Origin of the sequence: Hydrocarboniphaga effusa AP103 (genome assembly GCF_000271305.1) — a bacterium.
GTDB classification, from domain to species: Bacteria; Pseudomonadota; Gammaproteobacteria; order Nevskiales; family Nevskiaceae; genus Hydrocarboniphaga; species Hydrocarboniphaga effusa.
This window is the reverse complement of record NZ_AKGD01000001.1, coordinates 2503530-2559159: the sequence shown is the minus strand read 5'-3', so window position 1 is coordinate 2559159 and position 55630 is coordinate 2503530. Positions and strand designations below refer to the sequence as shown.

At 65.3% G+C, this 55630-nt stretch carries 56 protein-coding genes and 2 tRNA genes (2 of these 58 only partly in view); 23 read left to right on the top strand and 35 right to left on the bottom strand.

All coding sequences use genetic code 11. From position 1 onward, the window contains the following. From WQQ_RS11235 to WQQ_RS11225, 3 genes are all read right to left on the bottom strand, one after another. A protein-coding gene (locus tag WQQ_RS11235) for a hypothetical protein (RefSeq protein ID WP_007185291.1) crosses the window boundary here: on the bottom strand, positions 1-598 show its 5' portion. The gene continues 551 nt to the left of window position 1, outside the view; the window shows 598 of its 1149 coding nt (coding positions 1-598); its start codon is at positions 596-598; its stop codon lies beyond the left edge, outside the window. A 12-nt stretch (positions 599-610) separates the two neighbouring features. Beyond that, a complete protein-coding gene (gene glf / locus WQQ_RS23020) occupies positions 611-3040 on the bottom strand; it encodes a UDP-galactopyranose mutase (protein ID WP_007185290.1) in 2430 nt (809 codons plus the stop codon). A gap of 265 nt (positions 3041-3305) precedes the next feature. Continuing rightward, the gene (locus WQQ_RS11225) at positions 3306-4283 is read right to left on the bottom strand and encodes a DMT family transporter (RefSeq protein ID WP_007185288.1); all 978 of its coding nucleotides are present in this window, start codon (positions 4281-4283) and stop codon (positions 3306-3308) included. A 185-nt stretch (positions 4284-4468) separates the two neighbouring features. On the opposite strand from WQQ_RS11225, the gene WQQ_RS11220 reads away from it, so the two are divergent. Then, positions 4469-4786 (top strand): DUF1840 domain-containing protein, encoded by a 318-nt coding sequence (locus WQQ_RS11220; protein WP_007185287.1) that lies wholly within the window; start codon positions 4469-4471, stop codon positions 4784-4786. Positions 4787-4811: 25 nt separating this feature from the next. Here the strand turns inward: WQQ_RS11220 and WQQ_RS11215 are convergent, their stop codons facing one another. Continuing rightward, on the bottom strand, positions 4812-5759 hold the full coding sequence (locus WQQ_RS11215) for a lysylphosphatidylglycerol synthase domain-containing protein (RefSeq protein WP_040453409.1): 948 nt from the start codon (positions 5757-5759) through the stop codon (positions 4812-4814). Between the two features lie 19 nt (positions 5760-5778). Further along, a complete protein-coding gene (locus tag WQQ_RS11210; RefSeq protein WP_007185285.1) occupies positions 5779-6303 on the bottom strand; it encodes a pyridoxamine 5'-phosphate oxidase family protein in 525 nt (174 codons plus the stop codon). 217 nt (positions 6304-6520) lie between these two features. On the opposite strand from WQQ_RS11210, the gene WQQ_RS11205 reads away from it, so the two are divergent. After that, on the top strand, positions 6521-7021 hold the full coding sequence (locus tag WQQ_RS11205) for a hypothetical protein (RefSeq protein WP_040453408.1): 501 nt from the start codon (positions 6521-6523) through the stop codon (positions 7019-7021). A 70-nt stretch (positions 7022-7091) separates the two neighbouring features. Here the strand turns inward: WQQ_RS11205 and msrA are convergent, their stop codons facing one another. Next, positions 7092-7712: a peptide-methionine (S)-S-oxide reductase MsrA gene (gene msrA / locus WQQ_RS11200; protein WP_007185283.1), complete on the bottom strand. Its 621-nt coding sequence runs from the start codon at positions 7710-7712 to the stop codon at positions 7092-7094. A gap of 35 nt (positions 7713-7747) precedes the next feature. Then, positions 7748-7969 (bottom strand): SlyX family protein, encoded by a 222-nt coding sequence (locus WQQ_RS11195; protein WP_040453407.1) that lies wholly within the window; start codon positions 7967-7969, stop codon positions 7748-7750. Between the two features lie 20 nt (positions 7970-7989). Here WQQ_RS11195 and WQQ_RS11190 point away from each other — a divergent pair, with 20 nt between their 5' ends. Further along, positions 7990-8847, top strand: coding sequence for an NAD-dependent protein deacetylase (locus WQQ_RS11190; RefSeq protein ID WP_007185281.1), 858 nt, complete (start codon positions 7990-7992; stop codon positions 8845-8847). Here the strand turns inward: WQQ_RS11190 and WQQ_RS11185 are convergent, their stop codons facing one another. Then, a complete protein-coding gene (locus WQQ_RS11185) occupies positions 8848-9705 on the bottom strand; it encodes an OmpW/AlkL family protein (RefSeq protein WP_007185280.1) in 858 nt (285 codons plus the stop codon). 88 nt (positions 9706-9793) lie between these two features. On the opposite strand from WQQ_RS11185, the gene WQQ_RS11180 reads away from it, so the two are divergent. Then, positions 9794-10300 (top strand): DUF1993 domain-containing protein, encoded by a 507-nt coding sequence (locus WQQ_RS11180; RefSeq protein WP_007185279.1) that lies wholly within the window; start codon positions 9794-9796, stop codon positions 10298-10300. A gap of 71 nt (positions 10301-10371) precedes the next feature. Here the strand turns inward: WQQ_RS11180 and WQQ_RS11175 are convergent, their stop codons facing one another. Then, positions 10372-10953 carry a TIGR04211 family SH3 domain-containing protein gene (locus tag WQQ_RS11175; RefSeq protein WP_007185278.1) on the bottom strand — a complete coding sequence of 194 codons (582 nt, stop codon included), beginning with the start codon at positions 10951-10953 and terminating at the stop codon, positions 10372-10374. Positions 10954-11066: 113 nt separating this feature from the next. Here WQQ_RS11175 and WQQ_RS11170 point away from each other — a divergent pair, with 113 nt between their 5' ends. Continuing rightward, entirely contained in the window at positions 11067-12059 is a 993-nt protein-coding gene (locus tag WQQ_RS11170) for a class 1 fructose-bisphosphatase (RefSeq protein ID WP_007185277.1), read from the top strand. Between the two features lie 103 nt (positions 12060-12162). On the opposite strand, the gene WQQ_RS11165 is transcribed toward WQQ_RS11170, so the two are convergent. Further along, a tRNA-Ser gene (locus tag WQQ_RS11165) sits at positions 12163-12255 on the bottom strand. 264 nt (positions 12256-12519) lie between these two features. Here WQQ_RS11165 and mltF point away from each other — a divergent pair. Then, a complete protein-coding gene (gene mltF / locus WQQ_RS11160) occupies positions 12520-13992 on the top strand; it encodes a membrane-bound lytic murein transglycosylase MltF (protein WP_007185276.1) in 1473 nt (490 codons plus the stop codon). 55 nt (positions 13993-14047) lie between these two features. On the opposite strand, the gene def is transcribed toward mltF, so the two are convergent. The 5 genes from def to leuS all read right to left on the bottom strand — a co-directional run bounded on the left by def (position 14048) and on the right by leuS (position 19036). Next, the gene (gene def, locus WQQ_RS11155) at positions 14048-14578 is read right to left on the bottom strand and encodes a peptide deformylase (RefSeq protein ID WP_007185275.1); all 531 of its coding nucleotides are present in this window, start codon (positions 14576-14578) and stop codon (positions 14048-14050) included. A 7-nt stretch (positions 14579-14585) separates the two neighbouring features. Next, on the bottom strand, positions 14586-14915 hold the full coding sequence (locus WQQ_RS11150) for a (2Fe-2S) ferredoxin domain-containing protein (protein WP_007185274.1): 330 nt from the start codon (positions 14913-14915) through the stop codon (positions 14586-14588). Positions 14916-14942: 27 nt separating this feature from the next. Next, the gene (locus WQQ_RS11145) at positions 14943-15662 is read right to left on the bottom strand and encodes a DUF481 domain-containing protein (protein WP_007185273.1); all 720 of its coding nucleotides are present in this window, start codon (positions 15660-15662) and stop codon (positions 14943-14945) included. A gap of 80 nt (positions 15663-15742) precedes the next feature. After that, complete coding sequence (locus tag WQQ_RS11140; protein WP_007185272.1) at positions 15743-16360, bottom strand: LPS-assembly lipoprotein LptE; 618 nt, start codon at positions 16358-16360, stop codon at positions 15743-15745. Continuing rightward, positions 16361-19036 carry a leucine--tRNA ligase gene (gene leuS, locus WQQ_RS11135; protein WP_007185271.1) on the bottom strand — a complete coding sequence of 892 codons (2676 nt, stop codon included), beginning with the start codon at positions 19034-19036 and terminating at the stop codon, positions 16361-16363. Positions 19037-19932: 896 nt separating this feature from the next. Here leuS and WQQ_RS11130 point away from each other — a divergent pair. Further along, entirely contained in the window at positions 19933-20352 is a 420-nt protein-coding gene (locus tag WQQ_RS11130; RefSeq protein WP_007185270.1) for a pilin, read from the top strand. Positions 20353-20649: 297 nt separating this feature from the next. Next, positions 20650-20826: a hypothetical protein gene (locus WQQ_RS11125; protein ID WP_007185268.1), complete on the top strand. Its 177-nt coding sequence runs from the start codon at positions 20650-20652 to the stop codon at positions 20824-20826. 12 nt (positions 20827-20838) lie between these two features. On the opposite strand, the gene WQQ_RS11120 is transcribed toward WQQ_RS11125, so the two are convergent. Both WQQ_RS11120 and WQQ_RS11115 read right to left on the bottom strand, forming a co-directional pair. Next, positions 20839-21750 carry a spermine/spermidine synthase domain-containing protein gene (locus WQQ_RS11120; protein WP_007185267.1) on the bottom strand — a complete coding sequence of 304 codons (912 nt, stop codon included), beginning with the start codon at positions 21748-21750 and terminating at the stop codon, positions 20839-20841. Then, positions 21747-23375: a SulP family inorganic anion transporter gene (locus WQQ_RS11115; protein ID WP_007185266.1), complete on the bottom strand. Its 1629-nt coding sequence runs from the start codon at positions 23373-23375 to the stop codon at positions 21747-21749. The genes WQQ_RS11120 and WQQ_RS11115 overlap by 4 nt, the downstream gene beginning before the upstream one ends. A 200-nt stretch (positions 23376-23575) precedes the next feature. On the opposite strand from WQQ_RS11115, the gene pilB reads away from it, so the two are divergent. From pilB to WQQ_RS11085, 6 genes are all read left to right on the top strand, one after another. Then, complete coding sequence (gene pilB, locus WQQ_RS11110) at positions 23576-25303, top strand: type IV-A pilus assembly ATPase PilB (RefSeq protein WP_007185264.1); 1728 nt, start codon at positions 23576-23578, stop codon at positions 25301-25303. Positions 25304-25509: 206 nt separating this feature from the next. After that, positions 25510-26727, top strand: coding sequence for a type II secretion system F family protein (locus tag WQQ_RS11105; protein ID WP_007185263.1), 1218 nt, complete (start codon positions 25510-25512; stop codon positions 26725-26727). A gap of 66 nt (positions 26728-26793) precedes the next feature. Next, positions 26794-27612: a prepilin peptidase gene (locus WQQ_RS11100; protein WP_050997665.1), complete on the top strand. Its 819-nt coding sequence runs from the start codon at positions 26794-26796 to the stop codon at positions 27610-27612. 5 nt (positions 27613-27617) lie between these two features. Then, positions 27618-28235: a dephospho-CoA kinase gene (coaE, locus tag WQQ_RS11095; RefSeq protein WP_007185261.1), complete on the top strand. Its 618-nt coding sequence runs from the start codon at positions 27618-27620 to the stop codon at positions 28233-28235. 124 nt (positions 28236-28359) lie between these two features. After that, complete coding sequence (zapD, locus tag WQQ_RS11090) at positions 28360-29148, top strand: cell division protein ZapD (protein ID WP_237715044.1); 789 nt, start codon at positions 28360-28362, stop codon at positions 29146-29148. A gap of 4 nt (positions 29149-29152) precedes the next feature. Next, positions 29153-29368: a DNA gyrase inhibitor YacG gene (locus tag WQQ_RS11085; RefSeq protein WP_007185259.1), complete on the top strand. Its 216-nt coding sequence runs from the start codon at positions 29153-29155 to the stop codon at positions 29366-29368. A 98-nt stretch (positions 29369-29466) separates the two neighbouring features. Here the strand turns inward: WQQ_RS11085 and WQQ_RS11080 are convergent, their stop codons facing one another. From WQQ_RS11080 to WQQ_RS11065, 4 genes are all read right to left on the bottom strand, one after another. Beyond that, positions 29467-30405, bottom strand: coding sequence for a Nudix family hydrolase (locus tag WQQ_RS11080; protein WP_007185258.1), 939 nt, complete (start codon positions 30403-30405; stop codon positions 29467-29469). A 50-nt stretch (positions 30406-30455) separates the two neighbouring features. Then, positions 30456-30542, bottom strand: a tRNA-Ser gene (locus WQQ_RS11075). A 59-nt stretch (positions 30543-30601) separates the two neighbouring features. Continuing rightward, positions 30602-31819 carry a bifunctional glutamate N-acetyltransferase/amino-acid acetyltransferase ArgJ gene (gene argJ, locus WQQ_RS11070; protein ID WP_007185257.1) on the bottom strand — a complete coding sequence of 406 codons (1218 nt, stop codon included), beginning with the start codon at positions 31817-31819 and terminating at the stop codon, positions 30602-30604. A 234-nt stretch (positions 31820-32053) separates the two neighbouring features. After that, entirely contained in the window at positions 32054-33349 is a 1296-nt protein-coding gene (locus WQQ_RS11065; RefSeq protein ID WP_007185256.1) for an acetyl-CoA C-acetyltransferase, read from the bottom strand. Positions 33350-33672: 323 nt separating this feature from the next. Here WQQ_RS11065 and WQQ_RS11060 point away from each other — a divergent pair, with 323 nt between their 5' ends. After that, positions 33673-34203, top strand: a complete 531-nt coding sequence (locus tag WQQ_RS11060; protein WP_040453958.1) for a thioesterase family protein — start codon at positions 33673-33675, stop codon at positions 34201-34203. 223 nt (positions 34204-34426) lie between these two features. Then, positions 34427-36487, top strand: coding sequence for an NADPH-dependent 2,4-dienoyl-CoA reductase (locus WQQ_RS11055; protein WP_007185253.1), 2061 nt, complete (start codon positions 34427-34429; stop codon positions 36485-36487). 7 nt (positions 36488-36494) lie between these two features. Here the strand turns inward: WQQ_RS11055 and WQQ_RS11050 are convergent, their stop codons facing one another. After that, positions 36495-37028 carry an NUDIX hydrolase gene (locus tag WQQ_RS11050; RefSeq protein WP_007185252.1) on the bottom strand — a complete coding sequence of 178 codons (534 nt, stop codon included), beginning with the start codon at positions 37026-37028 and terminating at the stop codon, positions 36495-36497. Between the two features lie 43 nt (positions 37029-37071). Next, positions 37072-37551, bottom strand: a complete 480-nt coding sequence (locus WQQ_RS11045; protein ID WP_050997664.1) for a YiiD C-terminal domain-containing protein — start codon at positions 37549-37551, stop codon at positions 37072-37074. 102 nt (positions 37552-37653) lie between these two features. Between WQQ_RS11045 and WQQ_RS11040 the strand changes: the two genes are divergently transcribed. After that, positions 37654-39441: a patatin-like phospholipase family protein gene (locus tag WQQ_RS11040; protein ID WP_007185250.1), complete on the top strand. Its 1788-nt coding sequence runs from the start codon at positions 37654-37656 to the stop codon at positions 39439-39441. A gap of 3 nt (positions 39442-39444) precedes the next feature. Here the strand turns inward: WQQ_RS11040 and WQQ_RS11035 are convergent, their stop codons facing one another. Next, positions 39445-41397: an alpha/beta hydrolase family protein gene (locus tag WQQ_RS11035; protein ID WP_007185249.1), complete on the bottom strand. Its 1953-nt coding sequence runs from the start codon at positions 41395-41397 to the stop codon at positions 39445-39447. A 254-nt stretch (positions 41398-41651) separates the two neighbouring features. On the opposite strand from WQQ_RS11035, the gene WQQ_RS11030 reads away from it, so the two are divergent. Together WQQ_RS11030 and WQQ_RS11025 are read left to right on the top strand one after the other, a co-directional pair. Next, entirely contained in the window at positions 41652-43766 is a 2115-nt protein-coding gene (locus WQQ_RS11030; protein WP_237715043.1) for a prolyl oligopeptidase family serine peptidase, read from the top strand. Then, complete coding sequence (locus WQQ_RS11025; RefSeq protein ID WP_007185247.1) at positions 43763-44167, top strand: CAP domain-containing protein; 405 nt, start codon at positions 43763-43765, stop codon at positions 44165-44167. The genes WQQ_RS11030 and WQQ_RS11025 overlap by 4 nt, the downstream gene beginning before the upstream one ends. 27 nt (positions 44168-44194) lie before the next feature. Here the strand turns inward: WQQ_RS11025 and erpA are convergent, their stop codons facing one another. Genes erpA through argC form a run of 4 tightly spaced genes read right to left on the bottom strand, consistent with a single transcriptional unit; the run spans position 44195 to position 46868 of the window. After that, the gene (erpA, locus tag WQQ_RS11020) at positions 44195-44578 is read right to left on the bottom strand and encodes an iron-sulfur cluster insertion protein ErpA (RefSeq protein ID WP_040453406.1); all 384 of its coding nucleotides are present in this window, start codon (positions 44576-44578) and stop codon (positions 44195-44197) included. 12 nt (positions 44579-44590) lie between these two features. After that, positions 44591-45070 (bottom strand): bactofilin family protein, encoded by a 480-nt coding sequence (locus WQQ_RS11015; RefSeq protein ID WP_007185245.1) that lies wholly within the window; start codon positions 45068-45070, stop codon positions 44591-44593. Then, complete coding sequence (locus tag WQQ_RS11010; RefSeq protein ID WP_007185244.1) at positions 45051-45818, bottom strand: DUF6776 family protein; 768 nt, start codon at positions 45816-45818, stop codon at positions 45051-45053. Before WQQ_RS11010 ends, WQQ_RS11015 begins: the two co-directional genes overlap by 20 nt. 18 nt (positions 45819-45836) lie before the next feature. Next, on the bottom strand, positions 45837-46868 hold the full coding sequence (gene argC, locus WQQ_RS11005) for an N-acetyl-gamma-glutamyl-phosphate reductase (protein WP_007185243.1): 1032 nt from the start codon (positions 46866-46868) through the stop codon (positions 45837-45839). 88 nt (positions 46869-46956) lie between these two features. Between argC and WQQ_RS11000 the strand changes: the two genes are divergently transcribed. Next, positions 46957-47391, top strand: coding sequence for a CopD family protein (locus WQQ_RS11000; RefSeq protein ID WP_007185242.1), 435 nt, complete (start codon positions 46957-46959; stop codon positions 47389-47391). Between the two features lie 74 nt (positions 47392-47465). Here the strand turns inward: WQQ_RS11000 and bfr are convergent, their stop codons facing one another. From bfr to WQQ_RS10985, 3 genes are all read right to left on the bottom strand, one after another. Continuing rightward, positions 47466-47945, bottom strand: coding sequence for a bacterioferritin (gene bfr / locus WQQ_RS10995; RefSeq protein ID WP_007185241.1), 480 nt, complete (start codon positions 47943-47945; stop codon positions 47466-47468). Between the two features lie 129 nt (positions 47946-48074). Beyond that, positions 48075-48299: a bacterioferritin-associated ferredoxin gene (locus WQQ_RS10990; protein ID WP_007185240.1), complete on the bottom strand. Its 225-nt coding sequence runs from the start codon at positions 48297-48299 to the stop codon at positions 48075-48077. A 113-nt stretch (positions 48300-48412) separates the two neighbouring features. Beyond that, complete coding sequence (locus WQQ_RS10985; protein WP_040453405.1) at positions 48413-48910, bottom strand: RNA pyrophosphohydrolase; 498 nt, start codon at positions 48908-48910, stop codon at positions 48413-48415. Between the two features lie 100 nt (positions 48911-49010). On the opposite strand from WQQ_RS10985, the gene WQQ_RS10980 reads away from it, so the two are divergent. Next, complete coding sequence (locus WQQ_RS10980) at positions 49011-49682, top strand: histidinol-phosphatase (RefSeq protein WP_007185238.1); 672 nt, start codon at positions 49011-49013, stop codon at positions 49680-49682. A gap of 21 nt (positions 49683-49703) precedes the next feature. Here WQQ_RS10980 and WQQ_RS10975 read toward each other — a convergent pair whose 3' ends face one another. Next, positions 49704-50876, bottom strand: coding sequence for an SPOR domain-containing protein (locus WQQ_RS10975; protein WP_007185237.1), 1173 nt, complete (start codon positions 50874-50876; stop codon positions 49704-49706). Between the two features lie 315 nt (positions 50877-51191). Here WQQ_RS10975 and WQQ_RS10970 point away from each other — a divergent pair, with 315 nt between their 5' ends. Continuing rightward, complete coding sequence (locus WQQ_RS10970) at positions 51192-52652, top strand: RimK family alpha-L-glutamate ligase (protein WP_007185236.1); 1461 nt, start codon at positions 51192-51194, stop codon at positions 52650-52652. Then, on the top strand, positions 52649-53113 hold the full coding sequence (locus WQQ_RS10965; protein WP_007185235.1) for a GNAT family N-acetyltransferase: 465 nt from the start codon (positions 52649-52651) through the stop codon (positions 53111-53113). Before WQQ_RS10970 ends, WQQ_RS10965 begins: the two co-directional genes overlap by 4 nt. Positions 53114-53241: 128 nt before the next feature. On the opposite strand, the gene WQQ_RS10960 is transcribed toward WQQ_RS10965, so the two are convergent. The 3 genes from WQQ_RS10960 to lpxL form a co-directional block, all read right to left on the bottom strand. Beyond that, positions 53242-54399, bottom strand: a complete 1158-nt coding sequence (locus tag WQQ_RS10960) for a L,D-transpeptidase family protein (protein WP_157534587.1) — start codon at positions 54397-54399, stop codon at positions 53242-53244. 88 nt (positions 54400-54487) lie between these two features. Next, positions 54488-55501 (bottom strand): tetratricopeptide repeat protein, encoded by a 1014-nt coding sequence (locus WQQ_RS10955; RefSeq protein ID WP_192812958.1) that lies wholly within the window; start codon positions 55499-55501, stop codon positions 54488-54490. A 122-nt stretch (positions 55502-55623) separates the two neighbouring features. Beyond that, positions 55624-55630, bottom strand: the final stretch of a protein-coding gene (gene lpxL, locus WQQ_RS10950) for an LpxL/LpxP family Kdo(2)-lipid IV(A) lauroyl/palmitoleoyl acyltransferase (RefSeq protein WP_007185232.1). Its footprint extends 926 nt past the window's final position; 7 of the gene's 933 nt are visible here — the last part of the coding sequence; its start codon lies off the right edge, out of view; it ends in the stop codon at positions 55624-55626.

The window sequence follows — 55630 nt, the reverse complement described above, 5'->3', positions numbered from 1 at the left end:
CGACCACGTTGATCGCCGGATCGGCGAACACCGTGCGTACCTGGGGCACGACGCCGCGCAGCGCATCGACCGAAGCGATCGCGGCACGCGCGAGCTGGCGCTTGAGTTCATCGCCACGCTTCCTGCCGAGCGGCCAGAACTTCGACATTTCGCCGCCGGCCCAGGACCAGTACGAGATTTCGTTGACCGGACAGACCAGCGGAGCGGCGATGCCTTCGTCGCGCATCACCGCCGCCGCGGCCTTGGCGAACGCGGCGAAGCGATCGACGAAGGCCGGCGACCAGATGTCGAGATCGTCGGGCCAGCCGTAATGACACAGATCCCAGATCACCTGGATCCTGTTTTCCCGGGCCGCACGCAGCATCGGCAGAAAGCTGCTCCAGTCGTACTGCCAAGGGCTCTTTTCGATCAGGTGCCAGCGCAGTCCGTCGCGTACGGTCAACAGGCCGTGCTCGCGCATGCGCTTGTAGTCGGCAGCCGCGTTGCGATCGTGCGCGGTGCTCGCGAGCAGGTCGAGCCTGCGTCCATCCTCGCGCCGGTGCGAGGAGCATTCGAAACCACCGAGGAAGAAGCTGGACAGCTGCGTCGGTCGATGCATGGGCGTCCTCCTTCAAGCGCGGCGCAGTGCGATGCGCGGCTCGTCCTGAGCTTCGCCGTTCTGCGTGTCGATGAGCTTGTTGAACAGGGTGATGGCCTGTCCGACCACCTGGTCCATGTTGTAGTAGCGATAAGTGCCGAGGCGACCGACGAAGCTGACGTTGGGCGTCTTGTCGGCGAGCTCGCGGTACTGCTTGTAGAGCACCTGGTTCTCTTCGCGCGGAATCGGATAGTACGGATCGCCTTCGGCCGATGGATATTCGTAGGTGAGGCTGGTCTTGCCGTGCACCTGGCCGGTCAGATGCTTGTACTCGGTGATGCGCGTGTACGGCACGTCCTGCGACGGATAGTTGACGACGGCGACCGGCTGGAACCATTCCTGATCGAGCGTCTCGTGCTGGAAGCGCAGCGAGCGATACGGCAGCTTGCCGAAGCGGTAGTCGAAGAATTCGTCGATCGGCCCCGAGTAGATCAGGTGGTCGTAGTGCACGTCGTTGCGAATGTCTTCGAAATCCGTGTTGACCATGATGCGGATGTTCGGGTGATCGAGCATGTTCTCGAACATGCGCGTATAGCCGTGCAGCGGCATGAACTGGAAGCTGTCGCCGAAGTAGCGATCGTCGGCGTTCGTGCGCGTGGGCACGCGCGCGGTGACCGCCTTGTCGAGCTGGCTCGGGTCGAGGCCCCATTGCTTTCGCGTGTAGCCGCGGAAGAACTTCTCGTAGAGCTCCTGCCCGACCTGGCTGATGACCACGTCTTCGGAGGTGCGGATGTCGTCGAGCGCGGTCGCGCGGCCCGCGAGGAACTGCGCGACGCCGGCCTCGTCGAGATCGAGACCGTAGAGCTTGTTGATGGTGGTCTGGTTGATCGGAATCGGCACGAGCTGGCGGTCGACGTCGGCGAGCACTCGATGCTCGTACGGACGCCAGCGCGTGAACTTCGACAGGTAATCGAAGATGCGCTGCGCATTGGTATGGAAGATGTGCGGGCCGTAGCGATGCATGAGCACGCCGCCGTCGTCGAAGCAGTCGTAGGCGTTGCCGCCGATATGCGGGCGGCGGTCGATCACGAGCACGCGCTTGTTCGCCTGCGAAGCGAGGCGCTCGGCCAGCACCGAGCCCGCGAAGCCGGCACCGACGATCAGATAATCGAAGCCGGAGCGGCGAGCCGCCGGCATGCTGCGTCCACGACGCGCGGAATCCATAGACACGGTATGCGATTCTCCAGTGGAGGCCGGTTGCGAGCGACCGCGCGCATCGACCATGAGCTTACCCATCTCGGCACAAGTGCGGTCCCACGACAAGCCGTCGATGGCCGCATCGGCCTGGGCGAGGAAGGCCTCGCGTTCGGCGCCTTGCCTGAGCGCCGCTTCGATGCCTTTTTCGAACGCGTCGATGCCGTCGGCGATCTGCACCACGCCGCTGTCGCCATAGTGGCGCACGACGTCGCGGATCGGCGTCGACACCACCGGGCAGCCGCCGGCCAGATATTCGGGCGTCTTGGTCGGGCTGATGAAGCGCGTCGACTCGTTGAGCGCGAACGGCAGCGTCGCCACGTCCCAGCCTTGGAGATAGTGCGGCAACACGTCGTAGACCTTGGGGCCCAGATAGTGAATGTTGTCGCGGCGCGGCAGCTTGCTCTGATCGATCTTCACGACCGGGCCGATCAGCACGATCTGCCAGTCGGGCTGCCGCTCGGCGAGCCCGGCGACCAGCTTGAGGTCGAATCGCTCGTCGATCACGCCGTAGAAACCCAGGCGCGGATGCGGAATCTCGGACTGGTCTCCCGGCTCGAACAGCGCGCCGCGCGCCTTCGCGAAGTGGCCGATATCGACGCTGCTCGGAAACGGATGCACGTTCGGATGCCGCTCGCGCTTGGCTTCGAACAGGCTGTAGCCGCCGGTGAAGACGAGGTCGGCGCGCTCGAGCAGTTCCTTTTCGCGTTCGAGCAGTTTCGGCGGCGCGCCCATGAAGGCCGAGAGCTCGTCCATGCAATCGTAAATCGTCAGCGAGCGCTGCAGATGGCGCGTGAAACTCTGGCTCATCGGCGTGTAGTACCAGAGGATCAGCTCGCTCGGCGGCACGCCGGCCGCGGCCAGATGCGTATCGATCAGCTGGCGCTGGATCTGGTCGGTGCGTTCTTCGCTCAAGCCCTGGGGCAGATGCGGCACCAGAATCTCGACGCCTTCGTCGTAGCGCGCTTCGAGTTGCGGCTCCTGCAGTTCCTCGTGCGTGAGCGGCTCTTCGAAGAACATCACGCGGTGGTCGCGGGCGAAGCGCGTCATCAAATGTTGGGGGCGCTGGTAGACGAACTGCCAGCGCAAGTGCGAAAGACACAGCAACACCGGTGCGCGACCTTGGCTGCGCCCGCTGAAGCGCATCGGTGTCGCGGTACGACCGACGCCGGATTTGCCGATCTGGATCTGATTGGGAGCCCAGCTCATGATGTCCTCTCGTCCACGGAAATGGTTCACCGACAGCCAAGGACGAGCTCAGATCATCGCGATTCAGTTGCAGTGCAGCATTTTGCGACGACGGCATGGCCGCCTTCGACGTGGCACGTAAGGGCTGCTACGGAATGAGCAGGCTCCCCCGGCTTGCTGGGGCTGAAACCTTGTATTGCGAAACGGTGTGCTGCCGGAGCCGTCCTTGGCATGCGGGCACGGTTTCAAAATGCCTGGGGCAGATGAGTCTGCCCTGAATCCAGGCTCAGCCCTTACGGTCCGGCTCCAGGGCGCAGACCTGGCTTGCGCCGGCTTTATCCGCGACGGCATCCGTCGTATCCGAGGCGATCGCATCCGGGGCGATCAGCTCGGGTCGCCGCGCCAGGAGCGGGTGCAGGAACACGGCGGACAGCACCACGAGCACACCGAGATAGAAGCGCGGTCCGAGCTCGCGCTGCTCGTTGAAGATCAGGGCGGCGAAGACGATGGTGTAGATCGGCTCGAGGTTGATCGTCAGCTGCGCGCCGAAGGCCGAAATCCGGCGCAGGGCGACGAGCGACAGCGTGAACGGCAGCAGGGTGCAGGCGAGCGCGAGCACCCCGATCCAGAGCACGTCGAGCCCCGCGGGCGGAACCATCAGCGAGGCGAAGCCGCCCGGCAAGAACGGCGCGGCAGCGGCGATCAGCACCAGGCCGGCGCCGAGTTCCAGGCCCGTCACGAGCAGCGAATCGGCCCGTTCCGCATGCCGCTTGTTGAGCGCGATGAAGAAGGCGACGAACAGAGCCGAGGTGATGCCGACCAGCACGCCCAGGCGCATGTCGTCCGGAACGCCGCCGACCACCAGCACCACGCCCGGAACCACCGCGAGCCCGAGCGCGAGTTCGCGCCAGTCGAAGGGCCGCTGGGCGATCCAGGGCTCGATCACCGACAGGAACGCCGGCGCGACCGCCAGACAGGTCACCGCAACCGAAGCGTTGGCGAGCTTGATGGCGCCGTAGAAGGTCAGCCAGTGCAGGGTCACGAGCACGCCGATGCCCGCGAAGATCGCGACGAGGCGCCTGGGCGTTCGCCGCAGTGCGCGCCAGACCCCGGGCAGCACGAACAGGCAGGCCACCACGATCAGCAACCGCCACCACACCAGCTTTACGGCATCGAGACTGATGAGCTTGCCGAGGATGGCGGTGAAGGCCCACAGCAGCACGCAAAAATGCAATTGCCAGCGGGCTTTGGCGACGTCGGTCATGACGGGCGGCTTGCGAACCAGGCGCGGAAGCGAAAGGCCGCGCAGCTTGCCTGTGCGCGTGCGATCTGGAAAGAGCGCCGCGCCGGGCCCGGAGGCGCCGAAGGTCTAGGAGCGCCGGCATCGCCGGATTAATCTGCGGTTCCTCGCTGCGTGCTCTGATCCAACGCCCATCCCGGAGACTTCCCATGATCCGATTTTCGTCCCCCACCAGCGGCGACGTGCAAATGCTCGATGCCCACGCCAGGCAGCTGCTCGACGTGATCGGCAAGAGTGCCGGCGAACGAGGCGTCATCACCGCCGGAGAAATTCCCGCCGCCCTGTCGGCCTTGCGCTCGGCCATCGCCCAGGACGCTCCGCAGCATGCGCGCACCGAAGATGCCGACGATCCGGACGAACGCGATCACCAAGCCCAGGACGTCAGCCTCGGACGCCGGGCTTTTCCGCTCGTCGACATGCTCGAGCGCGCCGCCAAGAACGGAAAAGACGTGACCTGGGGCGTCTGAGCCTTTGAAGTTTTTAGATGAAGTGCTAGGCCCGGACGCCTCCGCGCAGCCGGGCCTCCATGCTCAGGTAGACCACGCCGGCCAGCAGCAGCGGCATCAGGTAATACACCGCCCGATAGGCCAGCAGCGCGGCAAGCAGCGGAGCCTCGTCGACCTGGCCCCTGAGCACGGCCAGGAACACCGCCTCCATGACGCCGAGCCCGGCCGGCACGTGAGTGATGACGCCGGCGATGGCGGCGAGCAGCAGGGCCGCGAGCACGGCGAAGTAGTTCACCGCGCCATCGAGCAGCAGGTACGGAATGCTCGCGATCACCAGCCAGTTGGTCACCGAGAACGCGAGCTGCAATGCGGCGAGTCGCCGGTGGGGCAGATCGATCGGGATACCCCTGATGATCCACTCTCGCCTTCGCGAAACCGCGCACAGCACCAGATAAGCGGGCGCCGCCATCAATAGCAGCGCTCCGAGCACCCGCAAGGCTTCTTCGCCGAGGCGAGCCTGATCGCCGATCTCGAGCGCGCCGCCCACGAAGATCAGCCCGAGCAGGAGCGTGTAGCCGATCCAGTTGCCGATCATCGACATGCCGAGCACGCGCGTGATGACGGCGGTGCGCAAGCCGAGGCGCGAGTACAGCCGATAACGAAAACCGACACCTCCGACCAGCGCTCCGAAATTCAGGTTGAACGCATAGCTCACCATCGCCGTGGACAGCACCGCGCGATGGCTCAGCAAGTGCCGGGTGTAGCGCCGGCCGATCAGGTCGAACGAGGCATAGAGTGAATAGCTCAGGGCGACGAGCAGCACCGCGAGCATGAGCTTCGACGCGGTGTAATGAGACAGCGAAACTCCGACCTGCGCCCAGTCGAGATCACGCGCCTGGTGGTAGAGCAGCCAGGCAATACCCGCAAAGAAAAGGGCCGTGAGCGCGCGACGCGCCCACGGCCACCAAGCTCGCTGCTTTGGAGCGACGAGCACCTCGGCATCAGAGGCGGTGTCAGAAACCGAGTTTGGCATTCTCGCCGAACGCATCCTTCTTGCCGGTCGCCATCGCCTTGGCGAAGGCATAGAAACGGGTCACGGTGTTGCTCGGACCATCCCAGTATTCAGCCTGAGTCGGAGTGACCTTGAGCAAGGCGACGTTCGGATCCTGGTCGCCTTTCGGAAACCAGACATCGATCATCTTGTTCCAGAATGTCTGCTTGAGCGATTGATCGCGCACGAGCCTGGCGTGACCGCTCACCGAGACGTATTCCGAATCGCCCTTGTTGGCATACGTCAGGCAAACCTTGCCGTCGTGGTCGCCGACTTCCTCGGCCTTCGGCGACGCGACTCCGATCACGAACCAGAGCGTTCCGTTTTCCTCGACTTCGATGGTATGCAGCGGCCGGCTGCGCATCTCCATGTCGCGGTCGAGCGTCGTCAGCATGCCGACACGCGCTTTTTCGACCAGCTTGCGAAAGTGCTGCAAATGCTCGGCGTCGGACATGTCCTGACGGTTCGAATGAGTCAAATCATTCATGGCGATCTCCACTGGATTCTGCGTTGGCTTGCGATTCCGCAACAATCACTGTTTGGAACCGCTCAAATGATCGAAGCCGCAGCATGCTGATGAGGCACTGAAGCCGCTCTGAATTCGCTTGACGCGCATCGATGTGCTCGTCATCGATGCTCCGCGCGCGTCGGCTACAGAACAGTGAGCTGCATAACAGTTAATGGGCTCGTCAGTTCACGGGCGCATGCTGAAAGCCGTCAATTCCAGGAATTCCAGCGACGTCAAGGAGGATGTCATGAGACCGGACACCACGATCAACGCTTCGGACAAAAGCAGGCAGGAGCCAACGGAGAAAAGCCTGCACGACCTGCAGGAGAGCGGCTCCGATTTCGGCAACTTCTTTCCCAAGCATCACGTTCTGCTCGCCTTCGAACAGGAGCAGCAAGCACGCGACACTCAACGGGCCCTGGAGGACGCCGGCTTCAAGGAACTCAAGGCCATCGATGATCGTGAGATGGAGGCCGCCTCACAGAAAGGATTGGATTCGGCCAGCCCGATCGCCGCGACAGGCGCCTCGCTCAAGATGGTCGAGCTGCACAACAAGCTCGCCAAGGAAGGCTGTCATTTCCTGCTCGTGAAAGCCGAGGGAGACGAACAGACCGAGGCACTCATGAACACGGTGCGCCAGCGTCCTTTCCGGCTCGCGCAGAAATATCACCGGCTGGTGATCGAGGTCTTGCACTGAGCTTCTTGCGAGCCTCTTCATCCAACAAAAAGCCCGCTCGAAGCGGGCTTTTTGTTGGATGAAGCCTGCATCAGGCTTTGAGCTCTTCGCCGAAATAGCGACGCAACTTGTCGACCTTCGGTAGCGCCACACCGGCGATATAGCCCTCGTTCGGATGCAGCGCCGCGTAGTTCTGGTGATAGGCCTCGGCTTCGAAGAAATCTTCGAGCTTGTCGAGCTTTGTCACGACCGGCGCCGAATACACTTGCGCCGCGTCGAGCTGCCGGATGTAGGCCTCGGCGATGCGCTTCTGCTCTTCGTCGGCATAGAAAATAGCCGAGCGGTATTGGGTGCCGATGTCGTTGCCCTGTCGATCGAGCTGCGTCGGATCGTGCGCCACTGCGAAGAAGATGCGCAGCAGGGCACCGAAGCTGGTCTGCGACGGGTCGTACTCGATCTGCACCACCTCGGCGTGATCGGTGCGTCCGGTGCAGACGGCCTTGTAATCGGCGGTTTCGGCCGTCCCGCCCGAATAGCCGTTGACCACCTTGAGTACTCCGGAGAGTTCGCGATAAACCGCTTCGACGCACCAGAAGCAGCCACCCGCGAGCACCGCGAGCTTGCGGCCCGGCGACGAGGCCAGCGCTTCGTCGAGGTCGGCGACCGGGAAATCCTTCGGGCTGATGCGCAGGCTGCTGTTGAAGAAGCTCATGAGTAAAGGTCCTGAAAATGGATCGGGGCACTGCCTCAATAATGGGGCGGGATCTCGTCTTCCAAAGAGCCGCGCGCCGCGCCTTCGGGCGTCGGTGCCGGCAGGCGCTCGGCAAGTGTGCGCACCGCGCGCTGCAACTGCTCGACGAGCTGCTGCTGCCGAATGAGTTCCTGGTTCAAGGTTTCGAGCGTCGCCTCCTGATAGGCGAGCTTGGTTTCGAGCTCCATGAGGCGCGCGTCGTGTGAAGGCTCCGACATGATCCGGCTATGCTCCCGCAATGATCGAGGCGCCCTACCCTACACCTTCTGTCGCCGAAGCCGCTGCCCGGCTCGCTGAATTCATCGAGCGTCATCCGCGCCTGTTCGTGCTGGGCGGAGCCGGCTGCAGCACCGACTCGGGCATTCCGGACTATCGCGACAGCGACGGCGCCTGGAAGCGTCGCCCGCCGGTGACCTACCAGGCCTTCACGCAGGACATCGCGACGCGCTCACGCTACTGGGCGCGCAGCCTGATCGGCTGGCCGGTGATCGCCGCCGCCAGGCCGAACCGGGCGCACACCGCGCTGGCCGCGCTCGAAGCACGCGGCCATTGCCAGACGCTGCTCACGCAGAACGTCGACGGCCTGCATCAGGCGGCCGGCAGCCGCCACGTGATTGACCTGCATGGACGGCTCGATCGCATCGTCTGCCTGGGCTGCGCGGATGTCACCGCGCGTTCCGCGTTTCAGCAGCGGCTCGGCGCGCTGAATCCGCAATGGGCCGGCCTGAGCGCGAGTACCGCGCCCGATGGCGACGCCGACCTCGACGAGGTGGATTTCTCGTGTTTCGAAGTGCCCGAATGCGCCGTTTGCGGCGGCATGCTCAAGCCCGACGTGGTGTTCTTCGGCGAGAACGTGCCGAGCGCGCGCGTCACCGAGGCGATGGACAGTCTGAGCAAAGCCGATGCGATGCTCGTCGTCGGCTCGTCGCTGATGGTGTTCTCGGGCTACCGTTTCGCGCTGACGGCGGAGCAGCAGCGCAAGCCAATCGCGGCGATCAATCTGGGACGCACGCGCGCCGACGATCTGCTTGCGTTGAAGATCGAGCAGGGCTGCGGCGAAACGCTGCAGGCCCTGCTCGATCTGCTCGACCGCTGATCAGAGATCGAAGCGGTAGCCGAGCACGAAGGCGACGACCAGCGGATTCAGATCGAGCTTGGTGCGGCTGGTCGCCAGGCGCGTGCCGTCTTCGGCATCGATGGTGATGTTGGCCGTGGTCTTCAGCAGCGTGTACGACACCGAACCCGACAGGCTCCAGCGATCCGACAGCTCCGCGGACACGCCCATGTTGAAGATCGGCGCCAGGTCGTCGGCTGCGGCGGCATCGACCGTGGTCGACTGCCCGAGCTTGCCGTTGCCCGCCGCGAGCGTGGCACCGAAGCGCGTATTCAACGCATTCTTGAAGTCTTCGTCGGCCTTGATATCGGTGAACCAGGTGTAGGTGGCGCCGACGCCGACATACGGACGAATCTTTTCCTGCGCATCGCGGAAGTAATACTGCAGCAGGATCGCCGGGCTCCACTGCGTGACCTTGGCGAGCGGGTTGAAGTCCGGCGAACCCAGGTCGACGGCGACCGCCGATCCGAGCGGGCCGGTCGGCTGCACCACGCCGCTGCCGTAGAGCTTGAATTCCGCCGGAATGCCGCCTTCGAACTTGATCGCGAGATTGTCGGTGAGGAAATACGAATAGATCAGCGCGAGCGTGTTCGAGGAACCAACCTTGTTCGTGGTGTCGGAGGTGAAATCGCTCTGGACGCCGAGCGCGGCGAGCGCGCCGGGCTGGATATGGCTGCGCAGCGGCGTGCTGCTGTCCAGCGTATCCACATGGAACACACCGATCTGCACGAGATGCCGCCCCTTGCTGGCCGGGGCATCGGACTCGTCCTGAGCCTGGGCAACGAAGGACCCAAACAAGGCTACCGCTGCGAGCGACCAGCTGCCGAGAGTACGATTCATAAGCTCCATCCTTCGTTGTAGTTTGTGTCGATCATCATCAGCGCGCGCTGCATTGGCGCGTGCCCGAACCTGAGCAGGGAAAACTAGCATGAGCCTGAGCCTGTATCACGCCTGCGTGCCGACGCTGACGCGTGCACTCGAAAACCTGATTGCCGTACTCGATAAAGGCGCTGCGCATGCCGAGGCGCGCAAACTCGATCCGCTGGTCCTGCCGGGCGCCCGACTGTTTCCGGACATGTTTCCGCTGACGCGGCAGGTGCAGATCGCAACGGACATGTCCAAGGGCGCAGTCGCCCGCCTGGCCGGCGTCGAGCCCGAGCGCTACGAAGACACCGAGCAGACGTTCGCGGAGCTCGTGGCACGCGTCGAAAAGACCGTGACCTTGATCCGTGGATTCGAACCCGCCCGCTTCGAAGGCAGCGAGCTGCGCGACATCGTGCTCAAGTCTCCGCGTGGTGACCGGCATTTCAAGGGGCAGGCTTATCTCCTCGACTTCGTCTTGCCGAATGTCTTTTTTCATTGCACGACGGCGTACAACATCCTGCGCCACAACGGCGTAGAACTGAGCAAGCAGGATTTTCTGGGTTCTTTCTGAACCCCTGCAGAACCTCGCTCGAATCGCGGGACGGCGTTTCGCAATCGAAGCGCCGAGTGCGGGAAGAGTGACTAGAAGTCGCTGCGCCGCCGGCGCTTGCCGGCCCCGAGCCAAGGCAGGATCAGGCCAACCAGAATGCCGCCACCCACTAGCGATGCGCCGGTGACCAGTGTGCGTCGGCGCGCACGCTCGGCGTCGTAACGCGAAGCGGCGACCTGGCTTTGCTGCTCGGCCGACTCGAGCGCCTGCTGCAGGCGCTCGTTTTCGCCCGAGAGTTCGAATGCGGGCTTGGCTTTTTCGAGCAACGCCTTGGCGTCGGCGAGTTCCGCATCGAGCGCCTTGATGCGCGACTGCGCCTCCACCAGCTGCGATTGCAGCTCCTTGAGCTTCGTCTTGGCCGCAGGCTCCGCAGAAATGTAGCGCGCCGTCAGCCAGCCGCTGCGGCCATCCGCGGTCCTTACCTGCGCAAAGCTCTGCGCTCCGAGCGTCTGCAGCACCGTCACCTTGTCGCCGCTGTTGACCACGCCGACCGATGCGGCGTCGTTGCGCGGGGCATCGCGCAAGGTGACGCTGATGTCATCGGAAATGTATTGGCTGCGTCCCCCTTCCTGCGCAAACGCAGGCGCGGAGCCGAGCACGAGGCTCAATGCCACTAACGTCCTTGTCATAGTGGCCGGAGTCTAGCAATGCGCGCCGACTCTTGAATACCCGCCGTCCAACTGCGTTTAAACTACCAGCGATTTCCACAGAACGACCGCCATCGCCCATGAAGCCCATATTCCTGACCCAGTTCCTCATCGAAGAACAACGCGCCATGGGCAAGATCACGCCCGATCTGCGCCTGCTGCTCGAAGTCGTCACGCGCGCCTGCAAGCGCATTTCCATTGCGGTCGGCAAGGGCGCGCTCGGCGGCGTGCTGGGCGATGCAGGCACCGGCAATATCCAGGGCGAGGCGCAGAAGAAGCTCGACGTCATCTCCAACGACATCCTGCTCGAAGCCAACGAATGGGGCGGTCACCTCGCCGCGCTCGCCTCGGAGGAAATGGATCATCCGCACCCGATTCCGGAGCAATACCCCAAGGGCGGCTACCTGCTGCTGTTCGATCCGCTCGACGGCTCTTCGAACATCGACGTCAACGTCTCGGTGGGCACCATCTTCTCGGTGCTGCGCAAGCCCGAAGGCAGCGCCTCGAGCGAAGACGATTTCCTTCAGCCCGGCACGCAACAGGTGGCCGCCGGTTACTGCGTCTACGGCCCGAGCACCACGCTGGTGCTGACGATCGGCAACGGCGTGCATCAGTTCACGCTCGATCGCGAGCTCGGCAGCTTCGTGCTCACGCAGCGCGACATGAAGATTCCGCCCGACACCAAGGAATTCTCGATCAACATGTCGAACGAGCGCTTCTGGGAAGCACCGGTCAAGCGCTATATCGACGAATGCGTCGCCGGCAAGGACGGCCCGCGCGGCAAGGACTTCAACATGCGCTGGGTCGCCTCGATGGTGGCCGACGTGCACCGCATCATTACGCGCGGCGGCGTCTTCATGTATCCGCTCGATTCCAAGACCAAGAGCCAGGGCGGCAAGCTGCGCCTGATGTACGAAGCCAACCCGATGAGCTTCATCATCGAACAGGCCGGCGGCGCCGCCACCACGGGCCGCGAACGCATTCTCGACATCAAGCCGAACAAGCTGCACCAGCGCGTGCCGGTGATCATGGGCTCGAAGAACGAAGTCGATCTGGTCTCCTCTTACCACTGAGGCCTGCCGAATAACGAGAAACCCCCGCATGGTTGCCCATGCGGGGGTTTCTTTTTGCCCTCGTGAAGCGCGAATTACCGAGTTTCGGGCTTCATTGAATAAGTGGCGGAGAGGAGGAGATTCGAACTCCTGTGCGGGCTTTCACCCACCATCCGATTTCGAGTCGGCGCCGTTATGACCGCTTCGGTACCTCTCCGCAGTACAATCATCATCGCAGCAAATGCTTGTTTTAGCACTAGTTAAGCTCCCGTACGGGCTAGCCCCGGTGAACTGCGGATGAACTCAAGCCGCCGTTCCCTGCCTAATGCTCTCCGGCCATTCGGTATCCCTGACCCTGGTCCGAGCGCTTGTTGGGCGACTCGAAGCATGTGTTAGGGTACGCGGCCCCGCGATGAGGCGCGCATTGTAGATGATTGATGCAGTGAAGCCTACTGCCTTGCGAAAAAAGGGAAGTTGGACGATGGCCGCGCTGTTCAGCGTCGCCGCGGCCTGTTCCCTGACGACCTGCACTCCCTCGGTCACCGCACTCGAAAAAGTGCGCATGACCGGCGTGCTGCGCGTGGCGACGGTCAACAGCCCGACGAGTTATTTCGTCGGTCCCGACGGAGCCACCGGCTTCGACTACGACCTCGCGAGCGGTTTCGCCAAGCAACTCGGTGTCGAATTGCAGATCGAAGTGGTCGCGTCCGCCCCCGATGCGCTCGAGCTCGCGCGCCAAGGCAAGGTGGACATGGCCGCCGCCGGGCTTGCCGTCACGCCTCAGCGCGAGACCATGGTGAGTTTCTCGCCGCCCGTGCGCAGCGTGGTGCCTCAGCTGGTCTATCGCATGGGCCAGAAGCGGCCGAAATCCTGGGAAGAGCTCGACGGCGGCCGCCTGGCCGTGCCGAGCCGCAGCGCGCAGACCGAACTGCTGGCGGCCCAGCGCCTGCAATACAGCGGCCTCCAGTGGGAGGAAGTCGAAGAAGGCGACGCCGAAGACCTGCTCGAGCAGGTGGCCGACGGCAATCTCGACTACACGCTGGTCAATTCGGACCTCGTATCGATCAACCAGCGCTATTACCCCAAGTTGCGCGTGGCCTTCGCAGGCGCGGAATCACAGCCACTGGCCTGGGCGTTTCCGAAATCGCACGACAACAGCCTGACCCAGGCCGCCGCGGACTACATCACCGGTGCCGGCAAGCTCGAACTCGCCCGCTTGCAGGATCGGCACTTCGGGCATATCGAGGCCGTCGATCACATCGGCGCGGTGGCGCTTGCGACGCACATGCAGACGCGCCTGCCGGCGTACCGCAAATCGTTCGAGGCCGCGGCGCGCAAATCCAAACTCGACTGGCGCCTGCTCGCGGCGATCGCCTATCAGGAATCGCATTGGGATTCGGCCGCCGTGAGCCCGACCGGTGTGCGCGGCATCATGCAGCTCACCATGCAGACCGCGCTGCATCTGAAAGTGGACGATCGCGAAGACCCGCTGCAAAGCATCTCGGGCGGCGCGCGTTACATTCGCGGCATTCTCAATGATCTGCCCGAAGACATCGGCGAACCCGATCGCACCTGGCTCGCGCTGTCGGCCTACAACATGGGCACGGCGCATCTGAACGACGCGCGCAAGCTCACGCAGAAGCTGGGCGGCGATCCGAACCGTTGGCTCGATGTGCGCAACAACCTTCCGCTGCTCACTCAGCCGCGCTGGTATCGCCAGACCGAGCATGGTTATGCACGCGGTCGTCAGGCGATGGAATTCGTCAGCAACGTGCGCACGTATTACGACATGCTCGTCTGGCTCAGCGAATCCACTTCGCCACCACTGCAATCCGTGCAGGCCGATTCGACGCTGCTCGACGAGCAGACGATTCCCGCAGGTGGAGCCGTTGCAGCCGAAGTGGCGATTCCCGACCCCAGCGAAGTGCTGCGCATTCGAGCGCCGATTCTGTAACGTGGGTTTGGTTTTTCGCGAACTCGGCGCGACGCGGCCATCATTGCGCGAAACTTCAATCGTCGTTGATCTGCTGCCCCGGAAACAGTTCTTCATTGAAGCCGAAGCGCGTGAAATCGCGCACGCGCATCGGATACAGAATGCCGTCGAGATGATCGCATTCGTGCTGCACGACGCGAGCGTGAAAGCCATCGACATTGCGATCGATCACATCGCCGTGGAGATCGAAACCGGTGTAGCGCAAGCGTTGATAGCGCGGCACCACACCGCGCAATCCAGGCACTGACAGACAGCCTTCCCAACCCTCTTCCTGCTCGTCGCTCAAGGGCGTCAGCACGGGATTGATCAGGATGGTTTCGGGCACCGCCTGCGCATTCGGATAACGCGGGCTCGACGTGAAGCCAAAGATCACCACGCGCAAGTCGACACCGATCTGCGGCGCGGCGAGTCCGGCACCGTTGAGCGCGCGCATGGTGTCGAACATGTCGGCGACGAGCTCGCGCAATTCCGGTGTGCCGAATCGCTCGACAGGACGCGAGACGCGCAACAAGCGCGCGTCTCCCATGCGAAGAACCGGGCGGATCATGCGAGCCTCACTTGAGCCTCAGGCGATCGACAATCTGGCCACCGACGATGTGCGTATCGATGATCTCGTCGACATCCGCTTCGCTCTCGTAGCCATACCAGATGCCTTGCGGATAAATGACCATGCAAGGCCCGAGCTCGCAGCGTTCCATGCAGCCGGCATTGTTGATGCGCACCGAGCCCGGCCTTGCAAGCTGGAGTTCCTTGATGCGCTTCTTCGCGTGATCGCGCGCCTCGACCGCACCGTGAAGCCCGCAGGAGCGACGCTCACCAGGCTTGCGCACGTTGGTGCAGAAGAACACGTGATGGCGATAGAACGGACGAGCCTCGGAACTCACTGCCTTCTCCTGATCAGATGCTGCGGCTCAACCCGGCTTGGCGCCGAACGCATAGCTGAAATTCACCGCCGTCGACGAATCCGTATGCTTCACGCCGGGCTCGACTTCGCTGTTGTTCTGCACCGTGAAGATCAGCGATGCGAACAGGTTGCCGATCACGTAGAGCTTGAGCTCTGACACCGATTCGGTGAACGTGTTCGATTCGCCGCTTTCGACTTTGACTCGCTGGCGAATGCCGCTCGTATCCGACAGCTTCCACTGGTAATCGAGACCGAAGCGGCCGATCAGGTCGGAGTCCTTCTCGCGCGATTCCTGCGCTTCCTGCTGACGCGCACCGGCACCGAGTTCGATGTCGAGCAGATGACGCGGCCCGGTCAGGACGTGACGACCGAGACCGGTCGTCTGCGAAGTGCGCTGGCGAATACCGCCGAACATATCCTTTTCGAACTCGCCGGCCAGAAACGCATAGGTCTGCCCGGAGAACGTGTAGTCGACCTTATCGGTGACCAGATACCGCTCGCCCGATGTCTCGCCGCTATCGGCCGTGTTGATCGCCTGGGCGGTCAGCACGTTGCGCCAGGCATCCTGCTGATAATTGAGCGCGAACTTGCCGTTGATCGAGCGCGTCTCGCTATTTCCCGAAGTGCTCAGCACGCCGAGCGAAGCTTCGCCCCACCAGGGTGCTGCGTCCGCAACAGCCGGCGCAACGAACAGGCACGGGAGAAGCAGCCACGCATTCCTTTGCATCGAAGATTTCCTTTTTGTCGCTGACTAATACGAGTTGAAGCCGATCGCCTCGAACGAAGTGATCAGACCGCCGCAGATCCCTAGGGAGTCGGCGGCTCGGGCGCAGGATCGGCCTGCGACGGAACGACCCGCGCCGGTTCCTGCGGCACCACGGTTTCCTGCCGTGAGAGCAGGGTTTCCACCTTAAGCAGCAAAAGCTCGGCCAAGGCATCCTGAATGAACTCGCGCAAGCGATCCTCCTCGGCTTCCTTGGCGAGAATCTGGCCTTCGTTGAACGAGTAATCGCGCGTCATGCGCAGGCTGCCAGGTGGCACCAGCACCTGTGTCGCCGTGTGCACTTCGTAATCGACCGTGGTGACGAGCAGAAACTCCAGCGCCTTGCCGTCCGGCCCCACCGAGAGCACCTGACGGCCTTCCTTGAGATTGCTGAGCTTGATGGTGGCGTGAGCGCCCGCCGCATCCTTGGTGACTTCGGCGCCCTGTCGCAGCAGCCGCGTGCGCAGCGAAGTCTCGAGCGGCGGCTCCGACACCCGATACGGAGCGACCACTTCGATATAGACCTTCTGCAAGGCCACCGGCAGCGGTCGCGACCCTGCGGGATGAAAACCGCAGCCCGCGATCAAAACCAGCAGCGCGCTCGCTGCAATCCAGCGACATTTCGACACGATGCGCGCAACGCGGCTGCCGGATGCTTTCACTCAGATCACCAGGTTGACGAGTTTGCCGGGCACCACGATCTGCTTCTTCACGGGGGCACCGGCGATGAAGCGCTGTACCGATTCTTCGGCCAGAGCCGCCGCGATGATCGCGTCCTTGCCCGCATCGGCCGCGACATCGATCTTGCCGCGCAGCTTGCCGTTGACCTGCACGACGAGCGTGATCTGGTCACGGACCATGGCTTCGGCGTCTGCAACCGGCCAGCGCTGATCGAGAATGCCGTCGCTGCCACGCAGCTCGACCCACAGCGCATGCGCCACGTGCGGAACCACCGGGCTCAGCATCAGCGTGACGCTCTCCCAGACTTCCTGCAGCACCGCGCGCGACTGCGCCCCGTCGTCGCTGAAACGGCTGACGGTGTTGAGCAGCTCCATGATCGCGGCGATCGCGGTGTTGAAGGTGCGGCGGCGGCCGAAATCGTCACCGACCTTGGCGATGGTTTCGTGCAGCGCGCGGCGCAGATCTTTCTGCGCATCGCTCAGCGCGCTGGTGTCGAGCGCCGGCGCGACGCCGAGCTGCACGTGCTGGTGCACCGCGCGCCACAAACGGCGCAGGAAGCGCGCCATGCCTTCGACGCCGTCTTCCTTCCAGTCGAGCGAAGCGTCCGGCGGCGCAGCGAACATCGAATACAGGCGTACGGTGTCGGCTCCGTACGCATCGATCATCGCCTGCGGATCGACGCCGTTGTTCTTGCTCTTGGACATCTTCTCGATGCCGCCGATGGTCACGGGTTCGCCGTCGACCGCGTGCCGGGCCGCAATCGGCTGGCCCTTGGCATCGCGCTCGAGCACGACCTCGGCCGGATTGATCCAGGTCTTCTTGCCTTCCGCGTTTTCGCGGAAGTAAGTCTCCTTGATCACCATGCCCTGCGTGAGCAGCTGCGTGAACGGCTCGTCGCTCTTCACCATGCCTTCGTCGCGCATGAGCTTGTGGAAGAAGCGCGAGTACAGCAGATGCAGGATCGCGTGCTCGATGCCGCCGATGTACTGGTCCACCGGTAGCCAGTAGTCGGCGCGCTCGTCGAGCATCTGGGTGTCGTTGTCCGGGCAGGCGTAGCGCGCGAAATACCAGCTCGATTCGAAGAAGGTATCGAAGGTGTCGGTCTCGCGCGTCGCAGCGCCGCCGCAGTTCGGGCATGTGGTCTTGGCCCAATTCGGATCGGCCTTGATTGGCGATTGCACGCCGGTGAATTCGACGTCCTCCGGCAACACGACGGGCAGCTGATCTTCCGGCACCGGCTGCGCATCGCACTTCTCGCAGTAGATGACCGGAATCGGGCAGCCCCAGTACCGCTGGCGCGAAACGCCCCAGTCGCGCAGGCGGAAGTTCACGCGGCGCGAGCCGGTGCCGGCCTTTTCGAAGCGGTCGGCGATCGCGTCGAAAGCCTGCTTGAAATCGAGGCCGTCGTATTCGCCCGAATTGATGCAGATGCCATGCTCGGCCGAGCACTCGGCGCGGATCGATTGCAGCTCGCGCAGCAGCGGCTCCTTCACCGAACCTTCGACCGGATCGTCCTCGTCGGACAGCGAGCCGAGCGTCGCCAAGCGTGCTTCGAGCTCGGCTTCCTTTTCGCTGCGGATCACGCGCTTGATCGGCAGGCCGTACTTGGTCGCGAATTCGTGATCGCGCTCGTCGTGCGCCGGCACCGCCATGACCGCGCCGGTGCCGTAGCCCATCAGCACGAAGTTGGCGGCCCAGACCGGTACGCGCTCGCCGCTGATCGGATGGATCGCGAAAATGCCCAGCGGCATGCCGCGCTTTTCCTGCGTCTCGAGCTCGGCTTCGGCGACGCCGCTGCGCGAGGCCTCGGCCAGAAATGCGGCGAGTTCGGCATTGCCTGCGCCGGCCTTCTTGGCCAGCGGATGCTCGGCCGCGACGGCCAGATAGGTCACGCCCATCAGCGTGTCCGGGCGCGTGGTGTAGACCGTCAGCGGCTCGGCTTCACCTTCGACCTGGAATTGCAGCTCCAGGCCCTCGGAGCGGCCGATCCAGTTGCGCTGCATGGTCTTGACCGGCTCGGGCCAGCCCGGCAGCGCGTCGAGATCGTCGAGCAGCTCCTGCGCGTAGGCGGTGATCTTGAGGAACCACTGCGGAATCGAGCGCCGCTCCACCACCGCGCCGGAGCGCCAGCCGCGGCCGTCGATGACCTGCTCGTTGGCGAGCACGGTCTGGTCGATCGGGTCCCAGTTGACCACCGAGTCCTTGCGATAGACCAGGCCCTTCTTCATCAGCCGGGTGAACAGCAGCTGTTCCCAGCGGTAGTAGTTCGGCCGGCAGGTATCGAGCCGGCGCGACCAGTCGTAGGCGAAGCCGAGCCGCTTGAGCTGCGCCACCATGTAATCCATGTTGGCGTAGGTCCACTTGGCCGGCTGCGTATTGTTGGCGATGGCCGCGTTCTCGGCCGGCAGGCCGAAGGCGTCGAAGCCCATCGGCTGCAGCACGCTCTTGCCGAGCATGCGCTGATAGCGGCTGATGACGTCGCCGATGGTGTAATTGCGCACATGCCCCATGTGCAGCTTGCCGCTCGGATACGGGAACATCGACAGGCAGTAGTACTTCTCGCGGCTGGGGTCTTCCACCGCCTTGAACGACTGCTCGCGCTCCCAGAAAGCCTGCGCCTGCGCTTCGAGATCGGCGGGGCTGTATTGCTCCTGCATGTGTTTGATTCTTCGGGTACGGAAAGGGCGAAGTTTACGGGCCGGACCTGTTTCATGAAACGTTGGGCTTGAATACCACCAGCGGTCACAGGTCACGCTGGCCGCCCGCCACGATGCGGAGATGTCGCCGCTGACTGCCCGGATTCCCGCTCGACGTCCTGTCCCGCGCCGTGGCTTCTGCACGACCATCCATACGCTCATACCGCGATCGTGTTCGGCTCGGGGCGAGCGGGCGCGCGTACAGCGATATCGACTGTGCAGCACGAGCCGACAATCCATTGACCGCCGGACAAGCAGCGGCTGGTCGAAGATCTCTGTCGCCGGCCATCGGCGCCCCGTCGATCTGGTCGATCCTTTCGACTGCCGGCGTCGCCCTGCCGGGCCAGATTCTCAAGCACGGCGGCGTTCACGGTACCGATGCCCTATGCCAGACCTCTCGGTCGCCACCTCATCGACGCGGACGATTTCCCCCTACGTCCCCCGCACGCTCGCAGAGAGAAGAGAGGCATGGATCGGCCGATCGCCGAACGCACGCCCGATTCCTTGCAGCGCCGCCTCGAACGTCGCGGTTCATGCTGATGAAGACATCAATTGGAGCATCGTCTTCGCCATCGCTACGCGGCCTTGGGCGACTTTGAAGCCGTTGCGAGGATCGCGGCCCGCGAGACCGGGCTCCGAGTCGTGCCGCCCAGCGGCAAGATTTGTCGGGGACTGACAAAAAGTGTCAGCTCCAGCGAGCCATGGCCCCTGAGAACATTTCATAAATTATTGTTTTCATGAAAAATACGGCCTTCAATCCGGGTTGGCACCCCGGTTGCCAGATGAATCCCGGCGGGATCAGTCCCCCAACGTCAGATCCCGAAACGATTGATCGGCACACCACCGGAGAGTCTTCAATGAACAAGCAGCAAGGTTTCACCCTGATCGAACTGATGATCGTCGTGGCGATCATCGGCATTCTGGCCGCGATCGCGATTCCGGCATACCAGAACTACATCAAGAAGGCGGCGTACACTGAAGTAATCACAGCCGCAAACGGACCTAAAGTCGCCATTGAAACCTGTGTTCAAACAGAAGGCTCGCTGGCCAATTGCGACACCTACGCGAAGATCGGAAGCACCGCCCCAGCCGCCACCAACGCAGTTGCGTCGGTGACAATTACGGCTACCACGGCAGCCATTGTGATGACTCCCAATGCCTACAAAGGCATCGCTGCAACTGATACTTGCACAATGACACCGACCGATTTGGGTAGCGGCCAGCTGAAGTGGACCTACAGTGGCGTTTGCCTGACCAACAATTACGTTAAAAATTGATCGGAACTCACTGGTTCCGACAACTAACGTAACCAGGGTGAAAACCGGGGCGTCTCGCCCTGGCATTCACCCTCCCTCAAACAAGGCGCCATCTCCGGATGGCGCCTTGTTTTTTGCACCATTGTTCATCCCGCCGGATTTGACCCGCGCTACGTTATGTGGACGCCAGGTCGCGTTTTTTTGTGCGGACGATGGCCATTTCCGGTCTATCCACAGCGCGACTGGGCCGAGTTCGCCAACGCCCTGTATTCGGGGTTCGATGCCAATCCACCGCACATCCCATGCTAATGTCCGAGCATGGAATCGAAGACTGCCCGCCTGACCCTACTGATCGACCCCGACAAGAAGCGGGCCTTCGAGAGCCTTTGCGCATCGCAGGACCTGACGCCGTCGCAGGTGGTACGCCAGCTGATCCGCGACTACCTCGCCAAGCATGGCGTGAGCTACGCCCGCAACGAGCCTCCGCGCGCCTAGGTGCCGGCAGTCTCAGCGGCGGCCGCGATGCGCCTGCCGCTCGATCTCGTCGGCCCAGGCCGGGAAATCGAACTCGTCGCCTTGGTAGAGCATGGCGGCGCGCTTGTTGAGCCGCGCCGCACGCGGCGGCCAGTCGCCCTCGCGCTGGGCGAGTGCGATGCGGTTGCCACCGACTTCGACCTTGAGCACGGCGACCTGTCCCGAAAACGCCCGGCGCAAAGCGCCGAGCACCGCCGCGGACCGGCCGAGCGCGCCGACCAGGTTGACCACCAGCACGCCGCCCGGTCGCAGACGGTCGTGCACGCTGGCGAAGAACGCCTCGTCGCATAGGGCAGGCGCGATGCCACGCTCGTCGCAGCCATCGGCGATCACCACGTCGGCGGGCTCCCCCTGGCCTCGAAAATGATCGACTGCGTCGACGCATCGGAGACTCCAGCGCGCACTGCCTTCGGGCAATTCGAACAGCGGCGAGAGCTGGATCACGGCCGGGTCGATCTCAAGTGCGGTGATCCGCGTCTTCGGCAGTTCGCGATGGCAGTATTTGACCAGCGAGCCGCCACCCAGGCCGATCATCACGATGTGCGCAGGCTGGGGCTGCAGCAACCGGAAGCAGAGCATCTTGCGCAGATACGTCAGGACCAGTTCCTGCGGGTCGCGCAGGCTCATCTGGCTCTGGGTATAACGCAGGCCGAAGCAGAGGCTGCGGTATTCGGCGTCTTCGATCACGGCCGGCCGCAGGTAGCGGCCACTGCGTAGAGACTCGCGCAGCCGCGATAGATCACCCTCGGGAGGATCGGCCAGATGCACCCTCACCTCCCGGCCGCCGAGCCGCAGCTGGACCGTCCACCAGCCCGGTTTGCCGGCCTCGGCAAGCGGCAGCCCATCCACCGGCGGATCGAGCGGGGGCGGCTTGGCCGTGCTCATGCCGACGCGCTGGCCGCCAACGCGTCGGCGAAGCCGGCGAAATGCACGGGCTCGCCGCCCTCGGGCACCAGTTCGGCCCGTACCAGCTTGCGCAGCACGTTGGGCCGGGCCTCGCAGAGCAGCACGCGCACGCCGCGGCGGCGCAGGTTCTGCATCGCCTCTTCGAGCGTCTGGATGCCGGTCATGTCCATGAACGGAACCTGCCCGAGCCGGATGACGATGGCGCGCGGATCGGTATGCGTCTGCGCGAGCGCGCGCTCGAGATTCTGCACCGCCCCGAAGAACAGCGGGCCTTCGATGCCATAGACGAGCACGCCCCCCGGCACGCCGGGGTGCGGGTCGCCATCGGCGATCGGCGGCGCCTGGCTCGAGACCTCGACCGCGTTCGCCATCCGCCGCAGGAACAGCAGCATCGCCAGGATCACGCCCACGTTCACGGCAACCACGAGATCGGCGAATACGGTCAGCAGGAAGGTGATCAGCAGGATCGCGACATCCGGCCGCGGAGCGGTGCGCAGCATGCGGGCGAAATGGCGGGCCTCGCTCATGTTCCAGGCCACCACGAACAGGATCGCGGCGAGCGCGCAGAGCGGAACGCGGGCCGCCAACGGTGCCGCCACCAGCAGGATCACGATCAGCGTGAATGCATGCACGATGCCGGCAAGCGGGCCGGTGGCGCCATTGCGAAAGTTGGTCGCCGTACGCGCGATCGCCCCGGTGGCCGCGAAGCCGCCGAACAGTGGCGTGAGCAGGTTGGCGATGCCCTGCCCGATGAGTTCCTGGTTGGAGTCGTGGCGCGTGCCGGCCATGCCGTCGGCGACCACGGCCGAGAGCAGGGATTCGATCGCGCCGAGCATCGCGATGGTGAACGCCGAGGGCAACAGTTCGACGATGCGATCGAAGCTCAGCGCCGGCATCACGAGCTTGGGCAGGCCTTGCGGTATGCCGCCGAACGCACTGGCGATCGTCGCCACGCCCTCGAAGTGGAACGCCGACTGCAGCAGCGTGGCGACCACCATCGCCACCAGCGGCCCGGGCACGCGCCTGAAGCCCGGAAGCCGGGGCGCATGGAGCGTCAGCACGAGGCTCAGCAGGGCCAGCGCGGTGGTCGCCGGATGCAGAGCCGGCAGTGCCTCGACCAGATGCAGCAGCTTTTCGTGGAAGTGCCGGCCAGCCGGGGCGTCGAGCCCGAAGAAATCCTTCCACTGCCCGACCCAGATGATGACCCCGATACCGGCCGTGAAGCCGAGGATCACCGGATCGGGGATGAAGCGGAGCACGCCGCCGAAGCGCGCAAAGCCGAGCAGCACCAGCATCAGTCCGGCCATCGCGGTCGCCAGCAACAAGCCATCGACGCCGTGCGTGGCCGTCACGCCGGCCAGAATCACGATGAAAGCCCCCGTCGGCCCGGCGATCTGGATGCGGCTGCCGCCGAACAGCGAAACCGCCAGCCCCGCGATGATCGCGGTGTAGAGCCCCTGCTCGGGCTTGACCCCCGACGCGATCGCGAACGCCATCGCCAACGGCAGGGCGACAATGCCCACGACGAGCCCGGCGACGATGTTCGGCAACCACTGATCACGCCGGAACAAGCCGGCCCGCGCCGCTTCGACTATCGCGATCATGCCTGCTTCCCCGTCAGTTCATGCGCATCATATTATGATGATATGCACATACGAATCGCATCGGTCGCCATGCAGGCTCCGTTTGGCGGCCCGCTGCCGCCAGCAACCGGGCCCCTGGCCGATCTGATTGACGGTTCATTCGCGCCCGGCCCAGTATTCGCGACTCGGTTCCAAGCCCTTTTTGCAGAAGGAAACATTGGATGGCAACGGCCTCGACGCTGATCCCGGCACCGGCCCTCGGCGGACTGGCGCGCAAGCTGGTGGCCGACAAGCTGCTGGCCGAGGAACAGGCGCGGGAATTTCAGCAGAAGGCCCAGCGCAGCGGGCAGTCGTTCGTTGCGCTCGCCGTCGAGGCCAAGGCCGTGGCTCCGCTGCGCGTGGCCGAGATCGCCAGCGGAGACTTCGGCGCCGCGCTGGTCGATCTCAATGCGGTCGATATCGATCCGAACCTCATCAAGGATCTCTCCGAGAAGCTGTTGCGCAAGACGCACACGCTGCCGCTGTACAGGCGCGGCAAGACGCTGTTCGTGGCGGTGTCGGACCCGACCAATCTGGCCGCGCTCGACGAGATCAAGTTCGCCACCGGCTTCAATACCGAAGCCGTGGTGGTCGAGGAGGACAAGCTCACCAAGGCGATCGAGGCCACCTCGCAAAGGATCAGCTCGGCGTCGATGGAACTCGGCGATGCCGATCTCGACAACATCGACATCAGCGACGGCTCGGTCAGCGAAGCCGACATCGCCAAGTCGGATGCCGACGAGGCGCCGATCGTGCGCTACGTCAACAAGATCATGCTCGATGCGATCGGCCAGAACGCGTCGGACATCCACTTCGAGCCCTACGAAAAGCAGTACCGCATCCGCTATCGCAAGGACGGCGAGCTGCGCACCGTCGCAACCCCGCCGGTGGCGACCGCGCTGCGGCTCGCGGCGCGCGTGAAGGTGATGTCGCGGCTCGATCTGGCCGAGCGCCGCATTCCGCAGGACGGGCGCATCAAGCTCAACCTGTCGCGCACCAAGGCGATCGACTTCCGCGTCAGCACCTGCCCGACGCTGTGGGGCGAGAAGATCGTCTGCCGAATTCTCGATCCGAGCAGCGCGCAGCTGGGCATCGACGCGCTCGGCTATCAGCCCGAGCAGAAGCAGGCCTACCTCAACGCGCTCGACAAGCCGCAGGGCATGATCCTGGTGACGGGCCCGACCGGCTCCGGCAAGACGGTGTCGCTGTACACCGGCCTGAACATTCTCAACCGCGACGACATCAACATCTCGACGGCCGAAGACCCGGCCGAAATCAATCTGCCGGGCGTCAATCAGGTCAACGTGAACCCCAAGGTCGGGCTCACGTTCGCGGCGGCGCTCAAGGCTTTTTTGCGCCAGGACCCCGATGTGATCATGGTCGGCGAGATCCGCGACCTGGAGACCGCGGAGATCGCGATCAAGGCCGCGCAGACCGGCCATCTGGTGCTGTCGACGCTGCACACCAACGATGCGCCGCAGACCATCGTGCGCCTCATGAACATGGGCGTGCCGGCCTACAACCTGGCCTCCACGCTGACGCTGATCATCGCCCAGCGCCTTGCGCGCCGGCTTTGCGGCGTCTGCAAGCGGCCTACGAGCATTCCGCGCCAGGAGCTCATCCGCGAAGGCTTCACCGAGGCCGAGGTCGATGCCCCCGAGTTCACGATGTACGAGGCCGTGGGCTGCGATCAGTGCGATCGCGGCTACAAGGGACGCACGGGCATCTATCAGGTGATGCCGTTCTCCGAGGCGATGGGGCGCATCATCATGGAAGGCGGCAGCGCCATGGACCTCGCGGACCAGGCCCAGCGCGAAGGCATCGAGAACCTGCGGCAGTCGGCCCTGCGCAAGGTCCGCGAAGGCGCGATCGATCTGCTCGAGGCCAACCGGGTCACGGTCGGCGATTGAGCCCCGCCGCCGATCGGCCAATCTGGGCGACGTGTCGAGCTTTGGTGTGTGATGGTGCCGTAAGCTGCTCTGCATCCCTCTCCCTCTGGGAGAGGGACCGAGGATGAGGGAGCATCCGGGATGAGCGGGCTTGGCTATCGAGGCGATTCCCTCGCCCCTGCCCCTCTCCCGGAGGGAGAGGGGTTCAACGGCTAATCAACGGACTCATGGCACAGGCACTCACCGTCAAGGAACACACCTTTCTCTGGGAAGGGCTCGATCGCAAGGGCGCCAAAGTGCGCGGCGAAAGCCGCGGGCCGTCCGAGAGCATGATCAAGACCCAGCTGCGCAAGCAGGGCATCAACCCGACCAAGGTGCGCAAGAAGCTGGAGCTGTTCGGCAACCGCAAGAAGATCAAGAGCGGCGACATCGCCATTTTCAGCCGGCAGATGGCGACGATGATGGCGGCCGGCGTGCCCTTGGTGCAGTCGCTCGAGCTGATCGGCCGCGGCCATCAGAACCCGGCGATGGCCGAGCTGATCATGGGCGTGAAGACCAGCATCGAAGGCGGCAGCTCGTTCGCCGAATCGCTCGGCAAGTTTCCGCTGCACTTCGACGATCTTTTCGTCAATCTGGTCGACGCCGGCGAGCGCTCGGGCACGCTCGAAACCCTGCTCGACAAGGTCGCCACGTACAAGGAAAAGACCGAAGCGATCAAAAAGAAGGTCAAGAAGGCCATGACCTATCCGAGCGCGGTGCTGGTGGTGGCCTTCATCGTCACCGGCATCCTGCTCTACTTCGTGGTGCCGCAGTTCGAAGACCTGTTCAAGGGCTTCGGCGCCGATTTGCCGGCCTTCACGATGATGGTGATCTCGCTGTCGCGCTTCGTGCAGGACCAGTGGCTGTTCATCCTCGGCGTCGTCGGCGGCTCGATCTACGCGTTCTTCTATTTCCACAAACGCTCGCCGAAGATGCGCCGCTTCCTGGACCGTGCGCTGCTCAGGGTTCCGGTGGTCGGCGACATCCTCTACAAATCCGCCGTCGCGCGTTACGCGCGCACGCTGTCGACGATGTTCGCGGCCGGCGTTCCGCTCGTCGAAGCGCTCGATTCCGTGGCCCGTGCCTCCGGCAATATCGTGTTCCAGGACGCGATCCTGACGATGAAGGACCAGGTCTCCACCGGCCAGCAGCTGCAGCTGACGATGCAGCAGAGCAGCATGTTTCCGTCGATGGCGACGCAGATGGTGGCGATCGGCGAGGAATCCGGTTCGCTCGACGAGATGTGCGCCAAGGTCGCCGATTTCTACGAGGCCGAGGTCGACAACCAGGTCGATTCGCTGTCGAGCCTGCTCGAACCGATGATCATGGTCATCCTCGGCGTTCTGGTCGGCGGCCTGGTGGTCGCCATGTACCTACCCATCTTCAAACTCGGCATGGTGGTCTGATTGAGCTTTTTCGAGCCGTTTCTGCTGGCCCTGCAGAACAACTTCGCTTTCCTGCTGATCGCCACGATGCTGCTCGGGCTCTGCATCGGCAGCTTCCTGAACGTGCTCGCTTATCGCCTGCCGCTGCGCATCGAGCAGGATTTCCGCAAGGCCACGTTCGAGAGCTTCGGCGTACCAGCCGGAGCCGACCGGGAGCCGCCGGTCTCGCTGCTGCGCCCGGCCAGCCACTGTCCGACCTGCAAGACCCCGATCAAGCCCTGGCACAACCTGCCGGTGCTCGGCTGGCTGCTGCTGCGCGGCCGCTGCGCGGCCTGCAAGGCGCCGATCTCGGTGCAGTATCCGATCGTCGAGGCCGTCACCGGAGCGCTGTCGATGGTCTGTGTCTGGCGCTTCGGCTACTCGCCCGAACTGCTCGGCGCACTCGTGCTGACCTGGGCGCTCGTCGCGCTCACAGTCACCGACCTCAAGACCATGTTCCTGCCCGACGACCTCACCTTGCCGCTGCTCTGGCTGGGCCTGCTCGTGAGCCTGGCCGGCGTGTTCGTGGGCCCGGTCGCCGCCATCGTCGGGGCCGCCGCCGGCTATGGTGTGCTCTGGAGCGTGTTCCAGCTGTTCAAGCTCGTCACCGGCAAGGAAGGCATGGGCTACGGCGACTTCAAGCTCATGGGCGCGCTCGGGGCCTGGCTCGGCTGGCAGGCGCTGCCGCAGATCATCATCCTGTCGGCCCTGGTCGGCGCCGGCGTCGGCCTGGTGCTGATGGCGGCGCGGCGCGCCGAATGGAGCACGCGCATTCCGTTCGGGCCGTACATCGCCGGCGCCGGCTGGCTCGCGCTGATCTGGGGCGCGGACATCAACCGCTGGTACATGCAGCTCATCGGGATGTAAGTGACGTGTCGAGACTCACGATAGGACTGACCGGCGGCATCGCCAGCGGCAAGACGCTGGTCGGCGACGCCTTCATCGCGCTCGGCGTGCCGGTGCTGGACGCCGACCAGGTCTCGCGCGACGTGGTCGCGCCGGGCGAGCCGGCGCTGCTGCAGATCGCCGAAACCTTCGGCGCGGATTTTCTGCAGGCCGACGGCACGCTCGACCGCCGCCGCATGCGCGAGCGCGTGTTCGGCGATCCGGCCGCGCTCAAGCAGCTCGAGGCGATCACGCATCCGGCGATCGGCAACCGCATGCGGCGCTGGCTCGCCGAGCAGACCACGCCGTACTGCATCCTGTCGGTCGCGATCCTGATCGAGGCGGGGCATCTGCGCGCCCTGGTCGATCGTGTGCTGGTGATCGACGTGCCCGAGTCCGTGCAGCTCGCACGGCTCACGAGCCGCGACAAGGTCAGCGAAACCCTGGCCCGCCAGATGATGGCCGCACAGGCCACGCGCGAGCGTCGGCTCGCAGCGGCGGACGACGTGATCGCCAACGACGCTGCCGTGTCGACCACGCTAGAAGCGGTTTCGCGCCTGCATCAGCGCTACCTGCAAATGGCGCGGGAACTGCCGCCGCGCTGAGCTTTCGCGCCGCGAAAAAGCCCGATTTCCGGGCGCCGGGCAGAGGCTTGACGAGTTCGATTTGCATTTGCCGTGACTGTTGCACTGCGTCACAATCCAGCCCACTTTGCTTCAGCCTGTGGCCGTGACTCCAGTACTGGCAGACGGATCTTCCGCCATCATCTTCGAGCAACCGCTCAACGAGCGCGTGCGCACCTTCCTGCGCCTCGAATTCCTGTTCGGCCAGCACGCCCACCATCGCCAGGACTCGTCCAACTACGGCCTGCGCGCACGCCTGCAAACCCTGCTCGACACGCTCACCGTGCTGTCGCGCTCGGACCTCAAGAAAGACATCCTCAAAGAGCTGCTCGAACAGCACGCGCACCTCACGCGGCTGGCCGCACGCCCGGGTGTCGACCAGTCGCGCCTGTCCGGCGTGCTGCAGGACCTGACGACCTCGGTCACCGGGTTGCAGCATCTCGCGACCCAGTTCGCCGGCAGCGCCCTGCGCGACAACGAGTTCCTGATCTCGATCCACAACCGCACCTCGATTCCGGGCGGCAGCTGCGCTTTCGATCTGCCCGCCTACCACTTCTGGCTTTCGCAGCCGTCCGAGATCGTCAATCGCGACCTCGATGCCTGGTTCGCCGACCTGGCGCCGTTCGAACGCGCGATCGGCCTGTACCTGAAGCTGCTGCGCGGCAGCACCGAAATCAGCGCGGGCCTCGCACGCGGCGGCACCTACGTGCATTCGCCGCAAGGCCCGGTGCAGCTGCTGCGCGTGTTCGTTCCGCAGGCCGCGGCCGCGTATCCGGAAATCAGCGCCGGCGCGCACCGCTTCACGATCCGCTTCGTCTCCCTGCGCGACGTCAACCGCCGCAGCACGCAGGTGCATCAGGACGTGGCCTTCGGCATCCAGTGCTGTTCGCTCTGACCTGATGCCGATCAAGCAGGCCCGCTGTCCGCGCTGCGGAGAACCCGCGTCGCTCGAGAAGACAAACCGCTTCCGCCCGTTCTGCAGCGAGCGCTGCAAGCTCATCGACCTCGGCGCCTGGGCCAGCGGCCAGTACGCGATTCCGGCCGCGGACGACGAGTCCGATGCGGAGGAACCGACCGTCGAGCAGGGGCGTCCCCCTCCCTCCCGGCTGCAGTAGCCCTTAGAGTGGGCAGGTTAGCCGCATCGCGGCGTAAGCCGCCGTCGTCGCGCGCCCTCGGTGGGTTCCTACGCCGCCAACCCACCCTGCGAAATCTTTCACTGCCAGTAAGCGCCGATCCCGGCGCTGCCCTGCCCACCTGCGGTCCAGATGCGCTCGTGATCGGCCGGGCCGACGCCGCCGATCGCGTAGACCGGTAGGCCGCATTCCCAAACCGCTTCGGAAAAACCGTTCCAGCCGAGTCCGGGCTGGCCTTCGTGCGTCGGCGTCGCCAGCACATGGCCGAGCACGGCCGCGTCGACATCGAGCGAGGCGAGGCGCGACAGCTCTTCGGCGGAATGCACCGAGACCGCGAACGGCAGATGCGCCGGCACCGGGCGACTCGTCAGCGTTGGCCAGACCTTCGAGGTGGCATGCAGGCCGCAGCCGAGTTCGCGCGACAGCCCGGGCTCGCGGTCGAGCATCAGCGTGAGCCCGCGAGCCTGGGCCTCGGGCTGCAGCATGCGGGCGAGCGCGGCGTAGCCGAAGTCGTCGAGCTTCGGCAGCCGCAGGCGCAGCAAGGCGCCGGCCGGCAGCCGATCGAGCCCGGCACGGATCGAGGCGACCGTCGCGTCGGACCGCGTGAAGGCGTAGTCGACGGGCAGGCGCAGCGGCTTGAGGATCGGCGCGACCGTCGGCAGCGTCTGCAGCCGGGCGATCTCGCCGAGCCCGCACCAGGCCAGCGCCTGCATTTCGCGCGAACTCGGCTCCCCATCGAAGCCGGTCACCAGCCAGGTGTCGAGCTGCACGATGCGGTTGCTGTAGGCGTGCCGCAGCCGGATCAGCGGGCGCGCCTGGGTGACGCTGACGCCGAGTTCCTCGTGCAGCTCGCGCGCGAGCGCGCCGGCGACCGATTCGCCCGGCTCGACCTTGCCGCCCGGAAACTCCCAGAACCCCGCCGCGACCTTGCCTTCGGGGCGCTGGGCCAGCAGCACCTCGCCACGCGCATTGCGCAGCACGCCGCAGGCAACTTCGAGGATGGGGCGCGGGTCGGTCATCGACCCACTCCACGCCTGTCTCCTCTCCCACTTGTGGGAGAGGGTGGTCCCGGAGAGGGTGGGATTCGAACCCACGGTACGGGAAACCGTACGCCTGATTTCGAGTCAGGTACATTCGACCACTCTGCCACCTCTCCCCTCTCTCCCCTCGCTGCGCGAGGGGCTCTCTCCCGCAAGCGGGAGAGAGGACCAAGCACTACGTCCGATATTCCGCATTGATCTTCACGTAGTCGTAGCTGAAATCGCAGGTCCAGACCGTGGCGCTCGCATCGCCGCTGCCGAGCGCGATGCGGATCGCGAACTCGGGCTGGGCGACCACGGCCGAGCCGCGTTCCTCGCGATAGTCCGGGTGCGGCTGGCCGCCGCGCAGCAGGCAGACCTCGTCGAGCCAGAGATCGACCTTGGCCGGGTCGACTGCGACGCCGGACTTGCCGACCGCCATGACGATGCGGCCCCAGTTGGCGTCGGAGGCGAACAGCGCGGTCTTCACGAGCGGCGAATGCGCCACCGCGAGCGCCACCTGGCGCGCCTCGGCTTCGCTACGCGCCTGGCTCACTTCGATGGTGACGAACTTGGTCGCGCCCTCGCCGTCGCGCACGATCGCGTGTGCGAGTTCGCGGCAAACCGCTTCGATCGCCTCGGCGACGAGCGCGTAATCGGCATCGCCGGTTTCGATCTCGCGTGTACCGACCTGGCCGGTCGCGAACAGCACGCAGGAGTCGTTGGTGGAGGTGTCGCCGTCCACGGTCACGCAATTGAAGCTGCGCGAAACCGCCGTCTTGAGCGCCTGTTCGGTCGCGGCCTGCGAGAGCCTGGCGTCGGTGCCGACGTAGCCGAGCATGGTCGCCATGTTCGGGTGGATCATGCCGACGCCCTTGGCGATGCCGGTCACGGTGACCTCGCCCTGCGAAGTCGCCACCTTGCGCGAGGCGCCCTTGCCGACCGTGTCGGTGGTCATGATCGCGAGCATCGCGGCGATCCAGCCGTCGGCGCTCAGATCGGCCACGGCCTTCGGCGCCGCCGCGACCATGCGCTCGACCGGCAGGCGCTGGCCGATCACACCGGTGGAGAACGGCAGCACCTGGCCGGCTTCGCAGCCGATGGCGGCGGCGACGGCCGCCGAGACGGCGCGCGCGTCATCGAGGCCGCCCTGGCCGGTCGCGGCGTTGGCATTGCCCGAATTGACCACCAGCGCGCGCACCGCGGTGCCGCTGGCGAGCACTTCGCGGCACAGCAGCACCGGCGCGGCGGCGAACGAGTTCTGGGTGAAAACACCGGCCACGCGCGTCCCCGGCGCGAGTTCGATCACGAGCAGATCGCGTCGGCCCGGCTTCTTGATCGCAGCCTCGGCCACGCCGAGACGAACGCCGGCGACGGCAGGAAGGGATTCGGGAGCCTGGTAGGCGACGGCCATCGGAGTTCTCTGTGGAGGAGAAACGGGGCCGCGGATTGTAGCGAAGGCGTGGGGCGTTTTAGCTCAGCTTTCGTCGCCTGGCCCTCTCCCGCGTGCGGGAGAGGGTGGCGCGAAGCGCCGGGTGAGGGAACACCCCCCGACGGAGCGCACTTTACAGCTCGTGTTCCCTCACTCCCCTCGCTGTTGCGAGGGACTCTCTCCCGCACCGCGGGAGAGAGGAAACATCAACCGCGATCAGCGCTCGACGATCGCCGTCACGCCCAAACCGCCCGCCGCGCAGATCGAGATCAGTCCGCGACCCGAACCACGCTCTTCGAGCGCCTTGCCGAGCGTGGCGAGAATGCGTCCGCCGGTGGCCGCGAACGGATGCGCCAGCGCGACGCTGCCGCCCTTCACGTTCATCTTGCTGCGGTCGATCGAGCCGAGCGGCTTGTCGAGGCCGAGGCGCTCCTTGCAGAACTTGGGGTCTTCCCAGGCCTTGAGCGTGCACAGCACCTGGGCGGCGAAGGCTTCGTGGATCTCGTAGAAATCGAAGTCCTGCAAGGTCAGGCCGGCGCGCGCGAGCATGCGCGGCACCGCGTAGGCCGGCGCCATCAGCAGGCCTTCCTTCTTGACCACGAAATCGACCGCCGCGGTCTCCGCGTGCGTGATGAAGGCCTGCGGCTTGAAGCCGTGGGCGGCGGCCCATTCCTCGCTCGCCAGCAGCACGGCCGAGGCGCCGTCGCTGAGCGGCGTGGAGTTGCCGGCCGTCAGCGTGCCGCGGCCGGATTTGCGGTCGAACACCGGCTTGAGCGTGGCGAGCTTTTCGAGCGTGCTGTCGGCGCGCAGGTTGTTGTCGCGCTTGATGCCCGCGTATTCGATGATCAGGTCGTCATAGAAGCCGGCGTCGTAGGCCGCCGCGGCCTTGCGATGCGATTCGAACGCGAGCTGGTCCTGGTCTTCGCGTGCGATGTTCCATTCCTGCGCCATCAGTTCGCAGTGCTCGCCCATGCTCTTGCGCGTGCGCGGCTCGCCGTTGCTCGGGATCGCCGGCGCGAGCATGGACGGACGGAACTTGGCGAGCGCGGCCAGGCGCTGGCCGCCGGTCTTGGCGCGATTGAGTTCGAGCAGGATCTTGCGCAGCTTCTCGCCGACCGCGATCGGCGCGTCCGAAGCCGTGTCGACGCCGCCCGCGATGCCCGATTCGATCTGCCCGAGTGCGATCTTGTTGCCGACCAGGATCGCCGCTTCGAGGCCCGTGCCGCAGGCCTGCTGCACGTCGTAGGCCGGGGTTTCGGCCGCCAGGCCCGAGGACAGCACGCATTCGCGCGTCAGGTTGAAATCGCGCGAGTGCTTGAGCACGGCGCCGGCGGCGACTTCGCCCAGGCGCTCGCCCTGGAGCTGGAACTTGTCGACCACGCCGCGCAGCGTGGCCGTGAGCATGTCCTGATTGCTCTTGTTCGAATACGTCGTGTTCGAGCGGCAAAACGGAATGCGCGAGCCGCCGAGCAGGGCGACGCGACGTCCGATGGGAGGCTTGGCAATGGTCATGGTTGATCCCAATGGTGAAGAAGAAATTCGGTCGAACCGCCGGGTCCGCTCCGCCAGCTTATCGCCGCAATCCGCGACGATGATGAATGGCAGGCGTCAGCGCGAATGGCCGCGACGGTCGCACGGGATCGTCCCTGGACCGGAGGCGGCACGGCTCTTGACGCTGGCAGAGTCGCGCCTGAATGCTCCGGACGCCATGGCGGAGCCGACACGATCTTCTGGCGTGTCCGCCACTGGCGGCGCCGGCCTCGGGCCGCATCTTCTGCGCCTCACGAAAGCGGCGCCGAGAGCCCAGGCGCCGCGGAGAACGACCCTTGCTGCGCATGCTCTGGATGTTGCTGACCTACCGCTCGCGCGGGCCCTTGCCCCTGCTCGGCACGAGTCGCCTGAGCGGACGCGTGTGGCCCAACGATCTCGACTCCAACCTGCACATGAACAACGGCCGCTATTTCACGCTGGCCGATCTCGGACGTTTCGATCACGGCCTGCGCTCGGGCCTCTGGGAACGGGCGCTCAAGCGCGGCTGGCGACCCGTGGCCGGCGACTGCAGCGGCCGCTTCTCGGCCTCGCTGCAACCGTTCGCGCGCTATGAACTCGAATCGCGGCTGCTCGGCTGGGATGCGAAGTGGTTCTTCATCGAGCACCGCTACAAGCTCGGCGACCGCGTCGCCGCCGTGGTCGCGGTGCGCTACCTGCTCCTCGGCAAGCAGGGCCCGGTTCCGACGGCCCAGGCGCTGGCACTGATCGACCACCGCGAGCCCTCGCCCGAGCTGCCCGAGTGGATCGCAGGCTGGCGCGATGCGCAGGACGCGCTGGTCGGCCAGCTCAAGCGCGACGCCGGCTCGCGCCGCTGATCGATGGCACGCGTGCATGCGGCGCATTCACGCAAGGCCCGAATCCCTATGATGCGCGCTTCCGTCACGGCTGATGCTGCGCTCCGCAGTGAGCTTCGTCGAAAAATACAATCCGCCGTCGCCCGAAGCAGCCGCGTCTGCAGCGACGGCAGCGCCACTTTCGCCAGCGCCATAGCGCGGTGAAGGACATGCGCGATCACGATCACCCATTGGAGTCTTCGTCATGTCATCCACCGCTGCCTATCCGCACCTGCTCGCCCCGCTCGACCTGGGCTTCACCACGCTGAAAAACCGCGTGCTGATGGGCTCGATGCACACGGGCCTCGAAGATCGTCGCAAGCATCTGCCCAAGCTCGCGGCCTACTTCGCCGAGCGCGCTCGCGGCGGCGTCGGGCTCATGGTCACCGGCGGTTTCGCGCCGAACATCGAAGGCTGGCTCGCGCCGTTCGCGTCCAAGCTCACCAGCAGCGCGTCGGCGCGCGCGCATCGGCAAGTGACCGATGCGGTGCACGCGGAGGGCGGCAAGATCGCGCTGCAGATCCTGCATGCCGGGCGCTACAGCTATCACCCGCTGTCGGTGTCGGCATCCAAGCTCAAGGCGCCGATCAATCCGTTCACGCCGCGCGAGCTGTCGAGCGGCGGTATCGAGCGGCAGATTCGCGCCTTCGTGCGTTGTGCGGCGCTGGCTCGCGAGGCCGGTTACGACGGCGTCGAGATCATGGGTTCCGAGGGCTACCTGATCAACCAGTTCCTGGCGCCCGGAACCAATCTGCGCGACGATGAATACGGCGGCGATGCGCTGCGCCGCCAGCGCTTCGCGCTCGAGATCGCGCAGCGCACGCGCGAGGCGGTGGGCCGCGATTTCATCATCATCTTCCGCCAGTCGCTGATCGACCTGGTGCCGGGTGGGCAGAGCTGGGACGAGATCGTGCAGCTCGCGCGCGGGCTGCAGAACGCCGGCGTGACGATGATCAACACCGGCATCGGCTGGCACGAGGCGCGCGTTCCGACCATCGTCACCAGCGTGCCGCGCGCGGCCTTCGCCTGGGTGACCAAGAAGCTCAAGGAGGAAGCCGGCCTGAGCATTCCGCTGATCACCACCAACCGCATCAACGCCCCCGATGTCGCCGAGCGCCTGCTCGCCGAAGGCTATGCGGACATGGTCAGCATGGCGCGCCCGCTGCTGGCCGATCCGGAATTCGTCAACAAGGCCGCTGCGAACAAGGCCGACGAGATCAACACCTGCATCGCCTGCAACCAGGCCTGCCTCGACCACGCGTTTCGCGGCAAGCTCGCGAGCTGCCTGGTGAACCCGCGCGCCGCGCACGAGACCGAGCTGCGCTATGAGCCGGTGACGAAAGCCAAGCGTATCGCCGTGGTCGGCGCCGGACCGTCGGGCCTGGCCTGCGCCACCGTGCTCGCCGAGCGTGGACACGCGGTCGATCTGTTCGATGCGGCCGAGGACATCGGCGGCCAGTTCAACATGGCCAAGCGCATTCCGGGCAAGGAGGAGTTTCACGAGACGCTGCGCTACTTCCGCAAGCGCCTCGCCGTCACCGGCGTGCGCGTGCATCTGAACCGCCGCGTCGATGCCGACGATCTGCTCTCAGGCAGCTATGACGACATCGTGCTCGCCACCGGCGTGTCGCCGCGCAATCCGAAGATTCCGGGGCAGGACGCGGGCCTCGCGGACGGGCGCGTGCTGTATTACACCGACGTGCTGCGCGGCAACGCGCAGGTCGGCAAGCGCGTGGCGCTGATCGGAGCCGGCGGCATCGGCTTCGACGTCGCCGAATTCCTCGCCAGCGACGGCCATTCGCCGACGCTCGATCTGCCGAGCTGGCAGCGCGAATGGGGCGTCACCGAAGACCCGAGCGCGCGCGGCGGCCTGTCGAACGATCGCCACACCGCGCCGAGCCCGCGCCAGATCTGGCTGTTGCAGCGCAAGGGCGGCAAGCCCGGCGCCGGCCTCGGCAAGACCAGCGGCTGGGTGCATCGCGCCTCGTTGCAGATGAAGCAGGTGACGATGCTTGCCGCGGTCAATTACGAAGCGATCGAGCCGCAGGGTTTGCGCGTGAGCTTCGGCGAGAAGCGCGAGCGCGCACAGCTCATCGAAGTCGACCAGGTGGTGATCTGCGCGGGCCAGGAGCCGCAGCGTGAACTGCAGGCCTCGCTCGTCGCGGCCGGCGCATCGGTGCACCTGATCGGCGGCGCGGACGTGGCTTCCGAGCTCGACGCCAAGCGCGCGATCGACCAGGGATCGCGGCTCGCGGCGAGCCTGTGAAGCGTCGCTAGGAGCGGATCTGCGGCGCCTCGCCGAGCGTCGCCGCATAGCCTTGCGCGGCCAGCCAGTCGCGCAGGGCGAAGCCGGTTCCGCCGGGCCAGTAGGTGACCTGGTCGAAGGCCACGTGCTTCCAGTCGTCGAGCTCCTCGTTGAGCTTGACGGTGCCGCGCGCCGGCACGTGATACGCGATCAGCAGCTGGTTCTTGCGGAAAAAGTCGTAGAGCCCGATGAAGTTCGCGGCTAGCGGCTCGAGCCCGAGCTCTTCCTCGACTTCGCGCTGCACGCCGATCTCGGGGCTTTCGCCGCTTTCGAGAAAGCCGGTCACGAGCGCGTAGAAATTGCGCGGCCAGGCGACATTGCGCGCGAGGATGATCTTGCCCTCGTGCTCGACCACGGCGGCGACCACCGGCACCGGATTGTCCCAGTGCACGAAGCCACAGCGCGGATCGTCGCAGCAGATGCGGTCGCGTTCGCCGACCAAGGCGAAGCTGAGCGGGCGCGCGCATTGCGGGCAGAAGCGGAAGTTCGAGTTCGGGTTCATGGGGGTTTCCTGTGTCCCAAGATTCAGCGAGGGAAGACGACGCTCATTCGAGCGCGGCCGCGTAAGTGCCTTTGAGCAGCACACCGTCCGCATCAGCCGCGCGGATGCGGGTCAGCAAGTCGATGCGCGCCTTGCCGCGAGTGCGCAGCCGCTCGACGAAAGCCGGCCAGGCGTCGTCCGGGCGCTGCGTTTCGGCGACGAGGTCTTCGGCCACCGGCAGGCGATAGTCGATCTCGCTTTTCTGCACGACCAAGCGCGCGGACAGGCCCTCGGCTTGCAGCGCAAGATGCAGTAAAGACCAGCCCGAGACGATGCCGACGAGCGCGAGCGAGCCTCCGAACGCGGTCTGGTGATGGTTGTGGTTGACGGCCAGCGGAGCGCTCAGCACCACCCGCTGCGGATTCGCGACGAGCGCCCGCAGCTCGACGCTCGCGAGAACCGGAATGCTCTGTCGCAGGAACCGCGTGAGCGCCTCGGCCGAAGCGGCCTGCTCGGCGATGGGGGCGGGAAGATCGAATGTCATGGCAAGGCGCAGCATAGCGTCTGATCGATGACGGCACAGGCGGCTTCGCGGGTCCGACGCCCGGGCATCCGCGCCCCCGGCGCTGCACTAGACTGCGGTCTCATGGACATCCCTACCCTGCTCGCGCAGACCCCCTTGCTGGCCGGCATCGACGGCCCGGCGCTGGCGACACTGGCCGAGCGCAGCGTGGTCTGCAGCTTTCGCAGCGGCCAGACCGTGTTCAACATCGGCGCGCTCGCGGATTGCCTCTACATCGTCGGCATCGGCCGCCTGCGCGTCGACAACGCGGACGGCAGCCTGCGCGGCGAAGTCGGCTTGCACGAATGCGTCGGCGAGATCGCCACGCTCGGCAACCGCATGCACAGCGGCCATGTCTACGCGGTGCGCGACAGCTACCTGCTGCGCATCGACCGCAGCGTGCTGCTCGACTTCGTGCAGCGGCATCCGGCCGCCCTGCTGCGGCTGACGCAGGTCATCATCGACCGGCTGCAGATGCGCCACACACCCGCTTCGCTCGCGCATGCGCGCAGGCCGCGCGCGCTCGCGCTGGTGCCGGCGACGCCCGACATCGACATCGCCGATCTCGCGCGCCAGCTGCGCGGCACGCTGAGCGAATGCGGGCACACCGGCATCGTCGATGCGCATCGCGTCGATACCGCGATCGCGCCCGGCATGGCGCAAACGCTGCAGGATGACGCCGACGCCGACCGGCTCACGCGCCTGCTGCACGCGGGCGAAACCCAGTTCCGCCACCTGCTCTATCTGACCGATGCGCATCCGAGCGCCTGGTCGGCACGCTGCCTGCGCCAGAGCGATCGCGTGCTTGTGGTGGTGTCCGCAAAGACGCCGCCGCATGCGACGCCGATGCTCGACCTGCTGCGCGACCTGCGGCTGCGCGTGCCGATCGAACTGATCGTGCTGCGGTCCGATGGCGCCGAAGCCGAGCATGTGCTGGCCTGGCGCGAGCTCGCCGGTGCGCGTGCGCATTACTTCCTGCGTCCCGGCTACGACGGCGACGCGGCGCGCATCGCCCGCAGCCTGACCGGCCGCGCGCTCGGCGTCGTCATGGGCGGCGGCGGGGCGCGCGGCTTCGCGCACATCGGCCTGTTGCGCGCCTTGCAGGAGCTCAGCCTGCCGCTCGACGTGCTTGGCGGCAGCAGCATGGGCGCCTTCGTCGGCGGGCTCGCGGCCTGCGGCCTGAACTGGAAGCAGATTCTCGAAGTGGCGCGCGAGACCTTCGTGCGCCGCAAGCTGCTCAACGATTACCTGCTGCCACGCGTGTCGCTGATCCGCGGCCGCAAGTTCTATCGCCAGCTCGAGAACGTGTTCGGCGAACAGCAGATCGAGCAATTGCGCACGCCGTACTTCTGCGTGAGCACCAATCTCACGCGCGGCCAGAGCGTGGTGCACGAGCGCGGCTCGATGGCGATGTGGATCGCCACGAGCATGGCGGTGCCGGGCGTCGCGCCGCCGGTGGTCTGGCGCGGCGATCTGCTCGTCGACGGCGCGGTCGCCAACAGCCTGCCGACCGACGTCATGCAGGAGCTCGAACGCGGGCCGATCCTCGCGTCCGACGTGTCGACCGAAGGCACGCTGACGATGCCCGGCATCGAAGGCCCGGACATCGACGCGGTGCTGCGCTGGACCCCGACCGACGACGAGGCGCGCCGGCCGACGCTGATGTCGATCCTGTTCCGTACCGCCACGCTGACGAGTGAATCGGGCGTACGCCAGCGCGCGCAGCGCGCCGATGCCTACCTGCGCCTGCCGGTCTCCGGCGTCGCCCTGTTCGACTGGAAGCGGCTCGACGAACTCGCAGACCGCAGCTACGAGTTCGCGATGCAGAAGCTGCCCGCGCTGCGCGCGCAGCTGCTGGCCTGTCCGATCTGAGCCTTACGGCATCGCCGCGACGGCTTTCTGGCCGATGTGCTGGTCGAGGAACTTGAGCAGCCGCGTGCAGAACTCCTCGCGGTGCGCCTCGTTGTAGAAGCCGTGGCCTTCGCCGGCGTACGAGAGCCACTCGAACGGATAGCCCTTCTTTTCGAGCGCCGCGCGCAACAACTTGGCCTGCGAGAACGGAACCCGCTCGTCGCTCTCGCCGTGCACGATCATGACTGCGGCCTTGAGCTTGTCGAGGTGGTTGATCGGCGATTGCGCATCGAGGTCGGCCTTTTCGTCGCCGATGAAGAAATCCTGGTACTGGCGGCCGAGCTTGGTCTCGGCGACGTCGCTGTCGCGCTTCTGCTTCGGCAGGTCGTAGGCGCCCGCGAAGCCGACCGTGCAGCGATACAGATCGGGATAGCGCACGGCCGACATCAGCGCCGCGTAGCCGCCGTAGCTCACGCCGTAGATGCAGACGCGCCTGGCATCGGCGATGCCGCTGTCGGTCACGTACTTCGTGCCGGCCGCGATGTCGTCGATCATGCCGCTGCCCCACTGCTTGGTGCCCGCCTCGATGTAGTCGACGCCATAACCGCCCGATCCGCGGAAATTGGGCTGCAGCACGGCATAGCCGCGGCTGGCGAGCAACTGCGCCTCGGCGTCGAAGGCCCAGCCGTCCCTTACGGTAAGCGGCCCGCCATGCGGCATCACCACGAGCGGCAGCTTCGACGGCGCGATGCCGGGCGGCAAGGTCAGATAGCCGTAGAGGGTCATGCCGTCGGCGGACTTGAAGCTGATCGGCCGGCGCTCGCCCATCTTCTCGGGGTCGATCCAGCTGCGTGCCGAGAACAGGTGATCGGCCTTGCGCGTGTCGCGATCGAACAGGAAGAACTCGCCGGGCGTGCGGTCGTCCCAGACCCGCGCAACCGCCTTCTTGCCGTCGTCGGACCACGAGGTGATTTGAACTCCGTAGCCCGGAAACGCCTTGGTCAGCATGCGCAGCACGCGCGCGTCCTCGTGTTCGTCGAGGATTTTGAGTTCGGCCTTGCCGGGCTCGAAGCCGACGCCGATCGGCGTGCTGCCGTCGTGCGAAAGCGAGTAGTCCTGCACCGAGGCGATCTCATGGCAGGCCAGCGCCTCGCGCCGGTTGTCCGTCAGCCGATGCGCGATCAGGCAGTTGCGGCGGTTCTGCTCGTCGGAAATCAGATAGGCGGTGTTGCGCTCGGTCGAGAAACTCACGGCCGAGACGTTCGCGCTCGCGAGCTGGCCGACGTTGACGGCTTGCCAATCCGGCTGCGACTCCGAACGCACGAAGGTGTCGATCGCCATCAGGTTCGTATAGCGGCCGACGGCGTAGCGCACGAAGCCGCTCGCGTCGGTCAAAAAATTGGTCCAGCCCTTGCCGGGCGCCGAACCGACGCGCGACTTGGCGCCGGTGGTGACGCTCATCTTGTACAGCGAGGCGCTCGGTTCGAGCGTGTTCCACGGATACACCGCGATCAGCACGTTGCTCGGGTCGTTGCGCAGCCGGCTCACGACGTAGCCGGACGCCTCCTCGGCATGCGTCTTGTTGATCAGGGTGCCGGTGGACATCTCGCCGCGATAGCCGAACAGGTAGCGCGAACCGGAGCCACCGACCTTGAGCCCGAACAGCTCGCCGGTCGATCGGGGGGAATCGAACGGCCCCTGCGACTCGGCGAGCGAATAGACGAGCTGATCGTCGCGCACCCAGCTGACCTTGATGATCTGCTGCCTCGGGATCGTCTTGGCCGATGCGACGAGCTGGTTGTCGGCGAGGTTGACGATGGCCAGCACGGTGCCGCCATCGTCGCCGCGCAGCTGGACCGCCAGATACTGGCCAGTCGGCGACAGTACGAGCCCCTGATATTGATCCCAGCGCGAGAAATCGCGGACCGGAATCGGCGCCGGCGCAGATTCCGCGGCGCAGGCCAGAACACTGCACATCCACGTCGCCACCAGTGCAACGATTCGTGATGCTCGATTCACCTTCGATCCCCCTGATCGCCCCCATAGCGAACCGTGAGTATGCCAACAGCGCGGCCCCGGTTGAGAGCGGTGCATCACGTGTTGAATCGCGCGGGTGCACATGCAAGTAAGCGCCGGGCGGCCTACCATCGGAATTCGCCCTGTCGCCGGCCTATCCGATGCGCTCGCTCGTGTTCGCAATCGCCCTTTCTTCGGCATCCCTGAGTTCTCCCGTGCCGGCTACCCCGCTCGCCTATCCGCCCTCACCGAAAGGCGAGGTCGTGGATGTCTATCACGGCGTCGCCGTTCCCGATCCGTATCGCTGGCTCGAAGATCTCGACTCTCCGCAGACGCGCCAGTGGGTCGAGGCGCAGAACGCGCTGACGCTGCCGTTTCTCGCCGCATTGCCCGAGCGCGCGGGCTTCGCCGAACGCCTGTCGGCGCTGTGGAATCACGAGCGCTACGACGTGCCCGAGAAAGTCGGTGATCGCTATTTCTTCGGCCGCAACGATGGGCTGCAGAACCAGAGCGTGCTGTACGTGCAGCAAGGCAAAGCCGCGCCGCGCGTGCTGCTCGACCCGAACACGCTGTCCAGCGACGGCACCGTCGCGCTCGCCCAGATCAAGCCTTCGCACGATGGCCGCTGGCTGCTGTATTCGACCGCGACGGCCGGCTCGGACTGGAACGAGTTCCGCATTCGCGATGTGAATACGGGCGCCGATCAAGCCGAAGTGCTCACGCGCATCAAGTTCTCGGATGCGCAGTGGACGCAGGACAACGCGGGTTTTTTCTACTCGCGCTATCCGGCGCTGGAAAAAGCCGATGCGACGAGCAACCAGGCCGTGTTCGACGGCCTGGCGAACCAGAAGATCTACTACCACCGCCTTGGCAGGCCGCAAGCCGAAGACAAGCTCGTGTTCGAGTGGCCGGCCGAGCCGAAATGGTTCGTCGGCGGCGAGCTGACGCCCGATGGCCGCTACCTGTTCATCACGCTGCGTCCGGGTTCGGGCGACGAATGCCGGCTCTATGTTCTCGATCTGCAGGATGCGAAAGCGCCGCGCTTCGATGCGCCCGTCGTCAAGCTCGTCGACGATTTCGATCACGCCTGGCAAGTCATCGGCAGAAACGAGCGCGATGTCTTTTTGAAGACCAATCTCGATGCGCCGAAGAACCGCATCATCGCGCTCGATCTCGACAAACCCGACCTCTCCTCGGCACGCGTCATCGTGCCCGAATCGCAGGACACGCTGATCAGCGCGAAGCAGGCCGGCGGGCGCATCGCGGTGCTGAGCCTGCACGATGCGGCGAGCCGTCTCGCAACCTGGTCGTACGACGGCCAGCACATCGCCGACATCAAGCTGCCGGGTCTTGGCGCGATCTCCGAAACCTTGCATGGCGATGCGAACGACGACGAACTGCAGATCGGCTATCAGAGCTGCAACCAGCCGCTGACGCCGTATCGCGTTTCGCTCAAGACCGCGAGCGCGACGCCGCTGCATTCGGTGAAGCTCGCATTCGATCCGAAGCAGTACGTCACCGAGCAGGTGTTCTACGACTCGCTCGATGGCACGCGCGTGCCGATGTTCATCAGCTACAAAAAGGGGCTCCAGCGCAACGGCAAGGCGCAGGCGTTCCTGCATGGCTATGGCGGCTTCAACATTCCGAAGACGCCGGCCTTCGATGCTTCCGCGCTCGCCTGGATGGAGAAAGGCGGCGTGTTCGCGGTAGCCAATCTGCGTGGCGGAGGCGAGTACGGCGAACCCTGGCACCGCGCCGGCACGCGCGAGCGCAAGCAGAACGTGTTCGATGATTTCGCGGCGGCCGCGCGCTATCTCGTCGACCGGCACTACACCGAGTATCCGCGCATCGCCATCTGGGGGCGCAGCAACGGCGGGCTGCTGGTCGGCGCGAGCGTGAATCAGCGTCCGCAGCTTTGGGGCGCGGCGGTGGCGACGGTCGGTGTGATGGACATGCTGCGCTTCCACACGTTTACCGTCGGCTACGCCTGGACCGGCGATTACGGCTCGTCCGATGAGGCGGACGCCTTCACCTACCTGCGCCGCTATTCGCCGCTGCACACGACGCAAGCCGGCATGCACTATCCGCCGACGCTCGTGACCACCGGCGATCACGACGATCGCGTGCATCCGGCGCATTCGTACAAATACACGGCCGCGTTGCAGGCCGCGCAAGGCGGCGATGCCCCGGTGCTGATCCGCATCGACACGCGCGCGGGCCACGGGGCCGGCAAGCCGGTCGCCAAGATCATCGAGGAAGAAGCCGACAAGCTGGCCTTCATGTGGCACTACACATCCGCACTGCCGACGCCGAAGGCGCCGCGGCCTTGAACGTCATCGAAACGCATCTGCTGGGCCTGCTCGAACGCGCCAACACGGCGCGACTCGACAGCGGAACCAATGTGCTGCGCATCGAGCGCCGTCTCACGAGCGCGGCGCTCGATCACGCGCTCTTTCTGGCCGAAGGCGGGTTTTTGTCGCACGGCGGTCGCCACGATTCCACGCCCGCGAGCCGCGCCGAAGCGGTCGGCTACAACTGGTCGCGCGTCGGCGAGAACGTGCTCGCACGCACCACGGCCGATGCCGACGAGGCGTATCTGCAGTGGTGGAACAGCGAGGGGCACCGCGCCAATCTGCTGGAACCTGCGTTCATCGATTGCGGGCTCGCGCGGGCCTATTCGCCGCGCGTGGATTGCTGGTACTACGTGATGCTGCTGGCGGCGCCGGCCTGAGCGCAGGCGCCGCCAGTCTTCAAGCGATCAAACCGAGAACGAGGACCCGCAGCCGCAGGTCGTGCTCGCGTTCGGATTGCGGATCACGAACTGCGCGCCTTCGACGGTCTCCTTGTAGTCGATCTCGGCGCCGACGAGGTACTGCAGGCTCATCGGATCGACCAGCAGCGTCACGCCGAGCGTTTCGACGCTGGTGTCGTCCTCTTCGGCCTGCTCGTCGAACTTGAACCCGTACTGGAAGCCCGAGCAGCCGCCGCCCGAGACGAACACGCGCAGCTTCTGGTTCGGGTTCTCCTCCTCTTCGAGCAGCTCACGCACCTTGCGCGCAGCCGATTCGGTGAACACCACGCCGTCGCTCGGCGGAGCCACGGGAGCGGCGGAAGGAGTGTAGGTGGACGGTTCGGTACTCATGGCAAAACCTCTTTAGCCGTTGGACTGCTGGTGATGAAACGCTTCGCGGCCATCGATGACATTGGATTCGGACGGCTCCGGCGATTCCCCGTCCTGCTTGTGGGTGATCGCCGCCGGGATGGTGGATTCGTGCGTCAGCCGGCCGTTCACCTGCGCTCCCACCTGCATTTCGAGCGAACGGTACACCACGTTTCCGTTCACGCGCGCCTTGCCGCCGAGCGTGATCTTGTCCAGTGCATAGACATCGCCGTTGATGAGGCCGTTGAGCACGATAGTGGGGACGCGCACCTCGCCTTCAATACGCCCGCTCTCGCTGACCGACAGATGCGCTGGCTTGTCGGCCTTGGCGATGACCGCTCCGATCAGGGCACCATCCACATGCAGACCGCCCGAGAAACTCGTGTCGCCGACGATCTCGGTCTGCCGACCGATCAGGGTTTCGACTGCACTGACGCCCTTTGAAGGCTGTTTGTCACTCGACGTGAATTTCATGCTCGGCTCTCTGGGCTTGGATCTTACTCCAGTCGAATTCCTCCTCGACCGGCGGCGAGCCCTCGCCATCGACGAGGAGGCTCACCATGACACGGATAGGACGGAAGTCCTTCGGCAGCGTGAACACGCCGCTGAATTCCTGGAAATACTTGAACGCGAACGCCGGCAGGTTTTCGCCGCTATTGAGCAGCGAGCTCAGATCGAGGCGCTTCTGCTGCCCGCCCTGGCTGCCGAGCACGGCGATACGCGTCTGCCCGGCCACCCGCTTCTCCTGGCGCATCGACTGGATCAGCACCAGATCGTAGCGCCAGAGATTGGCCTGCGCCTGGGGCGTCATCCGCATTTCGAGCACCCGCACCCCGGCCTTGCCGACATCGGGCGACATCACCCCGCGATAGAAGGCGATCTGCTCGCGCAGGTCGGCCGCCTCGGCCTGCAGGCCGGCGAGCGATTCCTTGACCGACTCGCAGGCCTGGCCGTCGATCTGCTGCGAGCGCTCGGCGTAAACCACCTGCTGGCGCAACTCGGCATTTTCGGACTTGGCCGTGCGCAGCTCGCGGGCGAGCGTGCGGCGCTCGTCGCGCAGTTGTTCGAGCTCGCTGCGCGTCTGCTTGAACTCGCGCACCGTCGAGGTCCGCGCGTACGCGAACAGCATGAACCCGGCGATCGCCAGCAGGGCGGCGGCACCCGCAACCGCCGCCGCCCGCATCCACGGGCGATGGCGCGTGATGACGATGCGGTGCTGCACGCGCCCGGCGACCGAGCGCTAGGGCAACAGGCCCGGAGCCTGCAGCCCCGCGTCTTCGGGCAGGTCGAACATGAGGTTGAAGCATTGCAAGGCCTGCCCCGACGCGCCTTTGACGAGGTTGTCGATCACCGACAGCACGACCACGGTCTTGCCGTCGGGCGCGCGATGCACCGCGAGGCGGTTCTGGTTGCCGCCTCGCACGCTGCGCGTCTCGGGGTGCTCGCCGGCCGGCAGCACGTCGATGAAGGGCTCGCCGCTGTAGCGCTGCTCGAACAGCTTTTGCAGATCGGCTTCGGGATGCGTCAGGCGCGCGTAGATCGTGGCGTGGATGCCGCGGATCATCGGCGTCAGATGTGGCACGAAGGTCACCCCGACCGGCCCGCCGGCCGCGATCGCCAGCTCCTGGTCGATCTCGGACTGGTGGCGATGCCCCGTCACCGCGTAGGCCTTCAGCGAATCGGCGACCTCGGCGTACATCGAGCCGAGCTTGAGTTCACGGCCGGCGCCCGAAACCCCGGTCTTGCTGTCGGCGATGATGCCGTGGGTGTCGATCACACCGGCTTCGAGCAGCGGCACCAGGCCCAGCTGCACAGCCGTGGCATGACAGCCCGGGTTGGCGACCAGGCGCGCGTGCTTGATCTCGATGCGATGCGTCTCGGGAATGCCGTAGACGGCCTCTTCGAGCAGCGCCGGCTGGGTGTGTTCCATGCCGTACCACTTGCGGAATTCGGCCGCGTTCTTGAGCCGGAAGTCGGCGGACAGGTCGATGACCTTGACGCCTTTTTCGATCAGCGCCGGCGCCATCTGCATGGCGGTGCCGTGGGGGGTGGCGAAGAACACCGCGTCGCATTCGTCGAGCTTGGCTTCGTCGGGCGTGGAAAACACCACGTCGCAATGGCCGCGCAGGTTCTGGAACAGCCGATCGGCTCGCAGCCCGGCTTCCTTGCGCGAGGTCAGGGCAACGACCCGGGCCTGCGGGTGATTCGCGAAAAGCCGCAGCAACTCGGCGCCGGTGTACCCGGTGCCGCCAACGATTCCGACCTTGATCATGAGTTTTCGAGCCGACTGCAGACAACGCCAAAGGACGGCGATAATAGGACTTCCCCGCCAGCCGTCAAAGCATTAGCCAGGAGTTGCCATGTTGTGGCTAAAAGCGTTCCACGTGATTTTCGTCGTCGCCTGGTTCGCCGGCTTGTTCTACCTGCCGCGCCTGTTCGTCTATCACGTAGACACCCGGGATGCGGCCGGCCACGAGCGCTTCGTGATCATGGAGCGCAAGCTCTACGGCATTTCGCTGATCGCGATGATCGGCACCTGGTTGTTCGGCATCGCCACCCTGCTCTCGGCCGAAGCGGCCTACGCCAGGACGGTGTTCTGGGGCATGGGCTGGCTGCACGCCAAGCTGGCGCTCGTGGTGCTGCTGTCGGGCTACCAGGGCTGGCTCAAGGTCAACCTGCGTAAGTTCGCCAACGGCCAGAACACTAGATCTGCGCGCTTCTGGCGCTTCATGAACGAAGTGCCGGCACTGATCCTGATCGCCGTCGTGATCCTGGTGATCGTCAAGCCGTTCTGAGCTTCGGGTCGCATCAAAGGAAAAGGCCGCGTTCGGATCGCGGCCTTTTCCTTTTCGGATACGGCAATTGCCGCTCAGTGCTCCAGTTCGCCGACGGCGGTCTGGATGTAGTTCTGCAGGCCCATCGAATCGATCAGCTTGAGTTGCTCTTCAAGAAAATCGATGTGCTCCTCCTCGCTCTCCTGAATCGAAACCAGCAGCTCACGCGTCACATAGTCTTTCACCGACTCGCAATGGGCGATCGCATCGCGATACAGCGGGTGGGCTTCCTGCTCGAGCTTGAGGTCGCATTCGAGCAGTTCCTTGACGTTCTCGCCGATATAGAGCTTGCCGAGATCCTGCAGGTTGGGCAGGCCATCGAGGAACAGAATCCGCTTGATGAGCTTGTCGGCGTGCTTCATCTCGTCGATGGATTCGTCGTACTCCTTCTTCTCCAGCTTCTTGAGACCCCAGTTGCCGAGCATGCGCGCATGCAGGAAGTACTGGTTGATGGCGGTGAGTTCGTTCTTGAGCGCGAGATTGAGGTACTCGAGAACCTTGGCGTCGCCTTGCATGGCTGGGGGCTCCTGTCGATTCGATAGATCGAGATATAGACGGGCCGCAGTCTAGCCGTCGCCGGACCAGTATGTCCAGCGTAAGTGCTTGTTGGAAAAGCTATTTTCTACTGATTATGAATCTGATTCTCATGCACTCGCAGCGGCCGCGCCGAGCGTCGGCAGCAAGTCGGCCAGACGCACGGGCTGGGCAGCGAGCGACTGCGAGAGGGTTTCACGAGCTTGCGGAACGCACTTGCCGCAGCAGGTGCCGAGGCCAGTTTCGCGGGAAAGCTCACGCAGCGTCGTTGCACCGTCTTTGACGAGACGGCGGATCTTGGTATCCGAAACGGCCTTGCAGACACAGACGTACATGCACGCAAGCTCAAATGAGAACGATTGGCGATACGCTACGACATCGCGCGGCCGGAATCAAATGACAATCGTTATCGTCTCAGTTCTCCGAGCGACAGACGGCCTGGGTGTTCCTAGAGTGCAGCCTGGATGCGCGGCGATAGTCCAATCAGCGGCCCCAGCTCGCTGAGCGCCTGCAGGTAAACCTCGCGCTTGAACTCGACGACTTCGGTGGCCGGCAGCCACCAGTCCACCCAGCGCCAGCCGTCGAATTCGGGGGTCTGGGTCTCGTCGAAATGCACTCGTCCTTCATCCCCGACCAGCTTGAGCAGGAACCATTTCTGCTTCTGGCCGATGCAGACGCGTCCGCGCCCCTGGCGCACGTAGCGCTGCGGCAGCCGATAGCGCAACCAGCCTTGAGTGACGCCGATAATCTCGACATCGTCGTCGATCAGGCCCAGTTCTTCGTGCAATTCGCGAAAAAGCGCCTGCCGCGGCGATTCGCCGCGCTTGATTCCGCCTTGCGGAAATTGCCACGCCTCCTGGCCGATCCGCTTGGCCCAGAGCGCCTGGCCTGCGGTGTTCGTCAGGATGATGCCCACGTTCGGGCGATATCCGTCAGAATCAATCACTTGATTCAACTTCTGAAAAAGAGCCTTGGGTCGATTCTTCCACAAGGCCGCTCGGGCCGGCAAACTGCCGCGCCCCCGTTCCTCCGATCTTCAAACCCGCATGCGCCTGGCTTTATTCGACCTCGACAACACCCTGCTCGCCGGCGACAGCGACTTTCTCTGGGGCCAGTTCCTGATCGAGCAGGGCTGCGTCGATCGCGAGATCTACGAGCGCGAGAACCTGCGGTTCTACGAGGCCTACAAGGCCGGGACGCTCGATATCCACGAGTTCTGCCGCTTCAGCTTCGCCCCGCTCGCGGGCAACGAGCCGGCCGTGCTGCTGGCCTGGCGTGAGCGCTTCGTCGCCGAAAAGATCGCCCCGATCGTCGCCCCGCTCGCTCCGGCCTTGCTCGAAAAGCACCGCCGACAGGGTGACCACCTGTTGATCACCACGGCGACCAATCGCTTCGTGACCGAGCCGATCGCCCGACTGCTCGGAGTCGATACGCTGATCGCGACCGACCCGGAAATCGTGAACGGACACTACACGGGCCAGGTCGCGGGGTTACCGAACTTCCAGGCCGGCAAGGTAGTGCGGCTGGAGCAGTGGATCGCCGAGCAGGGCGAGCCGGTCGAGCACTTGAGTTTCTATAGCGACTCGCACAACGACCTGCCGTTGCTCGAACGCGCCGACCTGCCGGTGGTCGTCGATGCCGACGCCCGGCTGCTCGCGGTGGCCGGGCAGCGCGGCTGGCGCTCGATCAGCCTGCGCTCGGAGATCGAAGCTTCCTGAGCGGACCAGGCCCGCGATTTTTCAGTAGTTCGCGAGCCAGACTTGGGCCATGCCGTAGCGCTGCTTGAGCTGGTCGGCGTAGGACGCGGCTTCGGCGCGCGAGGCGAAGTTGCCGATGGTCACGCGGTAGTAGGTCTGGCCGTCCTTGAGCAGGGTGCGCACTTGCGCCGACAAACCCATGTCGACCAGGCCCTTGGCTTCGAGCCGGGCCGATTCGCCGTCGGCCAACGAGGCCGCGACGAGCGTCCAGCCGTGCTCGCCTGCGGCCGCCGGGGTCGGTGGAACCGGCGCAGCCTGATTGGTCGGCATCACCGCCGGGCGGGCGGCGGCGACTGGGGCCGGAGCCGCGACGGCCGCCGGTCGCTGCACTTCGGACGAGGCCAGCGAACGCACCGGCACGATCGGAGCCACCGAGGTCGCCGGCTCCACCACAGAATCGGGCAGTTGTTCGGGCGCAATCGGCTTCGGCGCCGGGATCGGCAGCGGCACCGGACGAGCCGCCGGCTGCGTCGCCCGCTGCGCCTGCGCGACCTGCGTCGCCGGCAACTCGTCGGCGAACGCGAGCTGGCTGAGCCGCTGCGTGGTGGCGAGCCGATCGGGCATCAGCCGACGCGTGGCCGTGGTGTCGATCTGCAGGCACTCGCCGGGTTCCTGCAGGCGGTCGTAGCCGTTGATGCCCTGCAATTCGACCGTGCCCGCGAGCACGCAAATGGTCTTCTGCTTGCCGCTGAGCTGGGCCCAGACGTCGCCGCCTTCGGTGCGCAGTCGCACATCGCCGAGCGTGAGTCGCACGTCCTGCGGAACCGTGGTGGTGCGACGGCCATCGATGCGAATCGTGCCGCTGGCGAGCGCGAGCTTCAGCACGGCCATGCGCGAGGTCAGCGTGATCGGCGACTGCTGGGGAACTTCGAGATTGCTGTCGGCGCCCAGGCGGATCAGCGTGCCATCGATGAAATCCAACGAAGCACGGCCCTGCGCGCCGGTGACGATGCGATCGCCGGCGAGAAGGCGGCGATGCGTCTCGAGCTCATATTTCGTCGACGCGCGCTGCAGCTGCGCCGGAGCGGCCACCCGCTCGACGGCCAGCGACGGCTCCTCGGCCGCAGCAATGGTGGATGCGATCGACAGCAACCCGGCAAGCACGGCACGGAACCGGCCATCGTGGAAGGGCTTCGAAGCGAGGCGAACGGACATGGGCGTAGCGATACCGGCTGGAGTCACGATGGCTGAGATTATTTATATAAAAAGATTATTTTTCCACTCGATTAAGCACATCATCGATCGAGCGGACGGAATGGTGTCCATCCGCTTGGGGGTCGGCCGCCAATCGAGGCAGTGAATGATGAAGCGGGATGCTAGGATTTCCCACTCCCCACCTCACCGACTCGCGGTTTCCCAGCGCATGAGCTCCGCGCCACCGCTTCAAGGCTTCAGCCCGTCGCCCGACGACTCTTGCGAAGCCGCCTCCGAAGCGGGCCCAATGCGACACGCCTCGCATCGGAGCGCGCCGTGAGTGGCCTCGTCGTCGTCGATTCGCGCGGTGACTGGCCGCTGCAAATCCCCGGCATGCACGTGATGACGGCCTGGGACTATCTGACGCTCGAGCCCGAGGTGCTTCAGCGCAACATTCGCGTCTACAACCTCTGCCGCAGCTTCGAGTACCAGAGCACCGGCTATTACGTGAGCCTGCTCGCCGGCGCGCGCGGGCACCGGCCGTTGCCGGACGTCACCACGATCCAGGACTTGAAGCTCGCCGAATCGCCGAGCGTGCTCAACGACGAGATCGACGAGCTGATCCAGAGCAGCCTGAACCGGCTCGGCGGCACCGAATACGTGCTCAACGTCTACTTCGGCCAGAGCCCGACCAAGCGCCACGAGCGGCTCGCGCGTGCGCTGTTCAACCTGTTCCCGGCGCCGCTGCTGCAGGTGAGCTTCGACTATCGCGGCGAAGACTGGCGCGTCGATTCGGTGGGCCCGATCGCCCTCGGCGAAGTGCCGGCATCGCACATCGAGTTCATGCATCAGGCCGCGCGCGACTACTTCACGCGCCGGCGCATGCCGAGGCAGAAGAAGGACAGCTATCGCTACGACCTCGCGATCCTGATCAACGAGAATGAGAAGGAGCCGCCGAGCAACGCCAAGGCGCTCAAGCTGTTCGAGAAGACCGCCGAAGACCTCGGCTTCCAGGTCGATTTCATCGACAAGGGCGACTACGGCCACGTCGCCGAATTCGATGCGCTGTTCATTCGCGAAACCACCGCGGTGAATCACCACACCTACCGCTTCGCGCGCCGCGCCGAGCGCGAGGGCCTGATCGTGGTCGACGATCCGAAGTCGATCCTGCGTGCCGCGAACAAGGTGTTTCTCGCCGAGCTGATGGACCGGCACCGCATTCCGCAGCCCAAGACGATGCTGATCCATCGCGGCAACGTGAAGCACATCGCCAAGGAGCTCGGGTTTCCGTGCGTGCTCAAGCAGCCCGATTCGCAGTTCTCGCGCGGCGTCATCAAGGTCGAGAACGAGGCCGAGCTCAAGCGCGTGGTGCGTGATCTGCTCGAGCGCTCCGACATCGTCATCGGCCAGAGCTTCGAGCCCACCGATTACGACTGGCGTGTCGGCGTGCTCGACGGCGTGCCGCTCTACGCCTGCCGCTACTACATGGCCAAGGATCACTGGCAGGTGGTCAAGCGCGGTGGCAATGGCGCCAAGATCGAAGGCAACCACGACACCGTCGCGATCGAAGACGTGCCGCTGCCGGTGCGCACGGTCGCCGTGCAGGCCGCCAAGGCCGTCGGCAACGCGCTCTACGGCGTCGACCTCAAGCAGTTCGGCAACCTGGTGAAAGTGGTCGAAGTCAACGACAACCCCAACGTCGACTTCGGCGTCGAAGACCTGGTGCTCAAGGACGCGCTGTACAAGCGCATCATCGAATACTTCGTGCGCCGCCTCGAGGCGCGCGTGAAAACGTGAGCGACCGGCAGACGCGCATTCGGCGCGCGCGATTCGACGATCTTCCCGCCTTGCTCCAACTCGAATCGCTGTTCCAGTCGGACGCGATGACTCGCCGGACCCTGCGACGCTTCATCTCGGCGCCGAACGCGGCCTTCCTGGTCGCCGAACACCAGGGCCGCGTGATGGGCAACCTGCTGATGCTCACGCGGCGCGATACGACGCTCGCGCGCATCTACTCGGTGATCGTCTCGCCGGCCGCACGCGGGCTCGGGCTCGGACGCGAACTCGTGGTCGCGGCGGAGAACGAAGCCCGGCAGCGCGGATGTTCGGCGATGGCGCTCGAAGTACGCGTCGACAACACGGTCGCGCGCACGCTGTACGAACGGCTCGGCTACGCGCTGCAAAAGCCGCTGCCGGGCTATTACGAAGACGAGGGCGACGGGCTGCGCTTGCGAAAGCCCTTGCGTCCGGCCGCATAGCAAAAGGCCTCTGGGCGCCGCGTGTACGGCGGTTCGAGCCCGCCGCTGAGAACGTCGAGAGCACAACCGGCGGGCCGCCACCCGCCCTGCGCTCGATCGCGACGCTCAGGCGAGATTTTCCCTCGCGGTCAGTCCAGATTTTCCTCACGGAAAATCTTCCACTCGCCCTTGGCGTTCTTGCGCCAGTATTGCTGCTTCTTGGCGCTGGAGCTGAAGTTGTCGCTGCGATAATTCAGCGTGAACTCGGCCAGCATCATCGCTTCGCCCGGGTAGTGGTACAGGCTCAGGTCGGCGAGCTTCACGTCGATGAATTTCTTGCCCGCGTTGACCCGGCGCTTGTGCTCGGTGAACGACTTCAGGTTCATGCCGCCGGTGGTGAATTCGGGGCCGTAGAACGACAGATAGCCTTCGGTGTCCTTGCCGGCCCAGCGCTTGCGCCAGGCTTCGACGCGGGAGAGAAACGCATCGCGGTCGTGCGCAACCTCGCCCTTCGGAACCCATTCGAGCTTGTCGGCCAGGATCACCGGCGCCTTGTTCGAATACACGTAGGGCTTGAGCCCGACGAGATCGTCGTTGGCCATCGTCACGCAACCTTCGCTCGACCGCGGGGCGCGCACGTAGGTGGTGCGCGGAACGCCGTGCAACCAGATGCCGTAGCCGGTCTTGACCTGGAAGCGGTCCCACAGGTTGGGGTAGTTCAGCGGCAGCGCGCCGGCACCGTAAAGCTCCGGCAATTCGTTGTCGGATTTCCAGCCGGTGACGTGATAGATGCCCACCGGGGTGCGCAGGTCGCCCGAGGCCTTCTTGCCGAAACCATTGCGGCCCATGCCCGAGTAATGGCTGCGGATCAGCTTGAGTTCGCCGCCCTTGTTCTGGAACAGGTTGAGTCGCGAATGCGGCAGGTCGACGATGACCAGATACGGATACTCATCGGCAAGCTTGAGCACGCCGGCCGGCACCAGGCCGGGCGCCGGCACGAAGCGCGACTGCTCGTTGCGCAGGCGTGCCTCTTCGAAGAACTCGCGCACACGCGGGTCTTCGCTGTCCGGCATGATCCCGCGCTTGCCCGAGCGCGCGGCAAGCAGGTCACCGTACAGAAACTGGGCCAGATGGAAATTGGGTTGCGTCTGCGTGAGCTGCGACAGCAGCTGCAGCGCCCTGCCCGGGCGCCCGGCCTGAATCTCGCCGATGGCCGAGACCAGGCTGCTCTCAGGGTCTGCAGCAGTCGACGCCGCCGTCATGGCCAGCCCCAGCACCACGAGCGCAGCCGACCGTACCGGCCGCATCCAACACCGCTTGAACATTAATGAACCCGCATCCCGGCTGGGGGCCGATCAGAAAACGAGGGAAGCCTTGCCGACGCGCCGCAGGTGATCAGCGCGAATACTCGCGCGCGATCAGCCAACTCGATCCGGCCTGCTGCAGCTCGAGGGTCTTCTGCGTGGAATCGGAGAAGCTGTCCGACACGTAGCTCTGGTTGAAACTCACCGACAGGCGATCGGCCGCCAGACGGCTGAACACGGGGTTGAGCGCCTTCACCTGGATGCTCTTGGCGCGCGAGATGCGATCGCGGCGCTGCGCTTCCCAGGCCGAGCGGCCGAGGCCGCCTTCGGGGACGAAGCTCGGCGAGTAGGTCGCGAAGTAGGCGTTCAGATCCTGCGACGACCAGGCGGCGGCCCAGGCGTTGATGACGCTGGTGACGCTCGCCGCGGTGGCCGCATCCACCGTCGGGGCGGCGGCCGCCGGAGCAGACGGCGGCGGCGCCGGCACCGTCGAGGCCGGCGGCACGGAGGCCGGGACTGCAGCGGCCGGCGGCGGCGTGCTGATGGTCGGGGCGGTGGCGACCGACGTGCTGCCCTGGCCGTCGAGCTGGCCGATCAGCGCGAGCTTGGAGCGCACGCCCTGGTTGGCACCGTCGAGCGAGAGCGCACGGTTGTAGGCGGCGCCAGCGAGCGCCGCGTAGATGTCGCCCAGATTCTCGTGCGCGGTCGCGTAGCTCGGGTGCGTGGCGAGCGCGGCTTCGAGCGCATCGCGGGCCTTCTCGTAGTCGCCCTGCTGGGCGTAGAGCACCGCGAGGTTGTTGTACGGCTCGGGCAGCTGCGGGTAGTCGCGCGTGAGGTCGGCGAACATCTTCACGGCCTCGGCGCTGCGGTTCAGGCGCACCAGCACCAGCCCGCGCAGAAAGCGCGCCTGGGCGTCCTGGGGCTGCGACTTGAGCTGCGCATCGAGCTTCTTGAGCGCCTGGTCGAGCTGGCCCTGCTGCAGTAGCGTTGACGCTTCTTCGACGGCGGTAGCCGCGACCGCGGTCTGCGCCGCCGCCAGCAACAGCGCGGCCGTCAGGCCGCGACCGATCATCCTGCAGGAGTGCCAGGTCACACGTTTATTCACGCTTGGAACCTCGGGTGATTCGTGAATGGAGCGGGAAGCCCGCATCTTAGCAGCAGGCCGCCGGTGCGGGTCAGGCGCGCGACGCGCTGAATCACCGAGGGTTTTCCCCTCTCGACGCGTGCTCAGTAG

Excerpts from the sequence above, each read along its gene's own strand:
- WQQ_RS11000 (WP_007185242.1), top strand. The coding sequence starts at position 46,957 with ATGTTGTGGCTAAAAGCGTTCCACGTGATTTTCGTCGTCGCCTGGTTC.
- WQQ_RS10980 (WP_007185238.1), top strand. The coding sequence starts at position 49,011 with ATGCGCCTGGCTTTATTCGACCTCGACAACACCCTGCTCGCCGGCGAC.
- WQQ_RS11085 (WP_007185259.1), top strand. The coding sequence starts at position 29,153 with ATGCCGATCAAGCAGGCCCGCTGTCCGCGCTGCGGAGAACCCGCGTCG.
- WQQ_RS11065 (WP_007185256.1), bottom strand. The coding sequence starts at position 33,349 with ATGACCATTGCCAAGCCTCCCATCGGACGTCGCGTCGCCCTGCTCGGC.
- pilB (WP_007185264.1), top strand. The coding sequence starts at position 23,576 with ATGGCAACGGCCTCGACGCTGATCCCGGCACCGGCCCTCGGCGGACTG.
- glf (WP_007185290.1), bottom strand. The coding sequence starts at position 3,040 with ATGAGCTGGGCTCCCAATCAGATCCAGATCGGCAAATCCGGCGTCGGT.
- bfr (WP_007185241.1), bottom strand. The coding sequence starts at position 47,945 with ATGCAAGGCGACGCCAAGGTTCTCGAGTACCTCAATCTCGCGCTCAAG.
- msrA (WP_007185283.1), bottom strand. The coding sequence starts at position 7,712 with ATGAGCTTCTTCAACAGCAGCCTGCGCATCAGCCCGAAGGATTTCCCG.
- WQQ_RS11205 (WP_040453408.1), top strand. The coding sequence starts at position 6,521 with ATGCTGAAAGCCGTCAATTCCAGGAATTCCAGCGACGTCAAGGAGGAT.
- leuS (WP_007185271.1), bottom strand. The coding sequence starts at position 19,036 with ATGCAGGAGCAATACAGCCCCGCCGATCTCGAAGCGCAGGCGCAGGCT.
- mltF (WP_007185276.1), top strand. The coding sequence starts at position 12,520 with ATGGCCGCGCTGTTCAGCGTCGCCGCGGCCTGTTCCCTGACGACCTGC.
- WQQ_RS10960 (WP_157534587.1), bottom strand. The coding sequence starts at position 54,399 with ATGCGGCCGGTACGGTCGGCTGCGCTCGTGGTGCTGGGGCTGGCCATG.
- def (WP_007185275.1), bottom strand. The coding sequence starts at position 14,578 with ATGATCCGCCCGGTTCTTCGCATGGGAGACGCGCGCTTGTTGCGCGTC.
- WQQ_RS11185 (WP_007185280.1), bottom strand. The coding sequence starts at position 9,705 with ATGAATCGTACTCTCGGCAGCTGGTCGCTCGCAGCGGTAGCCTTGTTT.
- WQQ_RS11125 (WP_007185268.1), top strand. The coding sequence starts at position 20,650 with ATGGAATCGAAGACTGCCCGCCTGACCCTACTGATCGACCCCGACAAG.
- argC (WP_007185243.1), bottom strand. The coding sequence starts at position 46,868 with ATGATCAAGGTCGGAATCGTTGGCGGCACCGGGTACACCGGCGCCGAG.
- WQQ_RS11190 (WP_007185281.1), top strand. The coding sequence starts at position 7,990 with ATGATCGAGGCGCCCTACCCTACACCTTCTGTCGCCGAAGCCGCTGCC.
- WQQ_RS11055 (WP_007185253.1), top strand. The coding sequence starts at position 34,427 with ATGTCATCCACCGCTGCCTATCCGCACCTGCTCGCCCCGCTCGACCTG.
- WQQ_RS11105 (WP_007185263.1), top strand. The coding sequence starts at position 25,510 with ATGGCACAGGCACTCACCGTCAAGGAACACACCTTTCTCTGGGAAGGG.
- WQQ_RS11100 (WP_050997665.1), top strand. The coding sequence starts at position 26,794 with ATGCTGCTCGGGCTCTGCATCGGCAGCTTCCTGAACGTGCTCGCTTAT.
- WQQ_RS11080 (WP_007185258.1), bottom strand. The coding sequence starts at position 30,405 with ATGACCGACCCGCGCCCCATCCTCGAAGTTGCCTGCGGCGTGCTGCGC.
- WQQ_RS11050 (WP_007185252.1), bottom strand. The coding sequence starts at position 37,028 with ATGAACCCGAACTCGAACTTCCGCTTCTGCCCGCAATGCGCGCGCCCG.
- WQQ_RS11040 (WP_007185250.1), top strand. The coding sequence starts at position 37,654 with ATGGACATCCCTACCCTGCTCGCGCAGACCCCCTTGCTGGCCGGCATC.
- WQQ_RS11210 (WP_007185285.1), bottom strand. The coding sequence starts at position 6,303 with ATGAATGATTTGACTCATTCGAACCGTCAGGACATGTCCGACGCCGAG.
- WQQ_RS10990 (WP_007185240.1), bottom strand. The coding sequence starts at position 48,299 with ATGTACGTCTGTGTCTGCAAGGCCGTTTCGGATACCAAGATCCGCCGT.
- WQQ_RS11115 (WP_007185266.1), bottom strand. The coding sequence starts at position 23,375 with ATGATCGCGATAGTCGAAGCGGCGCGGGCCGGCTTGTTCCGGCGTGAT.
- WQQ_RS11120 (WP_007185267.1), bottom strand. The coding sequence starts at position 21,750 with ATGAGCACGGCCAAGCCGCCCCCGCTCGATCCGCCGGTGGATGGGCTG.
- WQQ_RS11045 (WP_050997664.1), bottom strand. The coding sequence starts at position 37,551 with ATGACATTCGATCTTCCCGCCCCCATCGCCGAGCAGGCCGCTTCGGCC.
- WQQ_RS11015 (WP_007185245.1), bottom strand. The coding sequence starts at position 45,070 with ATGAAATTCACGTCGAGTGACAAACAGCCTTCAAAGGGCGTCAGTGCA.
- WQQ_RS11035 (WP_007185249.1), bottom strand. The coding sequence starts at position 41,397 with ATGTGCAGTGTTCTGGCCTGCGCCGCGGAATCTGCGCCGGCGCCGATT.
- WQQ_RS11180 (WP_007185279.1), top strand. The coding sequence starts at position 9,794 with ATGAGCCTGAGCCTGTATCACGCCTGCGTGCCGACGCTGACGCGTGCA.
- WQQ_RS11145 (WP_007185273.1), bottom strand. The coding sequence starts at position 15,662 with ATGCAAAGGAATGCGTGGCTGCTTCTCCCGTGCCTGTTCGTTGCGCCG.
- argJ (WP_007185257.1), bottom strand. The coding sequence starts at position 31,819 with ATGGCCGTCGCCTACCAGGCTCCCGAATCCCTTCCTGCCGTCGCCGGC.
- WQQ_RS11225 (WP_007185288.1), bottom strand. The coding sequence starts at position 4,283 with ATGACCGACGTCGCCAAAGCCCGCTGGCAATTGCATTTTTGCGTGCTG.
- WQQ_RS11220 (WP_007185287.1), top strand. The coding sequence starts at position 4,469 with ATGATCCGATTTTCGTCCCCCACCAGCGGCGACGTGCAAATGCTCGAT.
- WQQ_RS11060 (WP_040453958.1), top strand. The coding sequence starts at position 33,673 with ATGCTCTGGATGTTGCTGACCTACCGCTCGCGCGGGCCCTTGCCCCTG.
- WQQ_RS11130 (WP_007185270.1), top strand. The coding sequence starts at position 19,933 with ATGAACAAGCAGCAAGGTTTCACCCTGATCGAACTGATGATCGTCGTG.
- erpA (WP_040453406.1), bottom strand. The coding sequence starts at position 44,578 with ATGAGTACCGAACCGTCCACCTACACTCCTTCCGCCGCTCCCGTGGCT.
- WQQ_RS11170 (WP_007185277.1), top strand. The coding sequence starts at position 11,067 with ATGAAGCCCATATTCCTGACCCAGTTCCTCATCGAAGAACAACGCGCC.
- WQQ_RS10975 (WP_007185237.1), bottom strand. The coding sequence starts at position 50,876 with ATGTCCGTTCGCCTCGCTTCGAAGCCCTTCCACGATGGCCGGTTCCGT.
- WQQ_RS11195 (WP_040453407.1), bottom strand. The coding sequence starts at position 7,969 with ATGTCGGAGCCTTCACACGACGCGCGCCTCATGGAGCTCGAAACCAAG.